This window comes from Granulicella aggregans (genome assembly GCF_014203275.1).
In the GTDB taxonomy this organism is placed as follows: Bacteria; Acidobacteriota; Terriglobia; order Terriglobales; family Acidobacteriaceae; genus Edaphobacter.
On the sequence record NZ_JACHIP010000007.1, the window covers coordinates 173,015 to 230,685 of the forward strand.

34 protein-coding genes and 1 tRNA gene (2 of these 35 running past the window's edge) are annotated in these 57,671 nt (G+C 57.2%); 12 read left to right on the forward strand and 23 right to left on the reverse strand.

Going from position 1 to position 57,671, the window contains the following annotated elements:
- A protein-coding gene (locus HDF16_RS22205) for a glycosyltransferase (protein ID WP_348641395.1) crosses the window boundary here: on the reverse strand, positions 1 to 685 show its 5' portion. It extends 479 nt beyond the left edge of the window; 685 of the gene's 1,164 nt are visible here — the first part of the coding sequence; the start codon lies at positions 683 to 685; its stop codon lies beyond the left edge, outside the window.
- Positions 686 to 705: 20 nt separating this feature from the next.
- Positions 706 to 1,989, reverse strand: a complete 1,284-nt coding sequence (locus HDF16_RS22210; protein WP_184221742.1) for a spinster family MFS transporter — start codon at positions 1,987 to 1,989, stop codon at positions 706 to 708.
- 50 nt (positions 1,990 to 2,039) lie between these two features.
- On the opposite strand from HDF16_RS22210, the gene HDF16_RS22215 reads away from it, so the two are divergent.
- Positions 2,040 to 2,510, forward strand: coding sequence for a DUF1348 family protein (locus tag HDF16_RS22215; RefSeq protein ID WP_184221744.1), 471 nt, complete (start codon positions 2,040 to 2,042; stop codon positions 2,508 to 2,510).
- 2 nt (positions 2,511 to 2,512) lie between these two features.
- Here the strand turns inward: HDF16_RS22215 and queF are convergent, their stop codons facing one another.
- The 5 genes from queF to HDF16_RS22240 form a co-directional block, all read right to left on the reverse strand.
- Positions 2,513 to 2,926 (reverse strand): preQ(1) synthase, encoded by a 414-nt coding sequence (queF, locus tag HDF16_RS22220; protein WP_184221746.1) that lies wholly within the window; start codon positions 2,924 to 2,926, stop codon positions 2,513 to 2,515.
- 45 nt (positions 2,927 to 2,971) lie between these two features.
- The gene (locus HDF16_RS22225; protein WP_246409665.1) at positions 2,972 to 4,207 is read right to left on the reverse strand and encodes a M48 family metalloprotease; all 1,236 of its coding nucleotides are present in this window, start codon (positions 4,205 to 4,207) and stop codon (positions 2,972 to 2,974) included.
- 180 nt (positions 4,208 to 4,387) lie between these two features.
- Positions 4,388 to 4,822 carry a type II secretion system protein gene (locus HDF16_RS22230; protein WP_184221748.1) on the reverse strand — a complete coding sequence of 145 codons (435 nt, stop codon included), beginning with the start codon at positions 4,820 to 4,822 and terminating at the stop codon, positions 4,388 to 4,390.
- Positions 4,816 to 5,295 (reverse strand): prepilin-type N-terminal cleavage/methylation domain-containing protein, encoded by a 480-nt coding sequence (locus tag HDF16_RS22235; protein ID WP_184221861.1) that lies wholly within the window; start codon positions 5,293 to 5,295, stop codon positions 4,816 to 4,818. The genes HDF16_RS22230 and HDF16_RS22235 overlap by 7 nt, the downstream gene beginning before the upstream one ends.
- Positions 5,296 to 5,333: 38 nt before the next feature.
- Positions 5,334 to 7,796 carry a cohesin domain-containing protein gene (locus HDF16_RS22240; RefSeq protein WP_184221750.1) on the reverse strand — a complete coding sequence of 821 codons (2,463 nt, stop codon included), beginning with the start codon at positions 7,794 to 7,796 and terminating at the stop codon, positions 5,334 to 5,336.
- A gap of 347 nt (positions 7,797 to 8,143) precedes the next feature.
- On the opposite strand from HDF16_RS22240, the gene smpB reads away from it, so the two are divergent.
- A complete protein-coding gene (smpB, locus tag HDF16_RS22245; RefSeq protein ID WP_184221752.1) occupies positions 8,144 to 8,683 on the forward strand; it encodes an SsrA-binding protein SmpB in 540 nt (179 codons plus the stop codon).
- 207 nt (positions 8,684 to 8,890) lie between these two features.
- Here smpB and HDF16_RS22250 read toward each other — a convergent pair whose 3' ends face one another.
- Positions 8,891 to 11,575: a beta-glucosidase family protein gene (locus HDF16_RS22250; RefSeq protein WP_184221753.1), complete on the reverse strand. Its 2,685-nt coding sequence runs from the start codon at positions 11,573 to 11,575 to the stop codon at positions 8,891 to 8,893.
- Between the two features lie 171 nt (positions 11,576 to 11,746).
- Here HDF16_RS22250 and HDF16_RS22255 point away from each other — a divergent pair, with 171 nt between their 5' ends.
- Positions 11,747 to 13,255, forward strand: coding sequence for a leucyl aminopeptidase (locus HDF16_RS22255; RefSeq protein WP_184221755.1), 1,509 nt, complete (start codon positions 11,747 to 11,749; stop codon positions 13,253 to 13,255).
- Positions 13,256 to 13,978: 723 nt separating this feature from the next.
- Here HDF16_RS22255 and HDF16_RS22260 read toward each other — a convergent pair.
- The 8 genes from HDF16_RS22260 to HDF16_RS22295 form a co-directional block, all read right to left on the reverse strand.
- Positions 13,979 to 15,514: a glycoside hydrolase family 1 protein gene (locus HDF16_RS22260; RefSeq protein WP_184221757.1), complete on the reverse strand. Its 1,536-nt coding sequence runs from the start codon at positions 15,512 to 15,514 to the stop codon at positions 13,979 to 13,981.
- A gap of 88 nt (positions 15,515 to 15,602) precedes the next feature.
- Positions 15,603 to 17,600: an arginine--tRNA ligase gene (locus HDF16_RS22265; RefSeq protein ID WP_184221759.1), complete on the reverse strand. Its 1,998-nt coding sequence runs from the start codon at positions 17,598 to 17,600 to the stop codon at positions 15,603 to 15,605.
- 49 nt (positions 17,601 to 17,649) lie between these two features.
- Positions 17,650 to 18,684 carry a lysylphosphatidylglycerol synthase transmembrane domain-containing protein gene (locus HDF16_RS22270; protein WP_184221761.1) on the reverse strand — a complete coding sequence of 345 codons (1,035 nt, stop codon included), beginning with the start codon at positions 18,682 to 18,684 and terminating at the stop codon, positions 17,650 to 17,652.
- A 121-nt stretch (positions 18,685 to 18,805) separates the two neighbouring features.
- Positions 18,806 to 20,110 carry an aspartate aminotransferase family protein gene (locus HDF16_RS22275; RefSeq protein WP_184221763.1) on the reverse strand — a complete coding sequence of 435 codons (1,305 nt, stop codon included), beginning with the start codon at positions 20,108 to 20,110 and terminating at the stop codon, positions 18,806 to 18,808.
- A 57-nt stretch (positions 20,111 to 20,167) separates the two neighbouring features.
- On the reverse strand, positions 20,168 to 22,120 hold the full coding sequence (locus HDF16_RS22280) for a DUF3857 domain-containing protein (RefSeq protein WP_246409666.1): 1,953 nt from the start codon (positions 22,118 to 22,120) through the stop codon (positions 20,168 to 20,170).
- A 197-nt stretch (positions 22,121 to 22,317) separates the two neighbouring features.
- Positions 22,318 to 24,303, reverse strand: coding sequence for a DUF3857 domain-containing transglutaminase family protein (locus HDF16_RS22285; RefSeq protein ID WP_184221767.1), 1,986 nt, complete (start codon positions 24,301 to 24,303; stop codon positions 22,318 to 22,320).
- A 230-nt stretch (positions 24,304 to 24,533) separates the two neighbouring features.
- On the reverse strand, positions 24,534 to 28,208 hold the full coding sequence (bcsA, locus tag HDF16_RS22290; RefSeq protein ID WP_184221769.1) for a UDP-forming cellulose synthase catalytic subunit: 3,675 nt from the start codon (positions 28,206 to 28,208) through the stop codon (positions 24,534 to 24,536).
- Complete coding sequence (locus HDF16_RS22295; protein ID WP_221313012.1) at positions 28,205 to 30,406, reverse strand: cellulose synthase operon protein YhjQ/BcsQ; 2,202 nt, start codon at positions 30,404 to 30,406, stop codon at positions 28,205 to 28,207. Before HDF16_RS22295 ends, bcsA begins: the two co-directional genes overlap by 4 nt.
- A gap of 250 nt (positions 30,407 to 30,656) precedes the next feature.
- Here HDF16_RS22295 and HDF16_RS22300 point away from each other — a divergent pair.
- Positions 30,657 to 30,732: transfer RNA gene (locus HDF16_RS22300), tRNA-Lys, on the forward strand.
- Between the two features lie 450 nt (positions 30,733 to 31,182).
- On the opposite strand, the gene HDF16_RS22305 is transcribed toward HDF16_RS22300, so the two are convergent.
- The 4 genes from HDF16_RS22305 to HDF16_RS31630 form a co-directional block, all read right to left on the reverse strand.
- Positions 31,183 to 32,133 (reverse strand): glycosyltransferase family 2 protein, encoded by a 951-nt coding sequence (locus HDF16_RS22305; RefSeq protein ID WP_221313014.1) that lies wholly within the window; start codon positions 32,131 to 32,133, stop codon positions 31,183 to 31,185.
- Positions 32,130 to 33,095, reverse strand: coding sequence for a glycosyltransferase family 2 protein (locus HDF16_RS22310; protein ID WP_184221775.1), 966 nt, complete (start codon positions 33,093 to 33,095; stop codon positions 32,130 to 32,132). Before HDF16_RS22310 ends, HDF16_RS22305 begins: the two co-directional genes overlap by 4 nt.
- 181 nt (positions 33,096 to 33,276) lie before the next feature.
- Positions 33,277 to 34,476, reverse strand: a complete 1,200-nt coding sequence (locus tag HDF16_RS22315; RefSeq protein ID WP_221313016.1) for a glycosyltransferase — start codon at positions 34,474 to 34,476, stop codon at positions 33,277 to 33,279.
- Positions 34,477 to 34,654: 178 nt separating this feature from the next.
- The gene (locus HDF16_RS31630) at positions 34,655 to 36,658 is read right to left on the reverse strand and encodes an acyltransferase family protein (RefSeq protein WP_184221779.1); all 2,004 of its coding nucleotides are present in this window, start codon (positions 36,656 to 36,658) and stop codon (positions 34,655 to 34,657) included.
- Positions 36,659 to 37,650: 992 nt separating this feature from the next.
- Between HDF16_RS31630 and HDF16_RS31635 the strand changes: the two genes are divergently transcribed.
- Together HDF16_RS31635 and HDF16_RS22330 are read left to right on the forward strand one after the other, a co-directional pair.
- Positions 37,651 to 41,865, forward strand: coding sequence for a DUF1800 family protein (locus HDF16_RS31635; RefSeq protein WP_348641391.1), 4,215 nt, complete (start codon positions 37,651 to 37,653; stop codon positions 41,863 to 41,865).
- Positions 41,866 to 41,875: 10 nt separating this feature from the next.
- Positions 41,876 to 43,246, forward strand: a complete 1,371-nt coding sequence (locus tag HDF16_RS22330) for a DUF1501 domain-containing protein (RefSeq protein WP_184221781.1) — start codon at positions 41,876 to 41,878, stop codon at positions 43,244 to 43,246.
- Between the two features lie 160 nt (positions 43,247 to 43,406).
- Here HDF16_RS22330 and HDF16_RS22335 read toward each other — a convergent pair whose 3' ends face one another.
- Both HDF16_RS22335 and HDF16_RS22340 read right to left on the reverse strand, forming a co-directional pair.
- Complete coding sequence (locus tag HDF16_RS22335; protein ID WP_184221782.1) at positions 43,407 to 44,339, reverse strand: polysaccharide biosynthesis/export family protein; 933 nt, start codon at positions 44,337 to 44,339, stop codon at positions 43,407 to 43,409.
- Positions 44,340 to 44,383: 44 nt separating this feature from the next.
- Positions 44,384 to 46,681, reverse strand: a complete 2,298-nt coding sequence (locus HDF16_RS22340) for a Wzz/FepE/Etk N-terminal domain-containing protein (protein WP_184221785.1) — start codon at positions 46,679 to 46,681, stop codon at positions 44,384 to 44,386.
- Between the two features lie 621 nt (positions 46,682 to 47,302).
- On the opposite strand from HDF16_RS22340, the gene HDF16_RS22345 reads away from it, so the two are divergent.
- The 3 genes from HDF16_RS22345 (at position 47,303) to HDF16_RS22355 (ending at position 52,204) form a co-directional block, all read left to right on the forward strand.
- On the forward strand, positions 47,303 to 49,429 hold the full coding sequence (locus HDF16_RS22345) for a hypothetical protein (RefSeq protein ID WP_184221787.1): 2,127 nt from the start codon (positions 47,303 to 47,305) through the stop codon (positions 49,427 to 49,429).
- A gap of 158 nt (positions 49,430 to 49,587) precedes the next feature.
- Positions 49,588 to 50,892 (forward strand): glycosyltransferase family 87 protein, encoded by a 1,305-nt coding sequence (locus HDF16_RS22350; RefSeq protein WP_184221789.1) that lies wholly within the window; start codon positions 49,588 to 49,590, stop codon positions 50,890 to 50,892.
- A 136-nt stretch (positions 50,893 to 51,028) separates the two neighbouring features.
- Positions 51,029 to 52,204, forward strand: a complete 1,176-nt coding sequence (locus HDF16_RS22355) for a glycosyl hydrolase (RefSeq protein WP_184221791.1) — start codon at positions 51,029 to 51,031, stop codon at positions 52,202 to 52,204.
- Positions 52,205 to 52,424: 220 nt separating this feature from the next.
- Here HDF16_RS22355 and HDF16_RS22360 read toward each other — a convergent pair whose 3' ends face one another.
- Positions 52,425 to 54,008: a hypothetical protein gene (locus HDF16_RS22360; protein ID WP_184221793.1), complete on the reverse strand. Its 1,584-nt coding sequence runs from the start codon at positions 54,006 to 54,008 to the stop codon at positions 52,425 to 52,427.
- A gap of 452 nt (positions 54,009 to 54,460) precedes the next feature.
- Here HDF16_RS22360 and HDF16_RS22365 point away from each other — a divergent pair, with 452 nt between their 5' ends.
- The 3 genes from HDF16_RS22365 to HDF16_RS22375 form a co-directional block, all read left to right on the forward strand.
- On the forward strand, positions 54,461 to 55,603 hold the full coding sequence (locus HDF16_RS22365; RefSeq protein ID WP_184221795.1) for a glycosyltransferase family 4 protein: 1,143 nt from the start codon (positions 54,461 to 54,463) through the stop codon (positions 55,601 to 55,603).
- Between the two features lie 341 nt (positions 55,604 to 55,944).
- Positions 55,945 to 56,952: a glycosyltransferase family 2 protein gene (locus HDF16_RS22370; RefSeq protein WP_184221797.1), complete on the forward strand. Its 1,008-nt coding sequence runs from the start codon at positions 55,945 to 55,947 to the stop codon at positions 56,950 to 56,952.
- A gap of 41 nt (positions 56,953 to 56,993) precedes the next feature.
- Positions 56,994 to 57,671 carry the 5' portion of a lipopolysaccharide biosynthesis protein gene (locus HDF16_RS22375; RefSeq protein WP_184221799.1) on the forward strand. It continues 603 nt past the right edge of the window, so the window shows 678 of its 1,281 coding nt (coding positions 1–678); its start codon is at positions 56,994 to 56,996; the stop codon falls past the right edge of the window.

Sequence of the window (57,671 nt, forward strand, 5' to 3'; positions counted from 1 at the left end):
GCGCCTCGAAACCGCCCACCTTCTCATACGCATCGCGACGAATCAGGTTGAACGCACCGACACCTACGGCATCACGCTTCGCCTTCGGGTCGGCGACCTTCCACGGTCGCGAGGCCCACATCGCACAAACCTGAAAGAAGCTAAGCAGTGCGGCTTCATCCCAGCGCTTCAGCACCAGCGTCGGCAGCGTCACCAGGTGGTCCGCTTGGCTCGCAACCGCATACGACATCGAACGGCGCAGAGCATCGGAACTGAAGAGGATGTCGGCATCGGTAAACAGGAGGTACTCACTCTCCGACTCACCCGCCGCGAGAGCCATGGCATGTGTCTTCCCTAGCCATCCCGCAGGCAGATCGGCAATATGCAGCACCTTAAGCCGGTCCGGATAGCGCGCCGCAAATGAGTCCATGATCGCGCCCGTCTCATCCGTCGAACGGTCGTTCACTGCCACAATACGCAGCGAAGTGTAATCCTGCGCTAATAGCGACGACAGGCACGCGGCGATGTTCTCGGCCTCATCCAAAGCAGGCACAATCACTGTCAGAGTCGGCCCCTGTGCGGACGACACATCCCAGTCAGCATCCAGAAGATCAGGAACCGTTGGCAGGCCCCGAGCCGCTTCGATCGCCTTCCACGCCCAAAGTACCGCCACTATCCAGGCCTGCACAAACCAAACTCGCAACACGAGATTCCAAAGGTGCAACATCATGCGCTAAGACCACGCTCAGGCGGAGCATTTTCATTCGCCGGCACTGTCTTCGCGCCAAGGAACAACAAGCCCGCAGCCACCACCATGGTGACGAGCGTCACTCCCAATCCAGTGGACAGAGTCGAGCGATCGCTCACGAATCCAATAAGTCGCGGGCTTGGAGCGTCACCGAGTGCATGGATCATGAAAAGTTCGAAGGCGATCGCCGTGGCCCGAATCGTTCCCGAGACCGAGTTCACGATTGCCGCGTTAAGCGGACCATTCCCCAGGAAGATGAAGAACAAAGCCGCCGCCAGCCCCGGCACTATCGCCCACCTTGGCCCAAAGAAGCAGGCCACAGCGGGGGGCACAGTCAACAGCGCCGACCACGCCGAGATCAGATAGAGCGCCCGCTTGTTCGTCCTCAGCCAGCGCTGCGCAAGCCAGCCTCCGACAGCAGTTCCCCCAAGTCCTCCAAGCACGGTGATCGCCCCCACGATCAGGCCCGCGGCGCTCGAAGAGTACCCTCCGACCCTCTGCAGAAAGCTAGGCACCCACGCTGAGATACCGCCCAGCGAAAAGACCACCATCGCCATCCCAAACGTCGCGAAAAGATACTGTGGATTTTTAACCAGCCCGAAGACCGTCTCCGTCGCCGCCTTCTTCACTCCCGCCCTGCGAGAGTCCGTCGCTCCGCGTTTGGGCTCCTTCATCACAAAAAGGATAAGCAGCGCCACCAGGATTCCCGGAGCAGCCGACACGGAGAAAGGAACCCTCCAGCCAAACCTTCCCCCTAACGCCCCACCAAGCGCATACCCCACCGCCGCACCCACCGGAATGGCCGTGTAGAAGATCGTCAGCACCTTGTTCCGCTGGTCGGGCTCAAAGTAGTCCGCCAGCATCGCAGGCGCGTAGATGCTGAAGCTGGCCTCTGCAATGCCCAGAGCCGCATGGCGCAAGTTCAGCGCAAAGTAAGAGTGCACCGTGGCGGTGAAAAGGTTCATGCCGCTCATCAGCAGAGCAGAGAGTACGATCAGCGGCTTGCGTGGAAAGCGATCCCCCAGCCATCCGGTAAGCGGTGCCGCGCACATGTAAGTCACAAAGAACCAGAAGGTCAGCGCCCCAACGCGTTCGTCCGAGAGCGCGAACTCCTTCTTCACCAGCTCCTGCACGCCGGGAAGAATGTAGCGATCGATAAAGTTGACGAAGTTCATCGCCGTCAGCAAGACCAGCGCGGTCGTCGCCCCGGCAACCTGCAAAACGGGCAGCTTGCTCGGTGAAGTTTCAGGGTTCTGTGGCATCCTGTGGGGAGCATATCAGGGCCACGATGCCCCGCACCAAAGGAGAGACCATGTCGACCGCTCGCCCGCCCTTGCCGCCCTTCACCCACGAGACAGCCATCCAGAAGGTCCGCATGGCCGAGGACGCCTGGAACTCCCGCGACCCGGCGCGCGTCTCGCTCGCCTACACCGAAGACAGCATCTGGCGAAATCGCTCCGAGTTCCTCACCGGACGCAAGGCCATCGTTGAGTTTCTAAAAAAAAAGTGGGCGAAAGAGAACGGCTATCGGCTGATCAAGGAGCTGTGGGCCTTCACTGGCAACCACATCGCCGTCCGCTTCCAGTACGAGTGGCACGACGAATCCGGACAGTGGTTTCGGGCTTATGGCAATGAGCAGTGGGAGTTCAGCGAAGACGGCCTGATGCGGCGACGCGAGGCATCGATCAACGACGTCGCAATCGCCAAATCAGACCGCAAGTTCCATTGGCCGCAGGGAGCTCGCCCCGCCGATCATCCCGGTCTCGGAGACTCCGTCCTGTAGCTTCACTTCTCAGTGGGCCGGGGATACCTTGCTTCAACGATCGTAGAGATCCCGCCGCGTGGCCGGAAATCGCCTTTGACCACGGCCCACACAGGATCACACGCCTTGACCACGTCATTCAGCACCTGGTTGACGATGTTCTCCTGGAAGATGCCAAGGTTCCTGTAGACGAACAGGTATTCCTTCAGCGATTTCAGCTCAAGACAGGTCTTCCGCGGAGAGTAGCGGATCGTCAGCACGCCAAAGTCGGGCAATCCCGTCTTCGGACACACCGAGGTGAACTCAGGGTCGTCGACGAGAATCTCGTATCCGGCAAACTGGTTCTGCCAGGTCTCGATATCAGGAAACGTTGCGTCCAGACCAGCCTTAGCGTGGTCGTCGGTGTAACCGGTAGTTCTCTTTTTCTTCTTAGCCATCTCTTCAGTTTACCGGATTCAGGCGATCGAATCACGGCAAGCAGACTAGGTGTGCTTACCCAGCGTCGGGCGGTCGTCGGTAGAGGAAGATGGATTGTTTGGATCGTTGTTCGTTCCACCGGCGCGGCGCAGCGTGGGCTTGTTGCCGCCTTTGCCATCGTTGATCTTGCGCTTGTTCTCCAGCCGGGCCAGACGAGCCTTCACGTCGTCAAACTCCGATGTCGTCACGATGTAGTCGGGCTTGGCCGGCATAATCGTCGCGATCTCATCCTCGGAGCGATTGATGCGGTCAGGTGTCTGCGGATGGTCGGAGAAGACCTTGGCCAGCGTTCCCGGCTTGTGCTTCTCCAACGCATCCAACTTTTCGAAGAACTGGATGAACGCCTGCGGATCGTAGCCCGCGCGGTACATGTACTGCAGCCCGAGGTAGTCCGCCTCAGACTCAAACTGCCGTGAAAACTGCAGGAACGTCACCGGGATCGCAAGCTGGGTTGCCTCGTAGATTCCGTACCCGGTCCACGACCCCGAGGTGAGAATGTACAGCGGAATCGAGCCAATCTGCATGTATCCCAGCCGTGTCTGCTCCCGTGCCGCGTGGTGGGCACAAACATGGGCGGTCTCATGCGCCATCACTCCGGCGAGTTCCGCCTCTTCCTCGGCAGCCAGAATCAGTCCGGAGTTGACATAAAAGAATCCGCCCGGCAACGCCATGGCGTTGATCTCGTCCGTGTCGATCACCTTGATCGTGAACGGCACCTTGCAGTCGGAGTTCTTCACGATATTCTGCCCGACGCGGTTCACATACGCGTTGATGACGGGATCGGTCACCAGGTGCGCCGACTTCTCGATCTCCATCGAATACTGCTTGCCGTTCGAGATCTCCCAGTTGGTTGAGAACCAGTTCCCCATGCCACGGCCGCCAATATTGCGCGTACCGACGGCGCTGACATCGTCCTCGCTGCCAGCTTTGATGTGCGGATCGAGCGCCTCTCCGGGAGAGGGCAGTGAGTCCGTCTTCTTCTCCGGGGCCGGCAACGCCTTCGCGTCCTTTGCCGTCGGCTTGTCGGAATCCTTATCCGATCCAACGATCGGTGGCGTGCTCGCCGGTTGCGCGCTGGTGTCCGCCGGCGACTGAGCCGCGGGCGAAGACGGGGCTGAGGAGGTCGGAGCCGGGGTTGATGCGGGAGTCGGAGTCTGCTGAGCGATCGCCGAAACAGGAAGGGCCAAAACCGCAGCCATTCCAACCTGGAGCACGGGATATTTGAGGGAGGCGAAACGCATGGGGAGAATCTCCGGTGATTCGGCTGGACTCGCCTGGCGAACCGCGAGATCTAGCTCTACACGTCCTTGGACGCTAGTATGCGCCTTTTCGTGAGCAACGGCCAGAAAGAGCTATGTCCGCCCGTCCCACTTCGTTCTTAAGAGAAACGACGAGACCAAGCGATTGGATTCAGAACGTCATCACCAGGTGGAGTAAGCCGTTCCCTCGCTGGAGGTCTCCTGCGCTCCGCTGTGAACGTCACTGATGCCGCTCTGCGTCTCGTCGACTGAGGTCAAGGTATCGCTCTGGTCAGCGATCCAGGTGTCGGTACGCGAAGTAAGCGGGTCCTTCGGAATCGCCTTCAAATATCCCGACTCCACCAGATCGTTGAGCGACTGCGGCGCCTTGGCCTTATCCACCGTATAGGAGTCAATCGCAGACCGCATGGTGTGCAGGTCTTCCTTGAGCACGGCTTCCTTGGCCTTCCGGACGGAGGCCAGGTACGACGGGACCGCGATCGCCGCCAGGACGCCGATGATGATCATGACGATCATCAGTTCGAGCAGCGTAAATCCCTGCTCTCCGCCCCGCGCCGCTGCGGCCCTTCGGCCCGATGCTGTCGTTTGAATCACCATGTGTTGTACTTCGTTCCGTCCAGTGCCGTGCCGTTGCTCTTTGTGTACACATCGAAGAGGTTCTGCCCGCCGAAGGAGTCCGAGTCCGGCTCGTCCTGATTTGAACGCATTCCCCAGTCCGTATTCCCCGTCATCGGATCGGTCGGAATTCTGCGCAGGAACTTTACCTTCTTCGACTGAATATCGACGCCATCAACCAGCGTCTGCAGGTCAGGTGGATAGTTCATGCTGTCCGCCTTGGTGACCATACCACCCTTCATCGCCGCAAACTTATAGGCGTCGATGGCGGCCCGCATCTCCCAAAGATCCCTGCGCAACTCCTTTTCCTTCTGGCGTTTCACCTGAAATCTTGCGATTGGCACCGCAGCACCGGCCAAAATCGCAAGGATCGTGACTACAATAATCAGCTCGACGAACGAAAGGCCGGACTCCGAACACCTCTCTCCGGCTCCCTTGCCGGACCGGTTGCGAATGCCGGGGCGGGTTAGGAGCGCCCGCTCCGAGTGCCGCTTCACTTCACGTGCACCACGGCCTGCGATCCGGTGGCCGGAATGTTGACGTTCTTGCTGTCGCTTGCCCCAACCTTCACCATGGTGATCGGCGAGTCGCCCGCTGCAAGCGCCTTGAAGGTCAGGATGCAGACCGTTCCCTGGCCGCTGATGCCCTTCGTATTGGGCGGACGGCGAGCGGAGAGCGCGACCAGCCCATTGCCTTCATCGCGGTGAGCCAGCGCTACTGCCTGGCCATCGGAGCCCAGGAATGGCCCGGAGTCCACGTTGACCAACTGGAGTACGGCGGGATTGAACTGCAGTTGCAGCGGCACGGCAAAGACGTCTTCCGCGTTGGTGAGCATAACCGACGTCTGGAAGGTGCTGCCTACCGGCTGCGTGTTATTCGCGGGATCAATGGTGAACTGGATTGGCGCGCGTGCCCCCGCTTGTATGGCAGCTTGTGCGAACGGTCCTCCGGGGGGAGCAGTCGCAATTCCGCCGGCTCCAATCGGAGCAGTCGTCTGCGGCAGGTCGCTGGGCAGATTGGAGTTCAACTTCTGTGGCGTCGGATGCACCATGGCAGCCGCCGCGCTAGCCGCGGTCACGGTCGATGCGGGCTGGATGGCCGACGGACCGGCGTCCGCGTCGGCAGAATCAGAGCTAACCGCCGACCCACCCTCGCGGTGTAGCTCGATCGACTGGCTCGTGCCGGTATCGATGGCGCGCGTATTCAGGCGGCTCAGTACCGACTCGCGAACGATGTGTGGGATCAGGAGAAAGACGATCTCGTCCTGCTGCTTCTCGGTCTTGCGCGATCCAAAGAAATACTTCAGCAATGGAAGCTCACCCAGGCCCGGCGTGCCGTTCACCGAGAGGCTATCCTGCTGCGTCATGATGCCAGCCAGAACGCTGGGTTCCCCATCCTTCAACTGGATGACCTGCTCGGCGACGCGCTGCGAGATGATCGGTTCGGTGACGCCGCTGATGGTCACATCGCTAGTATGCGAAGAGACTTCAACCTTCATCTTCAGCGTCACGTCGCGATCAAGATGCACGGTCGGAGTCATATCGATATTCACACCGACATCGAGATAGGTGAACTGGGTCTGTACCCCGATTCCAGAGGTCAAACCTGTCGCCGCGCCGGCGCTGTACGATCCGGTTGCTACGGGGATCTTCGAGCCAATTTTAAGGGTTGCGCGTTGACCGTCCGATGCGCGGATGCGGGGATTCTGCAACACGCGGGTGTCGGCGTCCGAGAGCATCGCGTCGACCTCGGCTGAACCGATCGTCACCGCAACATTGTTTCCGGTTAGGTGGGCCAGGGTATTCAGCGTCGTTCCGCTTGTAGTCGCCGTTCCCGACGAGGTGGAGCTGCTTGATGATGATGATGTAGTCGACGTGTTCGTCACCGACGCGCCGAAGGACTGCGGCAACTGGATGCCAAGCTGCCGGATCCGGTCGCGATTGACTTCAAGCACGGCTACGTCGACGACGACTTCAGGCTTGGCCCGGTCCAGATCGTTCAGAAGCTTCTGAGCCAGCAGAAGCTGATCTGGGGTGGCGCGCATGACAATAGCGTTCTGGGTTGCCACCAGGAAGATCTTCACGCTCGGATCGAGCAGGTTGCGGATCGCCGTTAGAACTTCGGTCGCATCGTTCGCGGTGCTGGTGTTGCTCAGATAAAAGGTCTGAACCGCCATCTCGTCGAGATCGGTGCGCTTCTGCCGTGTATTTGCCGCTACGAAGATCGTATTCGTCGTCACCGGCTTGTAAAAAGTATTCGAGATCGTTCCCACGATGCGCAAAGCGTCGGAGAGTGTGACGGTTGTAAGATCCACCGGAATGCGCTTCGAGGTGTAGTCCGGGTCGAACAGAACATTCAGCCCGGCGGCCTTGCCGATCGCCTGATAGATGACCTTGGTGTCTTCGACCATGTGCAACGTAATCGGGTCGTTCGATACCGGCTTCAGTTCAACAATTCCGCTTACCGAACCAATCTTCTGCTGCGTCTCATCTCGTCGGCTATTTGGGCCTGAAGAAGGCGGCGGAGCCGCCGCCTTCGGGTTGCGGATGATATCGATCTCCTGCTGCGCCGTCTGGTTTCCTGGATCAATCTCAAGCGCGCGCGTGAACTCCATCAAAGCTGCGCCGGAATCGCCACCCTGCAGGTAGACACGGCCTCGGTCGACGTGGGCCGCTCCGGCCTTGAAGCGCACGTTTTCGTAGCGCGTCTTGTAGCGAATATCCTTGGGGGCCTTGGTGTACGCCTTCTTGTAGTCCTCGAAAGCTGCGTCAAAGTCCTGTCGTGCCTCAGCTGCCTGGCCGCGTTTATTCCAGCTTGATGCGGATTGCCCCTGCGCCGTGCGGCCGGAGAGTCCCACGGTCAACGCGAGGCCGCCCACGATCAACAAAGAAGACGGAAGACTACCCAGAGCGACGGGAAGACGCCTCGAAAGATGTGTGCTGAACCAGCGTCCCATGTTGCTGATAACTTCCTTTGCTTTCCGTTAGGTTGAAGTGACCGGCGCGACGCGCTGGCAGTCGGTGGTTCAGGGAATGTTGTCTACGGCGGGGGCAATCTATGCCGTCGATTCGGCTGAGTATAGCATTTGAGGTGCTAAGTTCTTGTGTTTAGATGCGGTTGGCAATCCCGTTCCGGATTACTTCCCTCGCCGCCGTCAGCCGATTCAACTCCGACCTCAACATATTCTTTCTCTATAAGATAGCGATCTGCAACCTGTTTGACGCTTCGGCCCCGAAGTCGCCACTGCCTCTTTCGTGCTACTGACCAAAGTGGTACACCATCCTGCTAAACTTAGAAGTTCTGATGCCTCGTTCCCTATCCAATCCGACTGTTGCCCACCAGCCGAAGCCGGTCGTGAAGGAAAAAGACCGCGATCCTGTCGCCGCGGGCCTGCGCGACGCGGCCTATAACCGATCGGCGAGCCATAACTACTTTCTTACCGACAAGTTCGAGGCCGGAGTTGCGTTGCGCGGAACCGAGGTCAAGAGCATTCGCGAAGGAAAGGCCAACCTGAAGGACGCCTACGGCCTGCTCAAAGATGGCGAATGCTTCCTGTTGAACGCCCACATCGGTCCCTTCTCCCACGGCAACGCCATGAACCACGAGTCCCTCCGCACCCGCAAACTGCTGTTGCATAAACAAGAGGTGAGGAAGCTCGAAGGTATGACGAAACAGAAGGGCTTTACGCTCATCCCGACACGTCTTTATTTTCGGCACGGACGGGTCAAATGTGAGCTTGCCCTGGCCAAGGGTAAGCAGGAATGGGACAAGCGCGCGACCGAACGCAAGCGCGAGGGCGACAACGAAGCCAAGGCCGCCATTGCCCGCAGCCAGCGGCGATAAAAGTCCTAAACACTTCAGCTAGAAAAAGCTCAATTTTCAGCGTCGATCGGGGTGTCTTTTAGGGCTAAATCGCCGGATTATGCGAAAGTGCCGGTGTTTTTGAAGCTCGCCCCTCACGCAGACCAGAAACACCTCTTAATGTTCCACGTGGAACATTAAGAGGTGTGACATACGAGCCGTAATACTTGTGTAAAAAGACAGACCGAGCTACTTCACTTCTGCCTTCAAGGTCAGGTCGCGGGAGGAATCTCCCACCCAGACCATCCGAGAGCCCTCCGGCTTCATCCATTTCTTCTTGTCGACCGACCAGTACTCGAATGCGCGCGGGGCGATAGTCAATTTAACCTCGCGCTCCTCTCCCGGCTTGAGCGAGATCCGGTCGAACGCCGCCAACGTCTTGGGCGCAAACTGCACGCCTTCGGGCTTCGACTTCGGAGCTTCGAGATAGACCTCCGCGACCTCGTCTCCCGCGACCGCTCCCGTGTTCTTGACCTTCACGGAAACTTCAGCACCGCCGCCTGCACTCGGCTTCACCTTTACGTCCGACATGGCGAACTTCGTGTAGGACAACCCGTAGCCGAACGGGAAGAGCGGCTCGATCTTCTGGTCGTCGAACCAGCGATAGCCGACCAGAACGCCCTCGGAGAAGGTCGTCTTCCCGTCGACACCGGCGGATGAGCGCTCCGGATGAGCAGGCGATGTTGCTGGATAGTCCTCAAGCGCTTTGCCCCACGTCATCGGCAGCTTGCCGCCGGGATTGGCCAGCCCGAGCAGAATCTTGGCCTCGGCCGGTCCGCCCTCGTCACCGGTCCACCACATCTCCACCACACCCTTCACCTTGTCGATCCAGGGCATCGCCACTGGCTGGCTAGAATTCAGAACGACTACCGTGTTGGGATTTACTGCGGCGATGTCCTCAATCAACTTGTCCTGATCGCCCGGGAGATGGAAGTGCGGCTTGTCGCGCGTCCACACAAAGACAACAGCCGTCTTGGAAGACTTAGCTGCCGCAACCGCCACATCATGATTGCGCTCGCGGGCTTCGGGAGTCGACCAGTTCAGGCGAACCTGCACTGGAGCACTGGAGGTGTCGAGTGAGGTCTTAATCTCGATTGCGTGCGCTCCCTTGGTCAGTTGAATCGAGCGGCGGACGTTGTCGAGGCCATCCGTGGTCGGCAGTCCGCCGTCCTGGGTCGCGTACTGGATGTCTCCGTGTACTGCGCCCTTGGCAGCACCTGTACGGCCGATCTCCTTGCCATCGATGCTGAGAATCGCGCGGGTTCCGAGGATCTGCAGATAGAGCCAGTAGTCGCCATCGGCTGGAACGGTCAGCTCTCCCTTCCATGTCGCGATGGTATTGGGCGGCAACGATTTGCCGTTCGTTTGAGTAAAGTCGAATGACGCATCCACGGTCTTGCTGCCTGACGCATCGACCCGCTCGAGACCGGGTTGGCCATCGTGGCTCAACGCGCTGGCGGGGATGGTGGCTCCGGTAAGATCGTCGGCCACGGCAAAGTTAACTTCAGTGCCTGGCGCGAGTTTCTTCATCGCTGCAAGTGGCGATACCTGCCGAGCGGGAATACCGGGCGATCGCTCGCCAAATGTGCCGATGGAATCTACCTGGCCCGCGGTGGGGCCGATCAACGCGACGCTCTCCCCTGTCTTCAGCGGAAGAATACCGCCCTCATTCTTTAGCAGAACAGCAGCGTCTTCGGCGGTCTTTTCGATGATCGCGCCGTTGCCTTCAAGGTCCTGTGGGGTCACATCGTGCTTCTGCTTGCCATCCATATAGCCGAAGCGAACGATCTCTCGCAGAACATACCGTGCGGCCTCGGTGATCTTCGCTTCGGTGATCGAACCATCCTTGATCGCATCACGCATCGTTGCCGGATCGGAGTCCATCGGGAAGGCATTGACGTCCATCCCCGCCGCGCCCTTTTCTTCGGGAATCGAGCCGCCGAGCATTCCGGCCAGTGCTGTCGCGTCGAGCGGAGCCGGCGGAGGGCCGCTGGGCGGGATGGTAACGAAGTAATTATGGATAAGCGAAGCGAGCGGGCTATCAGGATCGGCCGCCCCGGGCATCTCCATCGTCAGGCCTTCGTTCAGAAAGTGGACGTTGTGTACGCCGCCCCAGTCCGACGTAATAAAGCCCTTGAAGCCGAGTTCGTCGCGCAGAATCGTCTTCAGCCCGTCGGAGTTGCCGCAGGCAAACGTCCCATTCAGCCGGTTGTAGGAGCACATGATCGACGCCACGCCCGCCTTGATCGCGGCATCGAACGGCGCGACATAGACCTCGTGTAGCGCCTGCTGGTCGACGAACACGTTGTAGGAATCAGAGTCGTATGCGACAAAGTGCTTCGCCTGCGACATCACACCCTGCGCCTGCTCGCCCTTGATCTCCGCCGCTCCCATCGCTCCATTCAGGAGAGGGTCTTCGCCCAGCGTGTTATACGCGCGGGCGAAGGTGATGTCGCGATCGATATTGATGAACGGCTGCAGCACCACGTCGATGCCCAGTGACCGCGCCTGCCGCGCAATGGCCACGCCGTTCTGCTCCGCGTCCTTCACGCTCCACGTTGCGGCGACACCCATGGTCGCGGTCTGTGCCTGTCCGGCGTTTTTCGTCAGCACGCCCGGAGGCCCATCGGCCATGCGCAGCGACGGCACCCCCAGACGGGGAACTCCCGGCAGATATCCCGCCTGCCCCTGATACATCGCCGCCGGCTCCAAGCCGCCACGGATCAGGTCCATCTTCTCTTCGAGCGTCATCTGCTTTAGCAGCTTGTCGATGCGCGCCTCGTCCACCTTCTCCGGCGGCACAATCTGTGCGCTCATCGAAACAGCGAGCGAAGTGGAAAGAAGGGCAAAAGCAGCAAGATGGCGGAAGTTCATTGGCAAAGCTCCTTGAATCGCTTACGGAAGAGGGCAGATGAAGCACTTGTCTATGTCGTGGACGAAACACAGCCGAAGGTGGGAGTATAGCTCTCCAAAATGATCTCTGGCCTCATACATTCCCCAATCTTCGAAAAATAAGTCGCAGGTCTGACGCGATACGATAGACGGATGGATACAAAGCTGATCAGCCAGGACCTCGCCACCTTTGCAACGCCTTTGCTCGCCGTCTTTGCCGTGGACGCGGCTGAACCCAAAGCCGAGAAGCCTTCGCTGAGCTTGCTGACCGCCGACAGCGCGGTTTCATCGGCCGCAGCAGCCGTCTTGGCATCGGGAGAATTCAAGGCTGCTGTGGGCGACACCGTCGTGATCCACGCGCCCGCTGGTCTCAAAGCCGAGCGTCTGCTGATCATCGGACTCGGCAAGAAAAAGTCCCTTTCGTTCGACGAGCTTCGCAAGGGTGGGGGCACCGCCGTCCGCGCCGCCAAGCCCCGGGGACTTCGCGAGGTCGCCATCGCCTTTCCCACGCTTGAGACGATTCCAGTTGCCTCTGCCGCACGCGTCATCGCGGAAGGCATTGAGCTTTCGGACATCGACTACGACACCTACAAGAGCGACCGCAAAGACCTCTCCGTCGCCATTGCAACCATTGTCATTCCTGCCGCCGACGCGGAGATCGAAGCAGGCCTCAACGAAGGCACCATCGTCGGTGTCTCGCAGAACTTCGCCCGCTCGCTCATCAACGAGCCCGGCAACGTCCTGACGCCAACCGTCCTCGGCCAGCGTGCCGCCGCCATGTGCGCGGAGGTCGGCTTGAAGTGCGAGGTCTACTCGACCGAAAAGCTTCACGAGTTGAAGATGGGAGCCTTCTGGGCCGTCTCGCAGGGCTCCGTCGAACCGCCCGCACTGATCGTCATGACCTACGAGCCTGAAGCAGCGCAGGCAGAAGGCGCGCCCGTCATCGGCCTGGTCGGTAAGGGCATCACCTTCGATACCGGCGGCATCTCCATCAAGCCCGCCGACGGCATGGAGAAGATGAAGTACGACATGGCCGGTGCGGGCGCGATGATCGGCGCGATGCGGGCCATCGCGCTGCTGAAGCCCGCCGTCAAGGTCATCAGCGTCATCTGTTCCGCAGAAAACATGCCCGATGGGAAGGCGTTCAAGCCGGGTGATGTCGTCACCGCCATGTCCGGCAAGACGATCGAGATCGTCAACACCGACGCCGAGGGCCGCCTCGTCCTGGCAGACGGCCTGCACTACGCGAAGACGCTCGGCTGCACCCACCTCATCAACGCAGCTACTCTCACGGGTGCTGTAGCCATTGCGTTGGGCAAGCTCAACGTTGGGCTGTTCTCAAACGACGACGCGACGGTAGAAAAGTTCACCGGCGGTCTCGCCGTCTCAGGCGAAAAGTACTGGCGGCTTCCCTGCACCGACGACTACGCCGATCAGATCAAGAGCCCCATCGCCGACATCCAGAACACCGGCATCACCCGCTACGGCGGATCGATTACGGCTGCCATGTTCCTCAAGGAGTTCGTCGGGGAGACGCCGTGGATTCATCTTGATATCGCCGCCATGGCCTGGAATGACGAGACGAAGCCGTGGCTCGCGAAAGGGCCATCGGGGATTGCGGTGCGGTCGATCACCGAGTGGGTGAGGAGTTACGCGGTGTAGTTATGCCCTTTCTAAAACTAGGCTATTGTCTTGGCTTGTGCTTTGAAGAGCTGACAAAGGCACGTTTATCGGGAGCTAAAGGATAGCTAACTCGCGGTCAAGAGGATCTCCGTGCCTGGGCTCGGAAGCTCGATCAAGTCACGGTCGAGCCTCGTCCCTTCTTGCGATTCTATCGAAGGCGCCCTTCGTGATTCCTTCGTCCCATTCTCTCTGCATTTCCGCGACAAACTTGTCACGCGCAGCTGCGATTCCCGATATGTGATCAACGGTCGGCTCCTCTGGAAGCTGATAGGCAAGTCGAGAGCGCAATGCATTGAGACCAGTAGACTTACGGTAGTACCAGCTCTCCCGAATATCCAGCCTCAATCTAACACCTACAAATGCCAATAATGGTGGAGCCGCTGCTAACCCTCCGGCTATTCTCGATGAGACAGCAGGGAAGGCGATGCCGATGATTGCCGCCGCGACGCTACAACCCAAGGCCAGAAAAATCAGTGTTTGAGAGAAGTAATATGCCCGCGCCGCACTTACTCCTTCTCCGTGAGCATCTTCCTGTAGCTCCCGGTCAAGAGCGTCTAGTCGCTTTTGTATCCAAAGATATAGGCATCGAGATTATTCTCCAACAATTCCAAGTTGCATCATTTTATCCGTACCCTGACGGCTGGATAAGCAGCACGCGCAGGCAAACTCACATTACCATCCAGTTTTTTTGCGTAGAATCGCCTACACTTCGAGGCGGTTTGAGGCCGCGACCTTTGCATACCAGTGACCGGAATCTTTGATGGTCCGCTTCTGGCTGCGGAAGTCCGTGTAGATCAGGCCGTAGCGTTCGGTGTAGCCTTCGCCCCATTGGAAGTTATCGAGCAGGGTCCAGGCGTGATAGGCGCGGACCTTGGCTCCGTCGGAGATCGCGCGGGCTAGTTCGGCGAGGACCTGGCGGTACCAGTCGATGCGGCGGGTGTCGGGGACGCGGCCCTGCTCGTTGGGAGAGTCGAGATAGCCGCAGCCGCTCTCGGTGATCTCGATGAAGGGGTGGTCGTACTCCTTCGTGATGCGGGTGACGAGGTCGTAGATGCCGCGCGGCCAGATCTCGATGCCGGACTCCGTGAGCGGGCCTTCGGTGGGCATGCCGGCGCGGAAGCGCGTGTAGGGATCGCGGCCGCCGGGGGAGTTGCTCTCGATCTCGGTGCCGGAGAAAGCTCCACCGGTGGCGAAGACCTCCTTGCTGGCGTCGGAGACGACGCGACGGCCGTAGAAGTGGAAGCCAATCCAGTCGAGTGGGGCGAGGAGGAGCTTCTCATCGCCGGGCTTGAAGCCCATCTGCTGGAGCGGCGGTTCGCCGACGAAGGCGTTGGGGTAGCGGCCTTTCATGGTGGCTTCGAGGAAGAAGACATTGTTCATGTTGTGATAACGGTCGGCGGCGGCGCGGTCTTCTGGCGAGTTGGTCTTTGGGTAGGAAGGGGCCATCTCGTAGGCGCTGCCCACCGTCGCTTTGGGCGATGCTGCTTTGACGGCACGGTTGGCTTCGGCCTGGGCGAGGGCGAGGGTGTGCGCGGCTTTGAGGTAGTCCGTAAAGCTGGTGCGCTGGGGTGGAAACGCACCGGCGGCGTAGGACATAAAGGCGATGGCCCAGGGCATGTTGAAGGGAGCCCAGGTGGTGATGCGATCGCCGAGGTGTTTGCCGAGGATGCCGGCGTAGTCGGCGAAGTAGCCGGCGAGGTCGCGGTTCGGCCAGCCACCTTTGTCTTCGAGGGCCTGGGGAAGGTCCCAGTGGTACATTGTGCACCAGGGGCGGATGCCCGCCGCCAGCAGCGTGTCGACGAAGCGGCTGTAGTGGTCGATGCCCTTCATGTTGGGCGCACCAATGCCGGTCGGCTGGATGCGCGGCCAGGAGATGGAGAAGCGGTGGCTCTTGATGTTGAGGCTCTTGGCGAGAGCGATGTCCTGCGGGTAGAGGTGGTACTGGTCGCAGGAGACATCGCCGGTCGCGGCTCCGCGAACCTTGCCGGGGGTGTGGGTGAAGCGGTCCCATAGGGATTCGCCCTTGCCGTCCTCGTTCCACGCGCCTTCGTTCTGGTAGGAGGCGGTCGCGGTGCCCCAGAGGAAGCTTTCCGGGAAGCGGGCCTGCTTGATGACTGATTCCGCGATCGCACCGGGAACCGGCGCTGCAATCTGCCCGGCTGCGAAGGAAGTGTTTCTAGAAAGAGCGGCACCAGCGGCTGCTGCTAACGAAGTAGTCACGAAGTCGCGACGATTCAAAGTTCACCTCTTCACAGGGAATCGGAGTGCGCTGTTCCAGGGAGCGATTGAACTCTAAATGTACATGTGCTTTCTTGTCATGCAGCTTCTACATCACTGGTGGAGCTTCGATCCCTAGATAGCCCAAAGCCCGCACCATCTCTCGCTTTGCGACCGCAGCCGTCGCCAGTAGAAGGGCCTTCTTCGCCGCGTCGGTCTCGTTCAATACATGATGCCGGTGGTAGAAGTTGTTGAACTGCTGTGCGAGTTGGAATGCGTACTTGGCCAGATATGCGGGTTCGGCAGTCGCGATGCACTGCTCGAGTAGCAGCGTCAGCTTGGAGCATGCGAGCCACGTCTCCCACATCACAGTTCCCTCTTCGGTCGAGAGCACTGAGAGATCGAGATCGGCGATCGCAGCAAGAGCGGCGTCCTCCGTGGTTTCGGACTTGCGCAGGATGTTTGCGGCGCGGACGATGGCGTACTGAATGTATGGGCCGGTCTCGCCTTCGAAGCTCAACGCATCCTTGAAGTCGAAGGCGATAACGGTGTTCCGAGTGAAGCGCAGCATGAAGTAGCGCAGCGCTCCGACGGCGATCTGCGTCGAGATCGACAGACGCTCGGCCTCGGTCAATTCGGGATTGCGTACGTCCACCTGAGCCTTCGCCGCAGCGATCAACTGATCGAGCAGGTCATCGGCCTTCACGCCGAAGCCCTTGCGACCGCTTACCTCGAGGTACGACTTTTTCTGATCTTCCTCGCTGACCGTGTAGCCGAGGTCCATTGCGCAACGCGGCGTCAGCGCCACCATCTCGTAGCTGAAGTGCGTGTAGCGGTCAGCGGCGTCCGTGTACCCCATGCCGCGCAGCGCGGCAATGACGTTGTTCTGTGGGTCGTTCTGACGCGAGTCGATGACGTTGTAGATCGCGTCCGCTTTGCCAAAGGTCGGCGCGCCTTCGTCACTCGCTCCTGCTGTCGAGATCCAGCAGCAGTGGCTTGGATACTCGTGGAAGCGAACGTAGCCGAAATCTTTGCCCGGCAGGAGGCCGAGCTTCCATAGGTGATAGGCGATGTCCTTGCCAACGTAAGTCACCGTGCCGTTCGAGCGAACAATCACCTTCGCATCTTCATCCGGTCCGGTCACTTCTTCATCTGAAGAACCCGCACGCTTCATCACCAGGCAGCCCTTGTTCTTGCCCTCGGTTTCGAGGTAGAGCACGCCCTTGGCGAGCATCAACTCTCGCGCCGCATCCCAGAAGTGCAGCGAGAGGATCTCGCTCTCACGCGGGAGAAAGTCGTACTCGATGCTGAGCCGTTTCATGGTTTCGAGGTGACGCCGCAGGACAGCGGTTGCGATAAGATCGGCGATCTCGGCGGTCTCGTTGTTGCCTTCCTCGAGCGCATGCAGCGTATCCAGGCGGATCTGCTTGCGTGCGGCCACCTGCTCGGCATCGGCGGTGTACCACTGCGAGACGCGCGCGTAGAGGTCCCAGCAATAGAAGTCGATGCGCGTGTTGGACTCCATCAGCTCCGTCAGAAGTTCGCGGACGCTCAGCAGCGTCTTGCCCTCGAGGTGCACGAGTCCTACAACGACATCGGCCACCTGTACGCCGGTGTTGTCGATGTAGTTCTGGACGCCGACTTCATACCCAGTCTTGTAAGCGTCCGGCCGCAGCAAACGTTGAAACGTATCGCCAAGAATTGCATTCCGTAGGTGCCCGATGTGCGCGGCCTTATTCGGGTTGATGCTGGTGTGCTCGACCAACCGGAAGCCCGGCCCACCAACATTCGCGTGAACGTCCGTGGCAATCTTGCGCACAGCAGTAGCGCGATCGAGCTTCACATTCAGATAGCCGGCGCCGGCGATCTCTACACTGGAAATGCCTTCAAGACCAGCCGCGCTCAACTCCGCTGCGAGCTCGGTCGCAATCACGCGGGGAGCCTTGCGCAGGCGCTTCGCCAGCTCGAATGCCACCGGTAGGGCAAGCTCGCCCATGGCGATCTGCGGCGGCTGCTCAACGGCGAGCTGCGCCAGGGTTACGTCGTATTTTTCAAGAAGAATGGCCTGAATCCGGGCCAGAAGCTGCTGCTGAACAATGCGATACATGCGGGCGTCTTCACCTTATAAGTCTTCTATAAGTCTACGTGAAGAGCGGCTACGGCAGCTCGGTCGGCAGCGTCTCGATCTCTTCGATCAGAGGCTTGTGCTCGGGCCTTCTCGCGCGGTGAATCAGGAAGATGATCCCGCCCGCCCCAGTCACCGAGATCAGCAGCCAGGCGTGCACCAGCAGAGCGAACGGCGCCGCCTGAGCGGCCACGGCTCCATGGAGTTCCAGATCGGTCGTTACGGCGAGATCGAGCGTTCCAATTGCTCCCGGAGAGCTCGGGATCAGGTAGGAAAGATTTGCCACCGAGACCGCCGCCCAGGGGCCGATCTTGTCCGACATGAGCCCGATCAATTTGGCCGCCGAGACGAAGATCATGCCCTCGCACGCCCAGATCACGGCGGATTGCGCCAGCAGGAACATCGACCCTGGAATGCCAATCTCTAACAGGCAGTCGATCGCCAGCATGATGAAGTGCTCGAGTTTGGCGATCTTTGCATTGCTCGCATGCTTCGCGAAGAAGCGCTCCAAGGGGCCCTTCAACGTGCGAGCGCCGACAATCAGGACCAGCAACCCGACTGTGGAGATGGCCAGCAGGGTCTTCGCCAGCGCCTTTGAGTGCGGCGAGGCATCGGCGCCCATCGTCACCGTGAATAACAGAACGAGGATGAAGATATCGAGGAGCTTCTCAAGGATGACCGTGCTCAGAATTACCGATGGTGACGCGCCGAGATCGCCCGCGTAGGTGAAGACACGCATGATGTCGCCGATGCGCAGCGGAAGGATGTTGTTTGCCGCCAGGGAGGTCATCAGAACCCGCGCGCAGACTCCGAACTTCGCGCCCGTGCTGCGCATCATCCGCGTCCAGCGGAGGCAGCGCAGCGTGTAGCTGGCAAGCGTGAATGCCAATACGCCCAGCACCCAGACGGGTGCGACCATGCGCACCGCGCGGAGGTCGAAGAAGCTGATCTTGCTGAAGGTGTACCAGAGGAAGCCCGCGCTGATCAGAAGTCCCGGAAGGGTCTTTAGCAGATTGCGGCCCTTGCTCGCGCCATCCTTCGGGACAACGAGATTCGCTTCGCTCATCGGGCGGCCACGCTGGAAGTAGTTTCGAAGATGGTCGCTGAAAGCGGCGTTTGGGAGTGGGAAGGGGCAATCATCGGTACTTCCATTGTACTTTGTCCCGAAATTGCCTTCCTTTAGGCCTTTAGGCAGTGGCGTAGGTTGCCGCCATGACCGCGGCAAAGCTCTCTGAGAGAATCGCAGCCGCTTCATCCACGTCTGATTTGCTAATGTTCATCGGCGGAGCCATGCGCAGGACGTTGTTATAGACGCCGCCCTTGCCGATCAGCAGGCCACGCTCCCGGGCCGCCTCCATTACTTCGACAGCGAGCGCTGTCGCCGGCTCTTTTGTAACCGGATCGGTTACAAGCTCGATCGCCTGCATCAGGCCCATGCCGCGGACTTCGCCGATGCACGGGTATTTTTCCTGAAGTTCCTTCAGCTTCTCCTGCAGATATCCGCCCACGACATCGCAGTTCGTGATGAGGTCGTCTTCTTCGATCAGGTCGATGACTGCCTTAGCTGTCACCATCGCGATTGGATTTCCGCCAAAGGTCGAGATCGTCGGGCCTTCGTAGGCGTTTGCAATCTCTGGCGTCGCGGCGGTCAGGCCGATGGGATACCCGTTGCCGAGACTCTTGGCTCCGGTGATGATGTCCGGCTCAACCTCCCAGTGCTCGATGCCGAACCACTTCTTCCCTGTCCGCCCCCAGCCGGTCTGCACCTCGTCCGAGATGAAGTCGCCGCCGTACTCCTTGACGATCTTGAAGGCGATCTTGAAGAACTCTTTCGGCGGAACAATGTAGCCACCGACGCCTTGGATAGGCTCGGCGAGCATTCCAGCGATCGCTCCGGAGGTCGACGACTGGATGACATTCTCGATGTCCTTTGCGCACGCGATCTCGCACGAAGGGTACTTGAGGCCGATCGGGCAGCGATAGCAATAGGGACTCATCGTGTGCACGATGCCGACTTCATAGTTGGCCTTGCGCCATGCGCTGATTCCGCCCATGGAGCGGGTCAGCGATGACCGGCCGCTGTAGGAGTGGCGCAGCACAACGATCTCCGTGTTCCCTGTGTGCATCCTCGCTGACTGGATCGCAGTCTCGTTCGCTTCGGTGCCGCTGGCTGTGAAGAAACTCTTACTGATCCGGCCGGGCGTGATCTGCGCGATCTTCTCCGCCAGTTCCACCATCGTCTGGTGTGGATAGAGCGTCGAGGTATGGCCGAGCTTGTCCATCTGCGCCTTCACCGGCGCGGTGATGCGCGGATTCGCATGGCCGACACCGACGGTGACGATGCCGCCGAAGAAGTCGAGGTACTTTCTGCCTTCGACGTCCCAGACGTGCTGCATCTCACCGCGCTCGATCGGCAACGGGTCGGCGTAGTAGTTCGACGTCGCAGGATAGACGAACTCCTGTTTCTTCCGGATGATCTCTTTGCGGTCCATGAGATGACTCCCTTTCACCTGAAAGATACATCACAATGCCGCACCGGCCAGAGCGAACTAAGGCTTCTGCGACTTCGTGGCGGGCAGGGTGATGTCCTCTACAGACGTCGCCGCCTGGGTAGCGCCGGCAACCTTAAGGATCACGGGTTCCTGATCCTTCGCCTCAAACTGACTATAAAAGGCCTTCACATCGGGATAGGTATTAGCCATGTACATGATCTCTCCGACCAGGAGATTCCGCCGAATGGTAACGCCGGACCCGTCTGCGGTGGCCTTGATGTCGTAAGCTGCGCTCTTCGCCAGTTTTACTTCTTTGTCGGCTGGCACTGACTCCACCTGGAATCCCGGGGGAAGGTTGATCCGGATCGCATCCCGAGCGTTGTAAGCATAGGGAAAGAACACGGCCATCTCGCGCTTTTCGTGGGTGAAGGTCGGCTTAGAGTTGCACTCGAACAGATCACCGGTGACCAGCAGCCGTTTCCCCGTAGAGGAACCAATGGGTCCCTTGATCGAAAGCGACACCGCCAGCGGTTCCTCGTACTGTTCCAGCTTGTCGATGGAGAGCACCTTCACATCCATCCCGCCTGGCAACATACGTTCCACTTGCTCCTTCATCTCACGTTCGACCGTCTCATTATCGTCGGTCAGCGCCTTCTCACGCCACTTCAACGCAGGCGCGCCGGTGAACTTCAGGTCTACTTTGCCGGTCGCTACGCCGGTCTCGTCCATCTTCAGATTTGCCACGCGGATAACCCCGGAAGCCTGATAGCTCTCGCTTGGCGTTCCCGCCAGCGCCGATCCCCCCTCAGTCTGCCGCATTCCAGCACTATCCGTGTGCTTCCAGGCCAGGTGGCCAAACGGGCAGTAGCGTGAACCCGGGTCGAAGGCCCTCTCCTTGCCATCGATTTCTACGATGGCAATGTCGTCGTCGAGTTGGTAGAGGCTCAGATAATTCTTCAGAAACAGGGTGCGATCCCGGTTTGTGACCAGCATCAAATAAGCTTTCAACCCAGCGGCGCGAGCCATGGCCACAAAAAGTTCCGCAAGCTGGTCGCTCGACCCTCGTCTGTGATCCCAGATGTCGTCCGTCGTATGCACGGAGGAGAGCCCTTCCGCCTTCTCTTCGGTCCGCGACCGCTCACGCGTGTAGTCCGTATTCTCCAGGCCTTCGACTGCGGCATAGATCTTCTTCAACTTCTGTTCCTGAGTATCCGAGGGACTAATCAGCCCCTGCACGGCAGCCTTCACTCCCTTGTCCGGCCCGATGAACTTGTCCCGAACATGCGACCAGTGCTTCCCCTCCCCCTTCCAGAACTCCTCCGGCGTCCGATACGGAGAGAAGTAGAACATCACCCTGTACCCGAGACTGGATATCGGTGGCATGTACTCATCCTCAAGCGAAGGAGTAATGTCGTGGACTACAAGGTCGATCTGGGTGGATCCATCATGCGTTAGATTCGAACCCGGCAGTTGGGTGTTTTTCACCTCCGCACCCGCCGGCAGAATCGGGGTCCAGGCAACCGTGCTCGCTAGCTGTCCGCGCTCGTCATTCGTCGTCAGCAGGCGATCGGTTGGGAACCAGGAGAAGTGTCCGCGCCGCAGGTAGAGATCATTTTGGATAATCCAGTAGGGGGCCTGGTACATGTTGTCTTCCCAGCGGATCTTGTACCGGTACTCGATGATGCTTCCTACCGTCACGTCAGGCAGCGTAAAAACCTTGGACTTCTGCTTGAACCCCTGCGCCTTGACCACCATTCGCTCGTAGGGCTTGCCGGTGAACGGGATCACCGAGCCATCGGGATGGATTGTCCGGCCAGCGATGTCGGTAACCGAGTAGCCCATGTCACCGCCGGCTACGTACTTGATCTCGACGTTGGCGTGCTCCTTACCGCCTTCGGTCAAGACCTTCAGCCGCACGTACTCGCTGTACATATGCAGGTGGTCCACCGTGCTCTCCTCGCGGAAGAGGTAGACGGCTGGCGCTCCGGGAGCGCCGGCCTGCGAGGTCATGGACAGCTCCTCCTGCGTCGGCGTCGTCCACTGGTCGGCGTGTGCCGGAAGGCTCGACAAGGCAAACAGGATTACGGATGCGAACAACGTTCGACGATGTGCGAGTGGGACGGAGGAGATCATGCCTGCTCACTTTCGGGTTTTACTGCCGCTAATGAAATCGTTCGTGGCCGGGAGACGCACGGCACCCCAGCCAGCTATTTCTTCTTCAATACTGCGCTGCTTTGTTCGTCGTTCGAGATCACACTCGCCAGCTTCTGAAGTTCGCCATAACGCTCCGCCGGCAGGGTTAACTCCCGCACGGTATAAGTCCGCGTGTAGCGGAGCGTATTGCCGTCCATCTTCGAGGAACTGGTGTAGGACGCAAATCCCATGTCGACCGACACCGGATCGGGAATCTCATCGACCACATATCCTGCCGGGAGGTCGATCGAGTAATCGTCCTGTACCTGCATCGTCTGCCTGAGGTCGATCGGAACGGTCCGCGGCTCGTGGTTCAAGTCGAAATCCTGTCGCCCAAAGACGCGAGGCCGAACCATCAGTAGAGGCCCCATGGTCTTGCCAAAGCGCGCCGCCTCGAGGGTGTAAGTGGTCGTCAGCTCCTTGTTGAGCGATTCGACGTTCTCGACCTTCACGTCGGCGACCTTGAAGCTGGTGAAGTCCTGCTGCAGTGAGTGGTCCAGAAACTCCTGCTGCTCCTTGGCGTTGCCCGACGTGTAGAGATCTCGCCGCATCTCGGATACGTCTCCAAAGCGCTTCTCGGTGATGTTTCCCTTCAGCGAACCGTCATCCTGCAGCTGAAAACTTGCCGATCGATGAATCGTGTTGAGCATGGGACTCAGGACAGGAAACTGGATCACCTGGCTGTCTGCGCCCTCGGTCAACACGCCGTAGCCGCCTTGCAGATTGTGCTCCAACTGCCCGAAGGCGGTCTTCTCCCAGGTTGGATCGAAGATGAGGTAGCGTCGCCCCGTCTTCGCTGTGACGACGCTCTTCAGCTTGGGCGATTCATATCCCTTCGGAATCTCGATCGCCGCAATCATGTGATTGCCAAACATCGAAGGTGCATCGGGGTCGATTGCGTTGCGGTTCGTATCGACCAGGACTAGCGTCGCGTGAATGCCGACGGTCGAGAGCATCGCCGAAAGCAGGGTCGCCTTGTCCTTGCAGTCGCCATAACGATTCTTGAAGATGTCCGCCGCCGGATGCGGCTGCCAACCGCCGATCCCCATCTCGATGACGAAGTAGCGGATCTGCTTCTGGACAAACTCCGACACGGCTTCAGATTTGTCATAAAAATCGGTCTTGCCTGCCGTCAACTCGGACGCCTTCGCTGCGATCTCCGGAGATGCGACCAGCCTGTCCTTCGATATCTGCTGATACCACTCGCCGATGCTCTGCCATGTGCTTCCGGTGACCAACGGCATTCCGGGGCCGGAATAATGAATCACCAGCCTGCCCTCCAGAGCTCGCCCGCTTGGATGCATCGGAACATGGGCCAGATCAATGCCGGCCACGTCCTTCATCTCCCAGCGGTAATGCTGATGCTCGAGATCGATCGGGGCAACAGGCTTGGCGTGTGCCCACACCGCTCCATAGGTGTAGTTGGGGGGCAGCTCAAGGTTGAAGCTCTCGGCGACGGTCGGAATATTCTCTTGAAAGTGCCAGTCGACTTCGCTGACATAGCCCGGCAGCCGCTGTTCGCTCTGATAGGCGACCACGCCGCCCGGGTCGCGGCCTGGCGCCAGCGCCATCTTGTAGCGGGCATCGTCGTACAAGCCCCCCGCACCGTCGTATCCGCGCTCAAGGACCTCGTTGTCCTTCATGGCGTACTCGTGGCCGTCGGGGCCGATGCTCCAGATATGCAGCGCGAGAATCTTACTCTCTTTGTCGAACTGAACGAAGACATCAGCCTCGTCCCGGCCGGCCTGTCGCAGGATCTTCACCGCCCGGCGATGGCGTCTGACCGCGTGACCGTCTGGCCCGACGGTCAGGGTAGTTTCATCGAGGAGGACGACCGCGTTCGTCGTTGCAGGATAGGTCGGAAGAGATTGCCGTGCAGCCGCACGCACCCAGTCCGGGACACTGTCCTTCCCGGCCAGTGCAGAACGCTGAGTAACAACTCCAAGCAGAAAAAGAATCGAAAATTGAAAGGCAAAGCGAAACAATATAGCTTGCGTCATGAGAGACCCTATTGGACGCGACGGTAGATACGAATCAAAACGACACGAGAGAGGCAAAGCCTTCTCTAAGAATGATGGCGACTGTAGGAGTTTTATACTTGGCCGAACTAACAAGTGCAAGAAGAAGATAGGACTTCAAAGATCGTCCGAGAGTTGATTTTGGGAACAACCCGGCCTGCGAGACGCAGGAGACAGATGGCGGCAGTCTATCGACGATCGACCGCGTTGAGCTACGCTGCCATCAGCAGCCGCTCCTTGGCTTTCTGACGGAGCATGGTTCGCACGACGACCGCCATCATCCCGGAGACCCCAGTGACCGCCAGGATCAGCAGCCATGGAAACTCGGAGAAGACCCATCCGGCGGCCATCCAGGGGGAGCGCGATCCGGCGTAGTAGACGTCGTCCCCGATTCTGTACGAGACGAACCTTGTTCCAGTCAAAATACTTACAGACCCAGCCAGATCCGATGCCTTCGCTTTGCCGGGATATGCGGCCAGAAATGCGGCCATAGACTCACTGTCGCGGACCGAGACGACCACTACCGACCGTCCGGAATGGGCAGGCCATTCCGCTTCTTCAATCACCGCCGGCGGTAAGCCATCGGAAGTATCGATCTTGCTCAAATCACCAGTTTCCCAGTCTCTTAGCTTCCACCACGCATGCCGAACCGGAGCGAAGAATCCCTGAGGATCGCGGGGATGCGGACCGTCGCTATCGAGGGCTACCGGCAAACTTGGATTCAACGTACGCAACGCGGGCTGGTCTGCCCCGATATCCAGCACGATGTAGTTCTTCGTTCCATCGCTCTTGAGTTCGTCAGGGCCGCTCACGGTTACATTAAGAAGCGGGTGGGCCTCCTGGGCACCAAGCTGCGCCACAATCGTTATGTAGAGCTTCATCACTTCGGGCGTGATCGCGGGGGGCAACACTACAGTCGTCTCCGACAGGTCCGCCCTTGGAATAAACGGGAATCCGGTGCTTGCAAATAGATGCAGATCAGGTAGCGCCATCCACTGAGGGCTTTCCTGGTTCTGGTAACAGCAATCGCGAGTATCGGAAGGATCGAGGTGGCCAAAATTGACGAGGTCGCCCGTAAGCGCCTTCCCGTGCAAGGCAAGCCCCCTGGCAGCGTCGACCGCCTCCGACCCAGTGCTCCCGGAGACTACCAGCAGCTTCGCCAAAGGACTCTCAGGATTCGTCCGCATGGACACCGTTGGTCCGCTGCCTCCGTCGAGATGGAGGGACTGGGGTATGTCGCTCTCGTTCTCCACGATCAGGACCGCGTTGTTGTGCGGAATCGCGCCAAACGTCACCGGATATCGCACCGGATGCTCGCCAGCCTGAACCGCAAACCACGACGCTACGATCCCAGCTGCCCTGAACGCGTCGGGCGATGGCTCACTGAGAAACGCGATGGAGATCTCCTGCCCTGACGTGGCTGCGTTGCTCAGAAAGGGTCCAGGCAATTGACCGAGATTGTCTGAAGCAGCGACCACTGGCACTTCATTCTGGAGCGGCAACACCCTGGTTCCCACGAATTCAGTAACCGCACCGGAAGGTTTCCGGCGTTCGGTCGCTGCGTGCTCCGTTGCCAGCTTTACCTGGCTGACGGGTTTCAATTCAGCGCGTCTCAGTTGCGACGATCTGAACTGCGCCGCCGCTGCGGTAAGTCCGACGAAGACCGCAAGCAGCAACCCCGCCTGCAAGGCGCCGGCCGCGAACTTCGTATTGTCCGGCGGCTGGACCACGGACCACGCGGCCTCGAACGTCTGGCCAACTCCCCGAAGCGCCAGCCCGAGAATTCGTGCCATGCTCTTGAAAGGCCGACTGGCCTCGCGTGAATCCCCCCATCCCAGCCACGTGTCGGCGCGGGAGTAGAGCACCATCGTGAGTGTCTCCTCCTCCTGGATCGTCAAGGAATCGAACTGCGCCCGCATTACACCCTGCGAGATTTCGATCACGGTCGCCGGCAAGGAGGCTTCGCCATCTAGCACCGGAAAGATCAACTGCACCGCCTCACCATGCCGAGGCTGCAGCACATCGTCGATCCTGAGCGAAACACCGCTGTTCGATATGTCGGCTGTGAGCCCTTCTTCGAGCGTGCCATCCGCAAACATCACGTCGACCGGAATCGCCATTCTCAGACGTACCGTGGAGCGCCGCTGATGACTCTCCCATGCAACAGACGCACACACCCCAAGGATCGCCAGGTTGAAGAACGCCCAAACCATATTTGTGACGACGGCACCCGGATTGTTCCCATGATGCAACCAGAGCAACGGCCGCCAGGGAATGCGGACCATGCGCGCAGCACCGAAGACCAGTCCCGTCAGTTGGAACGCCATCAGCAATAAGAATGGGATCGCAGTCCTTCCATCGAAGTAACCCCGCTCACGCTGGCTGCCCTTGCGCGTGACATCGAAGCTCCCAGATCTGGGCCGCAGCATCGCAAATAGCGTGGGAATCAGAATGTAAGGCGCGAGAATCGTCTCGTAGATCTCGTTCCAGAAGGGGTGACGGTGCTGGCCCTGGATGCGAGAGTTCACCACGCTCGACAGGAAGAGATGAGGAAGAGCAAACGCCAGGATCGCCGGCCAGGAGCCAGGCAGAATCACGTGACCGAAGATCAGAAACGCCAAAGGCGCGACCAGGAAGATCAACCGCGGCAGAGCATAAAGGAAGTGGAACATGGAGCTGAAGTAGCACAGCCTCTGGGCGAGCGTGAGCCCTCTTGCGAACAGAGGATTATCGATCCGCAGAATCTGGGCCATACCGCGGGCCCAACGAATCCTCTGCTTCACATGTCCATCCAGGCTCTCCGTCGCGAGCCCGGCTGCCTGCGGAATATTGATGTAGGCGGTGTTCCATCCATCCATCTGCATGCGCAGTGAAGTGTGAACGTCTTCGGTTAATGTCTCCGGCGCGAACCCGCCGACCTCGTCCAGCGCTGAGCGCCTGAGCACAGCGCAGGAGCCGCAGAACAGAGTCGCATTCCAGAAGTCGTTTCCGTCCTGCACTATTCCGTAGAACAGCTCTCCCTCGTTCGGAATCCTGCGGAACTGCTCGAGGTTGCGATCGAAGGGATCAGGCGAGTAAAGATGCTGTGGTGTCTGCAGCATTCCGAGCCGCTCGTCACGGAGAAACCATCCCAGCGTGATCTGCAGAAAGCTGCGGGTCGGCACATGATCGCAATCGAATACCGCGACGAACGGCGCTGAGAGCTGTCGCAGAGCAGAGTTGAGATTGCCTGCTTTGGCGTGCTCATTGCCCTCGCGCGTGAGATAGCCGATGCCGGCGTCCTCGGCGAACTTGCGGAACTCTTCGCGATTGCCATCGTCCAGGATGTATACATTCAGCTTGTCGGCTGGCCAGTCGATATTCACCGCAGCCAGCGCCGTATAGCGAACGATGCTGAGCGGCTCATTGAAGGTCGGGATCAGTAGATCGACTGTCGGCCAGTCGCGAGGATCATCTGGCAGCGGGACCGGCGCCCGGCGCAGAGGCCACAGCGTTTGCATGTATCCAAGCAGCAACGTCACCGCTGCGTAGCCCTCGGCAAGAATAAGAGTTGCAACAAACGCTGCCTGTAGCCATTCGTTCTTGGTCCCATGCGCGAGGAGGTACTTGGCCGTCGTTCCGACGCGCCAGTAACCGTAGCGGAAGGTCGAATAGATGGAGATGAAGATAAGGGTGAGGGTCACCAGGTAGGACGTGGAAGTCCGGTCCATCCATAACGCAAGCAAAACGGTAACGACACCCAGAACGGCTTGCTGCCGCCAGTCCAGAGCGAATCCTCCCGCGAAGAGCAGGAAGCAGACCCCTGAGAGAAGAACTATGAACCTGAGAGATCGAACGAACGGGCCCGACGTGGATTCATCTTCCGCGCGGACATCCCCCAGGGTCATTGTTCACTCCAGCGCTGGTTTCGGAAGCCCACAGCAACCGGTGCAGAGACGGTGCGGAGCCAGTTTGCGACTCGCATATAGTCTTCGGCGATGGGTGAACCAGGCTCGTAGTCCACGACAGTCATCCCCTCGGCCAATGCTTCGCCCACAGCCGAAGACCGTCGGATCACAAATGGCAGGAGACGGTCGCCAAGTTGCTGCTTCAACACCTCCCGGATGTCGAGATGCAGGGGCAGCGAAGTGTCGAACTGATTCAAGAGATAGACAGGCTGCAGAGGGCGGCCGTCGGAGTCAAGCATCGAACTGAAGAGCTTCTCCACCGCATCGATACTGATCACGGAGTTCATATCGGGCATGAGCGGGACTAGAATCGTGGGTTTGAACTGGCTCAGGCGGGCAGCCATGCGTGAGCAGTTGACGCTCAGATCCAATAGAACGCGATTGGCGCGCTGACTGTTCTCCAGCAGATCTTCGAGGATTCCCGCCTGTTCTTCCGGCTCCTCGTTCTCCCTCACCATGTCGTAGCTGACCAGGTGGATCGGAGCGTCGCTACTGCCGGCCGGAGGCGAGAATGTGCGCACCACTCCCGAGACCAGTTGGCTCGCTCCGAAGTAGAACGGGAGCAGCCCATGCGAGGTGGTGTCGCTCAAGAGAACCTTTTCCCCGACGAACGACAACGCACGCCCGATGGTCGCTACGAGGCTCGTCTTCCCCGTCCCGCCGGCGACCGAATATACAGCGACGATTGCGGCATGACGGCTTTCGGACTTCCCTGCCAGGCGCTCCGTGGACCGGTCCGCATCATGGCGCGCAAAGACTCCACGCAGGGCGAACCACCGTGCCGCGATGCGCTCCTTCGAGTGCTCGAGAGGCTCGGCGGAGTCGGAAATTGCGGCTGCGCGATGCTTTGCCGACGATTGATGTTTTGGGTAAAGCCATGCGGGCCCGGGAACATCAGCGTTCCAGCCAGGGGACCCGGCGGCGCGCTTTGCCCGCGAGTCCACATTGGCAGTCCTAACTGGCTCGACCGCCGTAACAGAATTGACCGGTGAGGCAGAGGTCTCCGTATCGTGGTCGACCGGAGCCGCCTCGAAGAGCTCGCTCATGGCATGAGCTGCCACCTCATACGGTGCAACGAGCGCCGCTGCCGTCTTCGGTTGGGGCGTCTCTACAGCCGCGACAGGCTCCGCCGACTGTTGAGATATCTGCGGAATGTGGCGCACCACCTCAGCGCGAGAGTCTCCCTCCACCGGGGACTTCGCCGCCTGGGTGCGCTCCGTTGGGTGGGTCGGGGTCGAATTGGCTGAAGCGGCCTCGTTGGAAGTCAGCTTCGTGACCGGTGCCTTCGGTGTAAGCGGAAATGCCGGCGGCTTCAGGTTCAGTGGGAGATCGGGTCCTGTTCCCCAGGAGGTGTCTCTGAGGTCGCCATCAAACTCGACGACGGGGTGACTCTCCTGTGTCCCACGGCCAGAGAATCCCTCATCCTCTTCAGACCATCGTGGCGAATAGGGATCTTCAATTCTTCCCGGTATCGTTAGGCCGGAATCAGCGTCGGCCAGACTGCGACTCCTTACCCCTGACTCTGCGTAACGGGCAGCCTGGCGGAGCGCCGAAGCCTGTGCGTCAGCGATCTCTTCCTGCTCGCGGCCGGCCATCGACTGCGCCAGAGCGGCAGCCTCGGCTCGTCTCGCTGCCTCTTCGCGTTCTGCCGCTGCCTTCCTTGCCTGGTGAGCCGCGGCGCGCAACGAGGCATGCTTAACCTGCTCATCCTGGTCCACCGGGTGTTCGCGGTTGCCGAGGGAATCTTTCCAGGCATGTCCACCAAGTTCATGTGACTGGGATGCTCGCTTCGCCATCAGCTTGGCCGCTGCCGCGTCCGCCTCAGCATGTGCCGCCGCGGCTTCGGTCTCAGACTGCTTCGCTGCCGTCTCTGCCTCGGACTGAGCGCGCAGTTCGGCCAGCCTCAGCTGTTCCGCTGCGCGTTGGCGCATCTGCGCCCGATGCTCTCGCCGGTTGGCGGAGAAGTCGCGGTACTTCGCCCCTTGCAGATTCGCCCACGAGTACAGGATGGCGACGTCTTCAGGGACCTCAGAGGCATAGTCTTCAGCTAGGTCTTCGAAGTCTTCGAGCGGATGCATCTCCATCTTGCCCGTTCCACCAGTCTTGTGAAAATCTTTTGCGTCCGCTTCGGCAGCCATCGACATGCTGCAAGGATGCGTTGCCGTTATGTCAGGCTAACGGTGGGATCAGGTCAAGTCAATGCACTGTCCCTGCGACTAACGTGTAATGAACACGCGGTAAATATCGCATTCAGGCATCTCTCGAGTCCGCTGGCGGTGTGTGTCTCGAAACGAGACAGATGTTCGGAGTGGCATCTGTGGCCGTTCACTCAGGCCGCTCGCAGAAGCTCTCCTCCGGGGCCGATGTGCTACCGTAAAAGAGTGGTTTGAGAGCGTAGCTCAGTTGGTAGAGCATCGCCCTTTTAAGGCGTTGGTCCTGGGTTCGAGCCCCAGCGCTCTCACCAAACAACTTCCTCCTAAGAAACCTGAAGGATGCCTCAGCTTTAGTCGCGCGGGTCACTTCATCCGGATTGATCTCCGATCCTTGTTTCCATAGCTGAGAGCGGAACTGAGCGGATGTTTATACCTCGCGTTCAGACCGGTAAACGCAAAGCGATTCCAAGCGCATGTTTGGCAGCGCGAGATTGAATACGCCCAAGAGGATTCGCTGCAGCGTTCGCTCTGCGATGTGCGGAATCCATCTTTCCCAGCAGCACATTACAAGCGGGCGAGACTTCCACAGTAGAAGACACACTTCGGGTGACGGTGTCTGCGAGTGGTGGCGTTGTTCGCACGCGGCCTATCAATGACCTGCGGCCACTATCTCATCCATGATCATTGGAGCTTCCCAATGCTGAAGGGCAGATAGTTGCGTGCAGGTCTTGACGCAGTGCCACGGTTCGCGCACGAGCCCGTCACGCAGGTTTTTTGCTGCCTGCGAAAGCCTGAAACGTATTGCGAAGTTTCCGCCGCGTTTCTAACGAAAAGAATGCAAATCCGAGGAAAGTAGTCATGCAGGTGAGAGATGGCTTTCCTTGCCAAATGCCTCGAAGCACCATGCGCAGACGTTTCCACTTGTCGGTCGATTTCACTGCAGACGGAGTGCAAAACACCGAAAGGTAGAAGCTGAAGGCCGAGGGGGTGAACAGCTCACGATTGCGATGAGCATAATCCCAGTGGAAGTCGAAGTTTCCTCCAGCACCCTCCCGGTTCGTTATCTGCTCGTTGTGATAAATGGAGAGTGGACCAGGCACGACTGTGAAGGGACGGTCGCAACGTTTTGACACTCGCATCAGCCAGTCATAATCTTCGTGTGGTGTCAGCCCTGCCTTCAACGGAAATTCTTGAAGAAGCCGAGTCGAGACGAAGTACGTTGACGTTTGAACAAGCCCTTGCACTCGAAGAGGCCCTTTGCGGCAGAACAGATATTCCGACATATCTTCTCCCGGGTCCGGGTCGCGAAGAGGAAGTATCCGTTCAAAGGCCGGACCGCTGTCGATGAACTGAGCGGCCAAAAGTATCCGGTCACCGCCAAGCTCCCGTGCAACCCTTACTTGCTCCTCCAGTTTGTTGGGAAGCCACTCGTCATCGTCATCTAAGAATGTAGACCAGGTGCCGCGCGCCTGGGAACCTCCGATATTACGTGCCTGCGCTGGACCCTGGCTTTGCGGATTCATGGTTACCTTAAGCCGCGGATCCGTGATGGTACCCAGGCTCTTTTCAGAAGCGTCGTCTTTCCCATCGATGATCACAAGGATCTCAAAATCCTGCATCGTTTGTTGCAGCACACTGTTTACCGCCCTGAGCACGAGTTCAGGGCGTCGCAACGTTGGGATGATCACGCTAACCAGTGGATCTGGATTCACTTTGCCCTTCCTTCAGCAGGCCGTCGCAAATTCATGAAGTTCTGTAAGCGCGTGCGCAATCCAAAGCGTCCGTACGGGAATACGAACCAGCCAGCAAAGAGCAGCCATATGCCCTTCAACGATGGCCTGCCGAACTTGAACGCAGCTCGGGCGACCTCAAAAAAAACGCCAAGCGGCTCATTCTGAGCCTTCGCTGTAGGGCCGCAAACAAACGCGATAAAGAAGAACAGCGCGCGAGGCGTGAACAATCCCTTGCCCAGGGACCAATTCAGCGTGTCGCGCCAGTCGGTGACACTCGTGATTCGCCCCTTCGTCATTTCATTGTGGAAGATTGCGAGCGGCTCCCATACCGTGAAGATGGGCAGCTTCAATCGCGGCACTGCTCGTAACAGCCAGTCAGTCTCCTGGTTGCGCGGCAGCCCCTTTGTAAATGGCACTTCAAGAAAGGCGGAACGTGGAGCGAGCCAGGTCGAGGTTTGAACAAAACCTCTTCGAAATCCCAGCCAGGAGGTGTTCATGAAGAGGTACTCACTGATCTGGGTTTGTTCTGGGTCGGTTGGAGGAGGTGAGCCCGGTTGGATGAGTGTCGCATTGGGGCGTTGGTCAAAGTATCGAGTGACAACCAGTGATGGCTTTGGGTTCGCAAGAGCTAATTCCATCTGCTTCTCAAGCTTCGTCGGCATCCATTCATCATCGTCATCGAGAAGTGCCACCCACTCGCCTGTTGCACGGTTGATCCCCTGGTTTCGCGCTTCCGCACCTCCCACCGAGGAAGGCATCTGGGCGAAACGAACACGCGAGTTCGGAGCAGCTTCAAGCGCCGCAATGGTTGCAGGATCGGGACCGTCAATGATCACCACCACTTCAAGGTCCTGATAGGTTTGCGCGAGTACGGAGTCGATCGCGCGCAACGCCATCGCTGGCCGATTTCTCGTCGGGATTACAACAGAAACTGTGGGCATGGTCTTGTCCATTATCTGAGACTGAGTTTTCTTACCATTAACGCACAAGTTGATGAACCGCGAACAACTCTCTGGTGTTGGTTCAGTGAGACTTGCGATTTCAGCGGTGAGTTCCTACAAACAATCCGAGGGGCGGTCGGTCTTCGAGCTTCGTTCGGAGGCAGCGGTATCCGAGACCTTGTCACCGACCCGCTATGACATCGCGATAGATCTGCTCGAGCTGTGTGGTGCGATGCTTCAGATCAAAGCAGTCAATGACAAACTTGCGTCCCGCCACACCCGCCTGATCGCGAGAGCGTGGATTCTGGAGATACTCGAGAATGCATCTGGCCAAATCCTGTGCATCTTTCGGTTCCGCAAGAAGTCCCGAGACACCGTTCCGAATGGCCTCTGGAATTCCTCCATGATTGGTGGACACAACGGGCAGTTCGGTCGCCTGAGCTTCAAGAAAAACCATGCCTAATCCTTCACTATCGCCATCCTCCGCCTCTATGCTGGGAGCACAGAATATGGCCGCTTCGGACATGGCCACGCGAATCTCGGCCGGATTTCGGCGCCCCGCAAAAGTTGCCTCCACCCCTAACGCGGTAGATTCGCGCTCTAACGCTTCTCTTTGCGGACCATCACCGATAATCAATAGCGTTGCATCCGGTACGGCGCGTCGCACCTCGGCCATCGCTCGAATGAGATAGATACACCCTTTCTTTTCAGCCAATCGGCCCACAAACAACACAGTTGGAGGCGATTCCGAGGAAGGCTGTTCACGACTCGGGAAGGCGTCAAGATCAATGCCGATATACTGCACCATCAGTTTTTCAGCCGGAAACCCGGCTTTTAGCGCTGCCCTCTTGATGTACTCGGAAACACACAGAAATCTTGAGGCTTGCTGCCATAGGCCGGAGAAGGTTGGACCGTAGTCCAGATGTTTTGTAACGTCATAGCCATGCAGCGTGACTAGAAGCGGTATCTTTAGATTCTTAGCGATCGTACTGGCGCGAAGCCCGTCGAAAGCAAAGTGAGCGTGGATGAGTGAGGGGCGATGACGACGCAGGCGCTCGTGAAATCCAGGAGCAAAACCTAACTTGTCATACGCCGCAATTCTTGCCTGACAGAAGCCGGTCGTGAACTCACAGAGTGTTTCCACAGCTCCATGCAGAGGAAGTCCACCTTCCACGCGGCGCATGCCGGTGTAGACAGTACGAAAGCCATGAACTGCCTCTGCCTGGGCTCGAATAAAAGTCTCTGAGAACGACAGGAGATCGCTCCGAAAAATGAGCGCTCCAGGCATGTCATTCCGAGGGCTGCTGTCCTTCAAAAGCCTCTTGACCTCCGCACCTAGCCTAGAAACGACAATAGCAGCAAAACCGTACACATGCGCCACGGTTCTTCCATGGGAGCAGGAGATCCATTTTGTGATAAAATTTCGTCTTCAGAAACTAAAATGATTGCCAGAATCTAAAAGCGGGTCAGCTCACTCTCGCAATTGGCGGCATCAGCGATAGCTCGCGTTACCTTCGTGGGTATCGAGGTCGACTTATTTACGACCTCTCGCCCAGAGACTATCGCTGCTGGTCCCGCTCGCCCGCGGTGGGAGTCTTACTGGCGATATACAAGACCTCCTGATACAACACCGAATCGATGAACGTAGCATTCGTCGCCGTCCAATCCGGATTGAAGTGCGCCATATCCCGGTACAAAGGTTGACCTGCTTTAGTCGTGACTTCGCAGGTGTCATCGGAGCAGACAGCAGCAAAAGGGTCGACCACACGCGCACCCTGGCGCTTCGCCCAATCAACAAGTTCGTTTCTCAGTTGGAGCTGCTCGGAAGCAACTTTTGCAGTGATACCTGTTGAAGATGAATCGGGGGAAAGGTGGAGACGGATTGCGTGGCCGCCGGGAACGAAATCTACTGAACGAGGGTTATCAAGTAAAAGAATGACCTTTTTGCCAGACTGCTGGAGTGTCGTTATATCCTGTCCCAGCTGCTCCAAAGCGGCTATTCTTCCTCGTTTTGAGCTTAATGGTTCTTTGGCTTCTGCCTCAGTCACGTAGAAGTCGTCAGAAAAAAAGTCTACATTCCAAGCTCCGCCAATGACTACAGTCTCATAGGGTCCCGTCTCCGCCACCTTGTAGGCTTGCTCTATGAAATCCTCGCATTTGTTCCATCGAAGATCTTCTGTCCGGACACCGCGGATAGGGATGCAGCCGCCACCGACTTCCATCACGGCTCCCGGTGCAGTTGGGTGGGACGCAATTACTTGAGCGATTCGACTGGCGTATTGTGCGACGTGAGAGTCGCCCACGAAGAGCACTTTATTGCTTCTGTCTCTACCTAGCGTGTACTCGCCTATCGTGCCCTTATCTTTTGCGTCATCACCTTTCAGGAAACTCCACTCGGTTTTTGTTGGCGTATCAACCCAGGTGATACGGGGAGATATACGTGTTTTGCTGATGGCAAATCCTGATAGAAATATTATGCCCATGACGGCGAAAAGAGCTGGCACTGTCGTCAGTCGGCGATCGGATCTAAAAGGTATTTCGACGAAGCGAACCGTCATAGAAGCGAGGCACACAGCCAAGATAATGCATGCGGCTCCCAGCCTATATGAGATGCGGCCGAAGATGATGTGAGCGAAGCTTATCAAAGGCCAGTGAAGCAAATAAAGAGAGTAACTGATCGTCCCGATCCACACGAGGGGCCGGACCGAAAGCAGCCTTGAGTTCACCCATGATTCTGATCCACTCGCTATCACAGCGCAGGCTCCCAGAGTGGGCAAAAGCGCCCACGTCCCTGGAAAAGGACTCTTTGGGCCGATACTGAATAAGGCGACGAGAATCATCGCGAGCCCAATCAGCGAGAGAAGGTGTCTCGATTCCGCTTCCGTGTTACGGCGAGATTTCTCGTAAGCCGCCAGGGAAGCGCCTAACATCAGCTCCCATGACCTGCATAATGGAGAGTAATACGCTGTGGTCGGATTGCTGTATGAGCTATACAGGCTGACCATGAACGATATCCCGCCGATGATACCTATCAGCCATGCGGGCCTGATGCGCATTCGATGCCCGAAGTAAAGCAAGAGCGGCCACAGGAGATAGAATTGCTCTTCAATCGCAAGGCTCCATAAATGAAGAGTCGGCTTGAATTCCGATGAAACATCAAAGTACGAAGCCTCATTCCACAAGAGAAGGTTTTCGGCGAAGGAAGTCGAGGCCGTAACATGTGTTCCGAGTGCTTGAAACTCGGGCTTGAAAAGGATTAGCCAACCAATTCCAAGTGTGAGGCAAAGTATGACAATCAAAGCCGGGAAGATTCGCCTGGCCCGTTTTTGATAAAAATCCAGAAATGAGAATTGTTCACGAACCAAACCCTGAATAATGATTCCTGAGATGAGATAACCAGAAATCACAAAGAAAATGTCGACCCCTATGAATCCACCACGAAGCAGTCTGGAGAAGGCATGGGTGATTACTACAAGCAATACAGCAATCCCTCTGAGCCCGTCGATATCAGCTCTATAGAAACCTTTGTGAAGTGATCTACTGATGTTTGAATAACCGGGCACTCAGAAGCTCCTTCATCGTATCTCGACGTTTCGTGTGAAGGCCAGTCTCAACTTTTCGACTAGCCCTCCTCGAGAACAAACTCGAAGGGATCCTAAGCCGGCCCGGGACGATCAATCGTCAATCTTTTATTCCTCGACGATATATGCGATTAAAGTTGCTTCAAAGCCCACTGACCGCTATAGCCTAATCATGAGTGCACACTATGGAGACACCCGAAGCCACCTGTCCGGTTACCTCAGAGAGCGAAGTCATCTGATTTTTCGTTACAGGCCGGTTTTGCAAAGTAGCGTTGATCCCTGTGATGGCGATTGATCTGCGCCTGCACTCAGCCCGTGTGGGTCGAATTGATCCCGTTTAAAGGAACTAAGCTGCTTATCCGGCGCTCCGATCTACAAAGTCGTTCACCGCAGTCGGCACGCGTCCGCGCAGGAGATGCTCATTACCTGAGAGTTACTTCCGAGACCAGCAAGCATGTGGCCCTGGCCTACGAGGTGAAGCCGTCTTTCAAGAGCACGACGCCTTCAGCACCTCTCTCAATCAAGCGTGGACTTCCCGCCACGCTTGAGTCGTTGGTTCCCATCTTCCACGGTTCGAAGCCCTTGCGCCTCGCCGGAGTTCATGTAACCGGACCTGGCCCTCCTAGCCTGAATTGTGAGCCCTGATACGCCTTGTTTCGAGGCCGCGTCTTCCGAGCCCAGGCCCCCGAACCTGATTCAGCGCAGCGAGGATCTGTTGATCTGCGCCACTGTGCTTACTTTGCCTCATCCTCTTTCTCCCTCAAATCCTACTTCCGTAATGTGCCCGTTACGTGCTGACCCGTTCGTGGAGTATGCCGCGACAGTCGGGGGATTACCGGCGTCGTAAGAGCGAGGTCTAATGTCCATGAAAGTCCCAGTGGTTAATAGGCAACGGACCACATCATCCAGAGGGCTCAATGCATTTCTTTACTCGTTTCACTCGAACTTTTATTTCTTCATTTGGAATCGTTATAGTGGGCCTCGGCTGCGGCAGCGGAACCATTTCAAATGCGGCAGTTCCTAACAGTAGCGGCACCGGCACCGCCCCTGCGGCGAGTGTAAAGGTGGCTGGGACGACTTCCGTAAGGCTGGGCGCGACGGTACAGCTGTCAGCTTCCGTCACCAATAGCGCCGGCACCGCCGTCACCTGGCAAGTGAACGGGACCACCGGCGGGACGGCTGCGACCGGAACCATCTCTGCAACGGGACTGTACAGAGCGCCGCAGACGATGCTGCCTACAGGGAGTGTCACCATCTCCGCCGCCCTGAACGGAGCGAGTGGGGTGAGCAGCTCGCTCACTGAGTCCTTAATAAATCCTGTGCCCGTGCTGAACAGCGCGACCGCTACCCAGATCAGCAACACCACAAACTATATTGTCAATGTAACCGGCGGTAACTTCTTGCCGAACTCAGTGATTACAGCGAATGCGGTTCCGCAAGCGACGACCTTTTTCTCTACCAGCTCTCTTCGGGCAACAATCGCCGCTCCACTGGGCGGGGGAACGGTGACCATCGCGGTCGTCAACCCCGATCCTGGGACCAGCACCTCCGGCACAGCTCAGATCACCACAGCAGGGGCTAGCATAAAGGTGGCTGGGGCGACCTCCGTAAGGCTCGGCGCGACGGTACAGCTATCAGCTTCCGTCACTAATAGCGCCAGCACCGCCGTGACCTGGCAAGTGAACGGGACCACCGGTGGAAGCGCTGCGACCGGAACCATCTCCTCAACGGGACTGTACAGAGCGCCGATGACGATGCTGCCTACAGGGAGTGTCACCATCTCCGCCGCTCTGACGGGAGCGACTGGGGTAAGCAGCTCGCTCACCGAGTCCTTAATGAATCCTGTGCCCGTGCTGAACAGCGCGACCGCCACCCAGATCAGCAACACCACAAGCTACGTTGTGAATGTAACTGGCAGTAACTTCGTTCCAACCGCTGTGATCACAGCGAATTCGGTTCCTCAGGCGACGACCTTCTTTTCCGTGGGTGCACTCCGAGCAACGGTGGCCGCCCCACAGGGCGGGGGAACGATGACCATAGCGGTCGTCAACCCCGATCCTGGGACCAGCACCTCCGGAACCGCTCAAATCACCACGGCAAGTGCAAGTGTAAGTGTATCTGGGACGACTTCCGTAAGGCTGGGCGCGACGGTACAGCTGTCAGCTTCCGTCACCAATAGCGCCGGCACCGCCGTCACCTGGCAAGTGAACGGGACCACCGGCGGGACGGCTGCGACCGGAACCATCTCTGCAACGGGACTGTACAGAGCGCCGCAGACGATGCTGCCTACAGGGAGTGTCACCATCTCCGCCGCCCTGAACGGAGCGAGTGGGGTGAGCAGCTCGCTCACTGAGTCCTTAATAAATCCTGTGCCCGTGCTGAACAGCGCGACCGCTACCCAGATCAGCAACACCACAAACTATATTGTCAATGTAACCGGCGGTAACTTCTTGCCGAACTCAGTGATTACAGCGAATGCGGTTCCGCAAGCGACGACCTTTTTCTCTACCAGCTCTCTTCGGGCAACAATCGCCGCTCCACTGGGCGGGGGAACGGTGACCATCGCGGTCGTCAACCCCGATCCTGGGACCAGCACCTCCGGCACAGCTCAGATCACCACACCAGGGGCTAGCATAAAGGTGGCTGGGGCGACCTCCGTAAGGCTCGGCGCGACGGTACAGCTATCAGCTTCCGTCACTAATAGCGCCAGCACCGCCGTGACCTGGCAAGTGAACGGGACCACCGGTGGACGCGCTGCGACCGGAACCATCTCCTCAACGGGACTGTACAGAGCGCCGATGACGATGCTGCCTACAGGGAGTGTCACCATCTCCGCCGCTCTGACGGGAGCGACTGGGGTAAGCAGCTCGCTCACCGAGTCCTTAATGAATCCTGTGCCCGTGCTGAACAGCGCGACCGCCACCCAGATCAGCAACACCACAAGCTACGTTGTGAATGTAACTGGCAGTAACTTCGTTCCAACCGCTGTGATCACAGCGAATTCGGTTCCTCAGGCGACGACCTTCTTTTCCGTGGGTGCACTCCGAGCAACGGTGGCCGCCCCACAGGGCGGGGGAACGATGACCATAGCGGTCGTCAACCCCGATCCTGGGACCAGCACCTCCGGAACCGCTCAAATCACCACGGCAAGTGCAAGTGTAAGTGTATCTGGGACGACTTCCGTAAGGCTGGGCGCGACGGTACAGTTGTCAGCTTCCGTCACCAATAGCGCCGGCACCGCCGTCACCTGGCAAGTGAACGGGATCACCGGTGGGACCGCTGCGACCGGAACGATCTCCGCCACGGGCCTGTACACATCGCCACAGACGATGCCGCCAACCGGAAGCGTCACTATCTCCGCCACACTGAACGGAGCGGGCGGGGTTAGCGGTTCCCACACCGAGTCCTTGCTGAATCCTGTGCCTGTCCTCAAGAGCGCGACCGCTACCCAGATCGGCTCTACCGCGAACTATGTTGTCGATGTGATCGGAAGCAGCTTCGTTTCAAACTCCGTCATTACGACAAACTGGCTCTCACAGACGACAGCGTTCGTCTCCGCAAATGAACTCCGAGCAACGGTCCCCGTCACGCCGGGCACGAGCACGCTAGCCGTATCGGTGATCACCCCAGATCCGGGAACCAGCGCCTCCACCTCGGTTCAGATCGCCGTTTCAAGTCCTCCTGCCACTTCAAATCCTTCTACCAGCTCAACTCGCATTTTGGATCAGACGAGCTTCGGGCCGACAGACAACTCGATAGCGCATCTTCAGAAAATCGGCACCAGCGGGTATCTTGCAGAGCAATTTGCCGCTCCTACTACGTTACTTGCCGAATGCCCAGCCGCCGGACCTTACCAATGTGAGGATAGCGAATGGTGGCAGACCGCGATCACGGGGCAAGATCAGCTTCGCCAACGAGTTGCTTTCGCCCTCTCTGAGATGTTTGTTGTCTCCACGCTCTCGCTGCCGCGAGCTTCAATTCCGCTCTACCACAACACGCTCGCAAACGACGCTTTTGGGAACTTCCGCACTCTCATGCGAGATGTAACCCTTACACCCGCCATGGGCATATATCTTGACATGATATATAGCGTCAAACCGGCGCCGGGCCAGATCGCGAATGAGAACTACGCAAGGGAGATGTTGCAACTTTTCACCCTGGGCGTGAACGAGCTTAATCCGGATGGAACGGAACAACTTGACGAATCAGGCGCTCCGATTCCGGCGTACACCGAAGCCAATGTTCAAGCGTTCGCGAGGGCCTATACAGGGTGGGGCTATGCAGGAGATCTAGACTATAGCGACCCGATGGTTCCGCTGGATTCCGGGAGTCACCCCCTTTATAACAAGCATGACACCACAGCAAAGACGCTCATCAATTCAACGCTCCCTGCTGGTCAAACGGCGATACAAGACCTTGATGGAGCGATGGACGATATCTTCAATCATCCCAACGTTGGTCCGTTTGTCTGCAGACAGCTCATCCAACACCTGGTGACGAGCACACCCAGCCCTGCCTATGTGGGTAGAGTCGCTGCGGTCTTTGCTGACAATGGTCAAGGCGTTCGCGGAGATATGAGGGCGGTTATCTCCGCCATCCTCCTGGACACGGAAGCTCGCGCCGGCGACCTAAACGCAGATGCAGATGATGGTCACCTGCGTGAGCCGATTCTCTTCATTACCGCGATGATGCGCGCGCTGAACTTCACGGTAACCGATCCAACTGCCTTGTTTCCGTACGACGAGCTCTCCGCGCTATCCTCGACGCTGGGTGAAGACCCCTACCGTGCCAGTTCCGTCTTCAACTTTTTCCCGGCAGAATATGAGCTTCCCGGCACGAACATGAACGCACCTGAGTTCGGAATTGAAAATACAGCCACAGCAACCCTTCGACTCTCACTGGCTGACACGATCGTCAGCAATAAAATTCCTGGTTTCAGCGCTGATCTCTCAAGCACAAGCGAGTTTGGCCAGCTCGCCTCAAACCCGAGCGATCTAGTCGACGAACTTTCCGTTTTGCTGATGAATGGCCAGATGCCGGCGAATATGCGGGCCGCCATTGTGGACGCTGTATCGGCAATCGCGGTACCGGCTACGCCTCAAACTGCTGCGTCTTCCGCGCTGGCGCAGAGAGTTCGCCTTGCGATTTATCTGGTAATTACCTCATCGCATTACAAAGTGATTCACTAGAAGGAGCCTTATGCATTTGCATCGACGCAGCTTCGTAAAATACGCTTCCCTCGCTGCCGCAGGCAACATCGCGGGCCTTAAGCCGTTCGGCGCTCTCAATGCACTCGCGCAATCGACCCCGGACTACAAGGCGCTTGTCTGCATATTTCTCTACGGCGGCAATGACGGAAATAACATGGTGATTCCATTCGACACGGCCGGTTACGGAAACTACAAAGCGTTGCGTTCAGCGGGAGGGAGCTCCATAGCACTTGACCAAAAGATTCTCCTGCCACTCGGGTTTCGGAATAGTGGCTACGCACTGCATCCAAGCATGCCTGAGGTTTGCAACCTGATCAACAGCGGTGTGGCTGGGGTAGTCGCAAACGTTGGTACGCTCCTGCAGCCGACCACCCGCGATCAATATCTGAATAATCAAGCTGTTTCGCCGTCAAATCTGTTCTCGCATCCACACCAGCAGATTGAATGGCAAAATGCTGCGAGAGACGGGTCGACGCCAACTGGCTGGGCCGGTCGCATCGCTGATTCGATGCAGAACGTCTACAACGTCGGAGCCCAGATCCCGATGATCACTTCGATGTCGGGAGATACGGTGTTCTGCAACGGCCTTACGTCCACGCCTGTCTCGGTCGTACCGGGCCATCTCAGCGGAGCTGGCTGTTCCGAAGGATCGGAATGCGCAACGAGGCTTGCTGCGGCTCAGTCGCTGGTCACACTGACCTCAGGCGTGTCTCTCGTGACAGCGGACAATTCGATCACCTCAGATTCCTATAAATACTTAGCGACTCTCAATTCGGCAACAACCGGTTTGTCAAACCTTCAGACAGTCTTCCCCGCATCCAACGGGCTGGCGTCGCAACTGAAACAGATCGCACAGATCATTCAGGCAAGGTCTACCCTCGGCGTAAACCGCCAAATCTTCTTTTGTGGGCTAGGAAACTTTGACACGCATTCATCGCAACTGGATCTCCAAGCAGGCTTGCTCTCGCAACTTAGCGCAGCGCTCAATTCGTTCTATCAATCCACAGTTGAGCTTGGAGTGCAAAATAGTGTGACGACATTTACGATGTCGGACTTTGCGCGTACCTTCCAGCCGAATTCGAACACAGGAACCGATCACGCGTGGGGATCACATCACTTTGTTGTAGGTGGAGCAGTCAAAGGCAACGCGATGTACGGCACATTTCCCACAATTGCCCTCGCAGGACCCAGCGACTCTGGATCAAACGGCCGCTGGATACCGACCACCAGCAGCTCCCAGTATGCTTCAACCCTTGCACAGTGGTTTGGCGTGCCTACCTCTTCACTCGGTGCAATCTTTCCGAATATAGGCAATTTCAGCGCTACTGACTTGGGTTTCATGGGAGGTCAGTCGGTCTAATCTTGGCATACAGCTATTCAGCCGTTGTCAGCAGCTGACTTGCTGTATGGATAGCTGAGGCTCTTCACACATTCAAAACCGACCCGGGGGTGGACCAATGTACTGGCCAATCCCCGGGTCGCTCTGCGAATCAAGAACTTTTGCTACAGACCGCTCTTCCCTACCGCGTATACAAGACTCCCGACGTTGCAGCAGAGCTAACAGCCGCGGTAATTGCCGGCGCATTCACCAAGAAATTCTTGCTGTAACTGAATGGTATCCAGATCGCGTCCTCTGCCTTGAGCGGGACGTCAGCGGCCTTGCCCTTCATGATCTTGCCGACATTGATCGGCGGCATAGCCAGGTAGGCACCATTCTGCTTCCGGAAAAGCTGAACCTTGCGCAAGCCCGAAGTTGGCAAGGTCCCTCCTGCTTGAGTTAGAGCTTGTATCAGTGTGAGACGACCATCCTCGTTATTCATTGTGACGGGAGAGGGGCGGCCCACATTGCCAAGGACGTAGACTGTGTCCGCGCGCGGCACCACGATGATATCCCCGGGATCGACCATCGGATCATTATCAAGCTGTCTCGCGGCATCCTGGGGAAGATATACCGACTCGCGCGGTCGTGCCGGATTTCGATGCTGAATCGTGACCGTGCGAGACGCGCGCTCGCTGAGGCCGCCCGCCATCGCCAAAACTGTGAGGAGTGGCCGGGGCGATGTGAGGGGAACTGCCGCTCCCGTTGTCAGACTCAACCCGTTGATATACCCAATTACAGTCGCGTTCGTGGAAGCATTTGTTTCAACAGTTACCTGCACATGGGCATCGCGCAACATGTGTTTCTGCATGTATGCATCGGCGATCGCTATACTCGCTTCACCGGGGGTCATCCCGCTGATTTTCACAGAACCGACCAGAAGCAAAGGCACCGTCCCAGAATCCGTCACACGAACATGAAAGGCGTCAAGGTCGGGCTCGTCGTAGACATGGAAAGAGATCACGTCGCCGGCAACGATTGGATTCGTATCGGCATTATTCGTGAATTCAGCCGCAACCACGGCGGTTTGAGCCTGCGTGGGACTAGAGGTCTGGCCGAGTGCCGAAGAAGCCAAGGAACCCGCTAAGGCAAAGATTATGGATGAATAGAGCCGCACGATTAGATTTCCTCCATGCGTTTATAGTCGGAGGGTACGTTGCGGGATCCGTAGAATTCGTAGTACCCCTCACTACTTGGACTCACAGCATTAATAATCGCGCCCACTGGTGCTTGATTCTGGCGAGAAAGTATATTGTATGCCGCGCGCATCGCACGTAATGTCGTCCGTCTATACCCGGTCACAATGAGAATCAGGTCCGCATGCTTCGACAATTGGATGGAGTCGGCAACAGGAAGCATCAGGGGCGCGTCAAGCAGCACCACATCATACGTCTTCCGCCAGCCCAAGAGCAGTTGCTCCATCTTTTCCGAGGCGAGTAGATCGTGAAAGGCTGCCGTGCGTGGGCCCGCCGGGATGCAATCAAGCCCAGGCACCTGCTCTACGGATAGAGCCCAATCAGAATTTAGCTCTCCGGCGAGTATGCTCGACAAACCTTGCGACGCCTTGGAGATTCCAGCTCGCATAGCCAGTTTAGGATTAGTAACGTCGGCTTCAACTAGAAGTGTACGCGCGCCGGCCCTCGAAAGAGTTGCAGCGAGATTCAAACTTGTCATGCTGCCATCAGCGCCGGGAGCGATGCCAGTAAGGAGAATCACCTGTCGCGAGGCGACTGCGTCACTCATGATCACAGTTCTCAGCAACCGCAGCGCTCCCGCATACTCCGAGCTGGAATCTTCCAGGAAACTCGTCAAACTACCTGACCAGTCCTTCCCCTTGCGGAGCGATCTAAGGTACGCGGGTCCCGAAGGATCGACAGCAGGAAGAAGAGAATACACAGGAATCCCGACTTGAGACTCGATCATTTCCGGAGAGACCCATTTATCTTCGAGAAGATCTCGGATTCCGGCTAAGACAATCCCGCAAATAAGCCCGCCGAAGATTGAACCAACAAGGATGATGGACACACGGGGAGAAGATGGTCTCGATGGAGCAAAACCCTTTGAGACCACCGCTGTCTCATCTGCCTGAAGTCCAGCCAGCACGCTCGCCTGGCTGACCCTGTTACTTAGGTCCGTATATAACTGGCGAGCGTCCTGCGCCTGAACGTGCACAATTTCGTATCTTAGTTCCTGATCGTTTAGCTCGTTCGCATGCTTCACGAGCTTGTCACGCTGGGAACGAGCCAAATCAGCCTGCTCATTAGCGATCGCGAAGTCATTGTTCGCGCGAGCAAGCATCCTTTCCGTCTCCGCCTTCAGCGAATCCTGCAATGAACGGAGATTTGCGCGCTCCTGGATCAGTTTTGGATTGGAGTCGCCATAACGCAACTCATCGCGAGAGAGCGAGGCCTTCAGAATGTCAATCTGTTGCTGCTGGTTCTTGATGACATCGAGAGACGTTGTCGATTGTGGATTGCCTGAACCAGCAAGTCCACTCCCGGCGAGCCCGGAGAGAAGTTGCGGATCGTGGGTTTGCGCAATCTGCTGGATTGCTCCGCGCAAAATACGATTCGACTCAGCCGCCGAGAGGCTTGACGTTATCTGCTGGAGTTGGTCGAGCACAGGGCTGTACACAAGATTCTGTCCGGCGGTATTGGTGCCGCTGAGCGTGTAGGTCTGCGTCACGCGGCGAATCTCGGCTTCCTGAGACTCCAGTTTGTCAGCGTTGGCCTTCACTGTATCAAGCTGCTTCTTTAGCCAATCTGACATTTGCTCGACAGAGGCTTGCCTTGTCATGAAGCTGTTCTGCGTCAGGTCGACTGCAAGCGTATTCACCACCTGCTCCGCGACTCTTGGATCGGAAGCGGCATACGAGATCGAGATTAAGCGAGTACCCGGAGAATTTTGCACCTTCAGGTGCTTCTGGAAAATTCCCACAACACGGTCACGGCGAGCAGGCGAATCAACCAGTCTTGTGTTGGGAGCATCGCCCTTCGCTGGCGATGAAAACAGCGAAAAAAAAGATCCTAGAAGAGAGGGGGTCGACTGGAAGTCCTCTTGCTGCTCCAGGCCGAGTTCATCGACGACACGAAGCGCGAGCTGATAAGACTGAAGCTCGGCCACCTTAGTCGCCAGAGTGACGGTCTCCATGGCCGGATTCGGAGCGTCCCCTTGAGCAGATCCTTGGACCAGATGATTGATACCAAGGGTATCTTCAGGCTGCTTGATCTCAATTAGCGCCTCTGCGCTGTAGCGCCGCTTAGCAACGATGCAGGCAATCACACCGAGTGCGAAGAAGACCACCACTACGACGGCGATGAGTATCCGCTGGCGGCGCAGGAATCGGAGGATATCGTTGAACGAAAGGAGTTGCTCAGCACCAGGGTGTGTTCCCGACGGACGATCTCTATAATCCACAGTCAACCTTTCGGCTTCCACACTATCGGAGACAGCATGAAGCCGGTTGGAATGCAATCCCAATTAAACCACAGCAAGCTTTACCGGTTGGCTACAACGAGCTTACACGGTTTCCAGGGCAGTCGCAAGAACTGGAGTGTCAAACCAAAGTAGCGTTCATTGACACCTCGTAAGATTAAGACTAAAGGCGGCGTCTTAGCGAATAGAACTGCGGCCTGAGGAGCCGTCGTAGTTAACTTTATTCTCTGTGTCACATTCACTCTTGATCTGCCGGGTCGGGGTCCCCCCCTGAGGGCTTCCCTCGCCTGCTGAATAAGAAGGAGCGTCGGTTGCTGCGCTGAGAGGATTTAGATTTTGCTGAGATAGGAAGACTGTATCACGGGAACGCCAGCGGCAGCGATAAGACTTGTCAAAAACTCTCCATCGGCGCGTATGCGGTTTCTGACCACACGCAAGAGAAAGCGCCCTCTGCGATGAGGAGCATGGGATGAGAACCAGTGCCCTTCCAACACCTTGGACGGCGGCGGCACTCGAAGAGGCTGCGCTATACTGGGCTTCCGACACACAGAGATTTGGGCAACCAACAAGGCAGCGCTTCACATCGAGGGCTTGGAAACGGCGATGAAATGCTTGCGAGGCTTTTCCAACTTGCTGTTAGTGCTGCTGGTCATCTCCGTCTCCGCCGCGGGAGTGGAGGGCAAAGACTCGCGCGAACAGAACCTCGCCGGCTCCCCAATTGATGGCATGTCCGGCCAGAGCCGCGCTACAAATACGGCGGAGCCGCAGTCTCCGAAGGCAGGCGGCCTGGTCTCTGACAAATCGCGACCGACGACAAATCTGATGGGCAACCAACCCGCAATTTGGCTAGCTTCTCACGATCAGGCCGCTGGTTCCTTCACAGGAAAAGAGACTCTAGAGATCCCCAGCGGCACACGAAGCATCTCCCTCTGCTTTACTGGCGCACGGGGCGGCAGCGGAGTCGAGACGGCGATGGGGAATGATCTTATCCTGCAGGCAGCTATCGCGTTCCGTAGAGGTTCAGAAAAAGCTATGCAGTTCGCAGTTGACCGTCAAACCGAGTGGGTTCTCGACAAGGACGCGCCTGCCGTATGCACGGATCCCCTGGCGTTTGAAGCCCCGGGCGCTCCGACGAACGCCGTATTGAGTGTGTATGAACGAGTCCCAGCGCCGCCCACTGCAACCGTGTCTGCCGCGTGGAACAAAGAAAGTAACCTGGCTTCGTCCACCACGTACTCTTACAAGGTAACCTGCTTCGATCACTACGAGAGTGGCCCGGGGGCGACCTACACCGCGACGACTACCGCCCAGGGACAAGCATTTGCTTTGAATATCAGACCACCGGGTGGGAATGCCCTCGCCAATGGGAACACCCCATGCACGCAATATGAGATTTACCGCTCGAGTTCCAGTGATGGATCGTTTAACAGCATCGGAACGGTTCCGGCGAATCTTACTGGTAGCACCCCGTTCTACGACACAGGACTAACTCCCGCGTCGCACGGTCCGCCGGCCCCTGCCAGGCTTTACTACAACGCACACATTCTGAACGGTTCAAATTATGCCACTGGCGTGTTGCCCTATAACCAGGTTCTCGAACCGGTGTCCTCCTCTTATTCTGGCTGGACGAGGTCTACTGTTTTTTTGCCCGCCATCATCTTGAGTGACGACACAAGCAACCGCGGCTGGTGTGGTATCGGTACGTCTCGACTCAGTGAAGGAGATATAGGAGGGTATGGCCAATATATCGCCCAGTTTCCGAATACTGACCTATTCTACGGCTTTAGTTGGTTTACTCGGGGCATGATTTCAGCCGGACGGAACTCCCTCAATTTAGGAGTGCCTGGCGGCAGGTTGGATTGGATGAACACGAACCATGGCCGAAATGCGTTCAGGCGTTTTGCACTGCAATTTTGTCATGGCATCGTCTCTGAATTCGGCATTAACGACGTTGATAACAGCGTGACATGGCAGAATCTAGCCATCAATAAAATGCAGGAAGCATTTGGCTATCGTCGAAAAGGCGTTCCTTATGTCGCCACCACGCTGGAGCCGGTCACCACAGACTCAGTAGACAATTTCATGACTACCGCAAACCAGAAGCCCATCGGCGCTGCGGCTGCACGAATAAGTTATAACGATTGGGTTCGATCCCCTTGCGTCGCTGATCAGAATCTAAATAGCTCTACGGGCAAGGTCACTCTGGGAACTCCGATTGCACCTGTATCGAATACTTGCCCGGCCGGATCATCTATGACCCCTCTCATTTCGAAGTACTTTGATGCGGCAGCAACCGCAGAGTGCGACTATGACGGCCGCCAGACTCTCGATGGCGGCTACTGGTGCCCACCGTCCGGTTCCGGGCTCACCGGAACGGTTATTGGAACCCCATCCACAACCAAAGTTCAAATAAAAGGGACGGCGCTAACCGTCAATCAATTTTCCGGCTATAACTTGGTGATGACCTCAGGGCCCGCTACCGGACAGATGGCAATAATTTTCACCAACGACAAGGATGGCACCCTGAGCCTCTTTGCTAACGGCGTGAGCTGGCCTGGAGGCGGCAAACCGCTCCGAGGATTCTCCACTGCCCCCGCGCCTGGTGACAAGTTTCATCTCTATCGCATCCTCACAACGGATGGACTCCACGGCACAACAGGATGGAACCGGGAGATTGCGGGACCAGCTTTTGCTGCTTGGCTCAGCGCAAAATTCCCTGTCGGCTATTAGCGACCGCCTCTTGGATCGGCCCCCTAATGGGGGCTTCCGCCTCTTTGGGCTCACGGCTCACCCTGGACGCTTAGAGGTACTGCGAATAGTGTTGCTTCAATGATATCTGGGTCATAAACTGAACTAAGCCCCAGTGCACAATCAGAGGAAATGCGCCCATGCGAAATACAAGAGTGTTGCTCGTTCTTGCACTTCTTTTCTTCCTGGGCGTACCGGGCCTTGGACTTTTGAACGTGCTTCATCGTCCTCTGGATTTCAGGGACTATCACACGGTCTATGCGGACGCACAGAGCCTCGTACAAGGCTACGACCCTTATCTTGATCGACAGACCCAGATTGACCAGGCCGCAGAACGCGCTAAAGGTATGGTTGGCCCACTCCCGCGGCCCGGTAACTGGCTGATGGCGCAATATCCTCCACCGTCGCTTGCATATTTCGTACCTCTTTCTTACTTGCCATGGAAAGCTTCGCTCGCGACGTGGTTAATTATTTCTACGATTTTATTCGGCCTCGCGGCATTCTCCGTGCTGAATCTGTATGAAGCTAATGCATCCTTGTGGCCGCAGCTACTGTTGGTTGTCTTTGTTGCAGGCAGCATAGGTCTTCCACGTCAAGGTCAACCGTCGACCGCTGCGATCAGCCTAGCCGTCATAGCAATGTGTTCGTTTATAAAAAACCGACGCATTGGCCTTGGTGCTTGCTGTCTGGCGCTGGCTATAACACTGAAGCCCCAAGTCGCTATCCTTTTCTTGCCCTATATGTTCTTCATGGGAAGTCGGTTGCGTAAGTACGCTTTGGCCGTGATCGCCATGGTCGCCGTCTTCTCTATCCCTGGGTTTCTTCTGATTCATTGGAATCCGGCTAGCGGAAACTGGTTGGGGGAGATGCTTACCAACATTCGCCTCGCCGGAACGAATGGTTTGATCAATGATCCCGCTCCTGCGAATGTAGATTCGCAGTCTCTTATGGAGACGGACACAATTTTTTACACATTTATTCGTAGCGCGCATGTCGCAACCATTTTGACCGAGGCGTTTTGCGGATGCTTGCTTCTGGTCTTTGCTCTACTGCTCCTGCGAACACGGACAGGATTTACTCGAGACCGGCTCGGCGTGGCCACATTGTCCGTGTTGAGTCTCCTTCCCCTTCATCACCGCGCCTATGACATCGGGATCCTGATACTGATCTTTCCCGCCCTTGACTGGCTTACAAGACAGAGTAGCGTTCTCAAATACATCTCAACTGCCATGACGCTCGGTGTCATAATTCTTTCTCATTATCCTCTTCCACACATCCTGCATGTGAGTTATGGGAGCGTCGCGTCCGTTGGATTGATCCGCTTTCTACTTGTATTTCGGACGATGGCACTCTTTCTGGTGGCCCTCTCATTGTTTTTCCTGATGATACTTGGATTATGGTCAAGGAGAAGACTGCCCGGGGAGAATCTCCAGATAACGCCATGAACCGCTGCTCGGCCTGTGCCTTGAACGGTTGCTAAAATGCGACGACGGTCCCCCGATTGTCCGGAGGGCGATATTGAAGTTCCGAAGGTATGGGCCGGCCGTCCCCCGCTGGTCACATCAGTTTGAGGTTAAAATCATGGTCCGGAAATTGCTGACTGGTTTCCTTGTCGTATCAATTTCTATCTCTTTGGCTATCGCGCAGACGATTCCGGAGACTTTCTTCGGCATGACAAGGCTGAGTCCAGGGGTCAAGTGCCCGCTTGATTTTGGTATGACTCGGTCTTGGGATTTCAAGAACATATCCTGGGCTTACATAAATTCCGCACCGAATGTCTTCGACTTCACTTACTTCGATATCTTCCTCGCTCAAAACAAGTCCCGAGGTCCTAACCTCATCTACACCTTTGGGCGAACACCCCAGTGGGCGTCGACAAAGGCGCTGGCACAAACTCCGTACGGCCCCGGACAATGCGCTCCTCCATCTGATCTAAAGGATTGGGATAAATTTGTCCGCACCATCGTTACTCGTGCGGCGGGCAGGATAAAGTACTGGGAGTTATGGAATGAGCCGGACCTTGAGCGGTACTTTTGCGGTACGCCGGAAGATTTTATGCCGATGGCGCAGCATGCTTCAGCCATCATCAGGCAAATCGATCCAGACGCTGTGATCCTTTCTCCGGGTACTACCGCCGGTGCCGCACGATGGCTTTCTTCTTTCTTAACCTTAGGCGGCGCCCGCTATTTTGATGCTGTGGCATTCCATGGATACAACAGGACGGCTGAAGGCATTCTCAGCACAATCCAGCAATACAAAGCCGTGATGCGCGCTCAGGGGATCGAGTCTGAAGCAATGTTAGATACGGAAGCCAGTTGGGGATCGATAAAGACCAATCCCCTGACGATGGAGCAACAAGCTGCCTTTATCTCTAAGTTTTATCTTCTGCAGTGGTCAGCCGGGATATCGAGCTTCGTCTGGTATTCCTATGAGAACCCTGATTTCGGAAGGCTTGTCGATGCTAACTTCAATCCGGATCCCGCTGCCGTCGCATATTCACAAACCCGCCTATGGATGCTTGGAGCAACCATGACAACGCCCTGTGCTAAGGATACGAAGAATGTCTGGAGATGCGGCCTTTCGCGTGCCGGTGGATACGAGGCGCAAGTCATTTGGAACGCAAACTCGCCAATGACCACAACGTTCCCTTCCCGGTTCACCCGCTACCATGACCTGACAGGGTCTACAATCCCGATTACGAATAACACCGTCACTATAGGTGATAGCCCTGTTCTTGTTGAAACAAGGGCTCTCTAGTTGCTGCAGTGTTAGACATCTTCCTTTGGTTACTCCTTGAAACGCTTCGTCGATCGATGTCTGGCGGCAGCCCCGAAGTATTTGGCCTTTGCGAGCCAAGGTTCTCCTATAGCTCGCACAACGACAGCGCTGTCAGGTCCACTCCACGCGTACACCTCAGGCTATTCGCGTTACGGCTTGTGCTGTGTACGCGATCCCGTCAGCCGCGCAATAGAGGCCATTAGGGAGTTTGAACCTGTGGATGGGACCCATCGGGGGATATGGCGGGACGACCATCGAGCGTGAAGGTGACGCCTGGTGGCAACGCGTGCGTCAGGTTGATAAAACTGTCGCGGACCTGAGCGTTATCAACTGCGGTGGCGTAATAGGAAACGCAGGGATTGAACCCTCCCCGACAAAGTTCGCCTATCTTTTCCCAGGATGATGGCACAGCGGGAAACCAATCTGGATAGATTGCCACAAGGCCAACCTGGTGACGGAGAACGATGTCTTTCATCCACGCGGTTGTATGCGGTTTTAGCGCCGCGTCGGCCGAGGCCAGACCCGCGAGATCGAGTACGTATTGCGAACGCGGGTGGTGGTAGGCGACGAGACCAAGGTCGTTTACCGCGACGTTGAGGGCGGGAAGCGCGTGGGTCAGGCGGCTGGTCTGGAATTGCTGCGTGTAAATGCTGTGCGCCGCTGGCGCAATAATGAGCGTTCCCCGGACGTATAGGATGCTGCAGATCACAAGACCAGCGGTGTACCAGACTGGCGCGAGGCGGGGGCGCCTCCAATCAAGCTGAAGAACTACGAGGGTGGCGAACACGACGAGATACACCTCGTAGCGATTGAGCCAGCCAAAGCGCCCGATAAGGATGTGTAGAGCGACCGCGGCAGCGGCACCGAAGATGGCGAGGCGACGTTCAGTTTTTACCTCAGCGAAACAGCCGGCAACGATGATCAGGAAGAGCAGGATGATGATCCATACGATTGGGTGCTTGAGGTTGTCTGCCAACTCCGCGAGATGCAATGCGACGGCGGAATGAAGTTGGTGCTGGCCGGCGGTCGCGTGCCCCTTGACCAGCACGGAAAGAGGCAGCGCCGGGAGGCCGTGGCGACGAAGAAAGACGGAGAAGCCGATAAGCGGCATGACAGAAATCCCGCACAGCAACACCGCAGCACCGCGGCGTCTCTGTGACCAAAGCGCCAGCGCCAGAGCGAGCGTGATGCCAAGATTCTCATACCGGATCGAAGGACCGAGGAGGGCGGCAGCGATGCACCACCAGGGGATTCGTCGACCACGGAGGCAGATGACGATGCCCCAGGCACATGCAGCGGCTACCAGTACCTGGAGAGTGTGCTCCATGGCGATGAAGGTGAGACCGGGAAGATTGCCGATGAAGATGAGGGCAATGATGGAAAGACCGCTCCACAGGTTGCTCGCGGGAGAGTTCTGGCGTCTTCGCAAATCGACAATGAAAGCCCCAAAGAGCCACGCTGCCGCGCTTCCGAAAAGGAAGTTAAGCATTAACGGAACGTACGTAAACCACGAGAGACCCGCGAACGGTGCTAGCAGGAACGGCCACAATAGACTCGATGATGGAGAGGTGATCTCTCCCAGGTTGATGCCGTACGTGCCGTGTGCGATAGTGTCGGAAAGCGCGAGGTGGATATAGGCATCGTCGAGCGCGTACGTGAAGATCCCGCCGTTCGCATGGCGGATGAGCCCAAATAAGAAGCCACAGATCAGGCAATAAAAAGCCACGCCAAAAATGGGCAGAAACCTGTCTGAAAAGCTATATTCGAAAGCTTCTTCGGGCATTGGCGGAGTTTAGCATAAAAGACCTCCTGTCACACTCAACTTCTTCACTGATCAACCTTCTGTCCCGCTCCCGTCGGGTGGACCATTGTTTCCTCGAACGTCATCGAGCGTGGTCAATCGGCCCGTTTGCGACAACTTCAGTGTGTTCTGTCTGGTCGAGTGCCTCGATCGCCATGGCCTGCGGTCTCGGTCTCCCATAACACCCATCGAATTCCTTTTTACGCCGTCTGTTGTTCGCAATTCAGGTTCTCCCCCTCGCCTCCAGGGGATAACGTCACCACGAAAATCACCTCAGGTAGTTTAGTGGCAGATCTTGGGCCACCTTCCGATTCAGCAACGAGATAAACAGCTTAGTACTGGATTTTGACTACTCCTGTCCCTGGCAAAATTCGATCTTGTACAATAGAGTCTCGCCCGACAATCAAGCAAGATCGTGGTTCGGCCAAAACCGTATGACAGAGATCTCGGCTAAAAAATTGCAAAAGTCACGACCTGTACATCTGATGATTTTCACTCTTGCCACAGAGTATGGCGGAACTGAGACGTACGTTTTGTCTCTTGCCAAACTTTTGCGCGAAAGCGCAACCATCAAGGTTGTCATTGCGAACGACATCTTAGAGGGGAAGCTGAGAGACGCGGGTGTCCCTCTAATAAAGCTCCCGCCAGCCGACGGCCTTCGAAAGCTCAAACAACTTTATCGAGCTGTGCGAGCTTTGGTCGCCGCCAGCCGCAAGGGTGAGCTGAATACGCTGCTGGTGAACGGCTACTCCGAAATTATCCTCATCCCGATTGCGAGAGCCCTGGGTCATCGCGCTTTTGCAACTCGGCACCTCTCTTTTCGGATTGAGGCGGCTAAGTGGCCGGTAATGCTTCGTCGCCACCTTGCTCTTCTTCTGTATCAAATCGTCGCGCCGTCTGCTTCCGGGATCATTGCTGTATCAGAAGCCGTTGCATCCGATCTCCTCGAACAGAGTTATGTACCCCTGAAGGACGTCACAGTGATCGCTAACTGGGTTGACGCAGACTGCATCCGAAAGCAGATGCCCAGGGCGAATGATAGCGGTCCGGTGCGGCTCTTGTATGTGGGCCGCCTGGTGCAATTCAAAGGCTTAGGTACGCTCATCACAGCCCTGCAAATGATCCTCAAGAAAGGTCGATCGAAGACGGCTGTCCATCTTGATGTGATCGGCGCTGGTCCGGATGACGCCCTGTTCAAAACGATGGCAGCTGACTTACCCGTCACGTTCCATGGTCTGCGCAAAGATGTTGGGTTTTTCTATCGCCAGGCCGATGTTTTTATCAACCCCTCCATGGGTCCGGAGGGCATGCCCCTGGTCACGCTTGAGGCTATGGCTAGCGGTCTTCCCTGCCTTCTAAGCGATCTCCCGGTACATAGCGAGGTCGCAGGCGGTGGCGCTGCACTCATGTTTATTCATGGTTCTGTAGAGAGCCTTGCCACGCAGCTTGCGGCGTTAGTCGATAGTGCCAGCTTGAGGCAGGATCTAGCAGAGCGCTCCATGGAGAGAATTATGGAGCGCTTTACAGAAGATCGAGCGCGCAGCGCCTACAGAAAAGCTCTCGCTCTCGAGGCGTGAGTCCTTAGTGACAGTTTTTTAAATATCCTGAGATAAGAGTGCAATGGAGAGACGGGGGTTTTTGCCCGGATATTCTCCTATTTTGTGTACGATTACTCCGCGCTTCCGCGTGAGCGGCTAACCAGGCTTTTCTGGACACGAATGTGGATGCAACGAAGCTCTCATGAGACAATGTTTAGCATAACAGCCGAAAAGCTTGGTGTAGGTGACGGGGTGCCTCCCGTGGGGTCGCGCGGATCTGCGGCGATCTTACGCACGATATCAAGCTGATTTCGCAAAAGGAGTACGGAATCTGATGCTGGTTAATGAGCAGCACCCCGGTCTTGCCGAGACAAGCTGGCATGAGTAATCTGCATGAGAGCGATGGGATCGGGGCTATCCCGGCGAGCCATACGCCTCCGTCAGCGACAGAGTCCGATTGGCGTCCGCTGGTCAGCATCCTCATTAATAACCACAATTATGGTCGTTTTCTTGCTGCCGCAGTTGATTCGGCCCTCGCGCAATCTTATCCAAACGTGGAGATTATCGTGGTCGACGATGGCTCGACGGATGACTCCCGCGCGATTCTGGCCGACTATGGTGACCGGATTCAAACCATCTTGAAGCCTCAGGGTGGACAGGCATCCGCCTTCAATGCTGGATTTCTTGCGAGCAAAGGAGAGATCATCACGTTCTTAGATAGCGATGATCTAATCACTCCTGATAAAGCCGATCGCTTGTCGGAAATTTTTGCCGACCCGGAGATGGGGTGGTGCTTCGATCAAATCACGTATTTCCAGGATAATGGCAATCAGGAAGAAGTACCCCTATCGCCTCCTTCAGAAGTAAGGTACGGGCGGTGGGATGAGCGAAATACCGTTTCCAAACTTGGTTACGCACCGTACATTCCAGCCCCCACAACAGCCCTTGCCTTTCGTCGCAATCTATTGGCGCGCATATTGCCAATGCCAGTAGAGTCCAATGTAACACTGAGCGACAATTACATTAAATTTCTGGCGGTTGGTCTAAGCCCTGGTTTTTTCTCACCCCTCCACCTGTCATTACAAAGGCTCCACGGCAGCAACGCCTACACCAGTTCAGGCATTAAGCGGGACAGGCTTCGTGCGCGGATATGCCTCAAGACTGGCTATTACCTCTTGCAAAAGGACGCGGTCATGCGCCGTTTGGCCCTGGACCTCTCCGCGCAGGGACTGGCGTCCTGCTGGTTCTACCGAGGTATTGATCGTGGATACTGGCAGATGGCCGGGCAGCTGGCCAGGCAGCTGAATGTCTCTGAGCTTCTAAGCATCGCAAAGTTAACTTCGAAATATCTGCTTAAGCATCTCCTTACTAAGCAGCCCAAACGGTAACGTTCCGAACAACTCGAAACTTTCCTAAGACAAGGTGAAGGTTGAAAATCCTAGAGAAATTCGGCAATAAGCATTTATTGCGTGACACGCTCCACTTGTCATTGGGCCAGGGCGGCAAAGTGACCCTGCAGGCGGTATCGTTTCTGATCAGCGCGCGAATACTTGGACCGAGCTTTTATGGCGCGATCGTCTCGATTACAGCCCTGACCGCGATCCTCGCTCCGTATTCCGGACTGGGAACGCCTAACCTCTTTATCAAGAACTTTCGGTCTGGTGAGAGGAGCATGGAGGTGTGCTGGGGAAATGGTCTTCTTATCACCACGGTCACCGGGCTTATCCTCTCAATCGGAATCACCCTCTTAAATTTGGTGATCCACCTAAACGCTACTCTTCTCATTATCTTTATATTCGCGATTTGCGAGATGGTGTTTGGCCGCATCGTCGAACTGGCCTCGTTCGGTTTTGCGGCTGTCGGTTCCATGAAGGACACGGCGTTGCAAGGATTCATCATGCAACTGTTGCGAGTTATCGCAATTCTGCTTTTAGCCGCTTTCTGCCACCCCGTGACGTTTAACGAATGGCTGGTCGCCTATGTGATCACCAGTCTTTTGGGTTTGGCATACGCTTTGTTCAAGGGTATGCAGTTTTTCGGCAGACCGAAGTGGGACGCCGCTGCAGCAGTCGCCGATGTGAAGGAAGGAATTTTCTTCTGCGTCAGC

What these genes read in the sequence shown, in the direction of transcription:
- HDF16_RS22330 (WP_184221781.1), top strand. Translation starts at nt 41,876, where the DNA reads ATGCATTTGCATCGACGCAGCTTCGTAAAATACGCTTCCCTCGCTGCC.
- bcsA (WP_184221769.1), bottom strand. Translation starts at nt 28,208, where the DNA reads ATGACCCTGGGGGATGTCCGCGCGGAAGATGAATCCACGTCGGGCCCG.
- HDF16_RS22210 (WP_184221742.1), bottom strand. Translation starts at nt 1,989, where the DNA reads ATGCCACAGAACCCTGAAACTTCACCGAGCAAGCTGCCCGTTTTGCAG.
- HDF16_RS22265 (WP_184221759.1), bottom strand. Translation starts at nt 17,600, where the DNA reads ATGTATCGCATTGTTCAGCAGCAGCTTCTGGCCCGGATTCAGGCCATT.
- HDF16_RS22275 (WP_184221763.1), bottom strand. Translation starts at nt 20,110, where the DNA reads ATGGACCGCAAAGAGATCATCCGGAAGAAACAGGAGTTCGTCTATCCT.
- HDF16_RS22295 (WP_221313012.1), bottom strand. Translation starts at nt 30,406, where the DNA reads ATGGCTGCCGAAGCGGACGCAAAAGATTTTCACAAGACTGGTGGAACG.
- HDF16_RS22365 (WP_184221795.1), top strand. Translation starts at nt 54,461, where the DNA reads ATGACAGAGATCTCGGCTAAAAAATTGCAAAAGTCACGACCTGTACAT.
- HDF16_RS22350 (WP_184221789.1), top strand. Translation starts at nt 49,588, where the DNA reads ATGCGAAATACAAGAGTGTTGCTCGTTCTTGCACTTCTTTTCTTCCTG.
- HDF16_RS22370 (WP_184221797.1), top strand. Translation starts at nt 55,945, where the DNA reads ATGAGTAATCTGCATGAGAGCGATGGGATCGGGGCTATCCCGGCGAGC.
- HDF16_RS22360 (WP_184221793.1), bottom strand. Translation starts at nt 54,008, where the DNA reads ATGCCCGAAGAAGCTTTCGAATATAGCTTTTCAGACAGGTTTCTGCCC.
- HDF16_RS22285 (WP_184221767.1), bottom strand. Translation starts at nt 24,303, where the DNA reads ATGACGCAAGCTATATTGTTTCGCTTTGCCTTTCAATTTTCGATTCTT.
- HDF16_RS22250 (WP_184221753.1), bottom strand. Translation starts at nt 11,575, where the DNA reads ATGAACTTCCGCCATCTTGCTGCTTTTGCCCTTCTTTCCACTTCGCTC.
- HDF16_RS22240 (WP_184221750.1), bottom strand. Translation starts at nt 7,796, where the DNA reads ATGGGACGCTGGTTCAGCACACATCTTTCGAGGCGTCTTCCCGTCGCT.
- HDF16_RS22225 (WP_246409665.1), bottom strand. Translation starts at nt 4,207, where the DNA reads ATGCGTTTCGCCTCCCTCAAATATCCCGTGCTCCAGGTTGGAATGGCT.
- HDF16_RS22230 (WP_184221748.1), bottom strand. Translation starts at nt 4,822, where the DNA reads ATGGTGATTCAAACGACAGCATCGGGCCGAAGGGCCGCAGCGGCGCGG.
- HDF16_RS22345 (WP_184221787.1), top strand. Translation starts at nt 47,303, where the DNA reads ATGAAATGCTTGCGAGGCTTTTCCAACTTGCTGTTAGTGCTGCTGGTC.
- queF (WP_184221746.1), bottom strand. Translation starts at nt 2,926, where the DNA reads ATGGCTAAGAAGAAAAAGAGAACTACCGGTTACACCGACGACCACGCT.
- HDF16_RS22215 (WP_184221744.1), top strand. Translation starts at nt 2,040, where the DNA reads ATGTCGACCGCTCGCCCGCCCTTGCCGCCCTTCACCCACGAGACAGCC.
- HDF16_RS22355 (WP_184221791.1), top strand. Translation starts at nt 51,029, where the DNA reads ATGGTCCGGAAATTGCTGACTGGTTTCCTTGTCGTATCAATTTCTATC.
- HDF16_RS22270 (WP_184221761.1), bottom strand. Translation starts at nt 18,684, where the DNA reads ATGAGCGAAGCGAATCTCGTTGTCCCGAAGGATGGCGCGAGCAAGGGC.
- HDF16_RS22280 (WP_246409666.1), bottom strand. Translation starts at nt 22,120, where the DNA reads ATGACCTCGCAGGCCGGCGCTCCCGGAGCGCCAGCCGTCTACCTCTTC.
- HDF16_RS22310 (WP_184221775.1), bottom strand. Translation starts at nt 33,095, where the DNA reads ATGCCCACAGTTTCTGTTGTAATCCCGACGAGAAATCGGCCAGCGATG.
- smpB (WP_184221752.1), top strand. Translation starts at nt 8,144, where the DNA reads ATGCCTCGTTCCCTATCCAATCCGACTGTTGCCCACCAGCCGAAGCCG.
- HDF16_RS22255 (WP_184221755.1), top strand. Translation starts at nt 11,747, where the DNA reads ATGGATACAAAGCTGATCAGCCAGGACCTCGCCACCTTTGCAACGCCT.